This window comes from Sphingobacterium sp. UBA7625, from assembly GCF_002484085.1.
GTDB classification, from domain to species: Bacteria; Bacteroidota; Bacteroidia; order Sphingobacteriales; family Sphingobacteriaceae; genus Sphingobacterium; species Sphingobacterium athyrii.
Genome location: NZ_DLJD01000024.1, coordinates 1 through 45,009 on the forward strand (window position 1 = coordinate 1; position 45,009 = coordinate 45,009).

Consider the following 45,009-nt stretch of genomic DNA (forward strand, 5'->3'; position numbering starts at 1 on the left):
TTTTTAATGCGTTAGCCCTGATACAAATCGCTTTGCATTTTACGGAATATCGTCAATTATCATTTAGACGACAAATCAGTATTACCTTGATTAATAACATCGTAAACACATTGGCTCAGGCATTGAGAATTAACTAAAAAAAACAATCATCATGAGCAAAAAAGAATTTAAAACCTTTGATATGCCTTGGGAAAAGGTATATGGCTATGTCCAGTCTGTTAAAAACGGTGATACGATCTGGATCTCAGGTCAGCTTGGACATGACAGCGATGGGCTACTTGTAGAGGGTATGGAAAATCAGTTTCGCCAAACCTATGCAAATATTAAAACTTTAATGGCGGAATATGATGCAACTAGCGATCATATCACCGAGGAAGTGATCTATGTGACTGACATGAAGACAGGTTTTGAGGCAAGAAAAATCACAGGAAAGGAATTCTACGGACAAGATTGCATCGTAGCGAGTACAATCATTGGAGTGACGGAGCTGGCTCTACCCGGACAAACAGTGGAAATCAAAATTGTGGCTAAAATTTAAGCAATGCATCACGACATCTGTCGATGAAAAATCGGATTTTTCATCGACAGATTTTTCATCGACAGATTTTGTATCTTACACTGAGTCTTATAATTTAACAAATTGTCGTTTTGAGCTCCCGAATATTTATAATCGAAACCTCTCGGAAATTCCTCCTTTAACTTAATTTGTACTATTAAAGACGGTTTTTAACGCCATTATGCCAATTTGTATGATCATCCACAGTTCCTCAATTGATCAAATAGATAATTATTTAATATATTAGTGTCAAAAAGCTTTATTACAACCACTTTTTGAATAGTACTAAAATTACCCACCGGGGAGATACCGAAAAGTATGAATTTTTTGTTACCTTAACGGGAGAACCGATTACAAAAGTCCATTGATCATTGGCAAACAAAAGTGAGCTGCCGCTTGGCTTTGGCGCCAAAAGTGGTCATATAAAATCTATGGCGCATTTTTTTAATATAAATTATTACTTTCGTTAAATCATTTGACCAAACGATGAAAAGTCTAACAAAAAAGCGTCAATTACTAAACTTAGGTAATGTTGACTTGAGAAAATATTATCATGGAATCATTATCAACCTATTCCTGTTGTTAGCAGTGATAATTACTACAAACTTGGAGCTGTTTTCTGAGTTTTCAATCTAATAACACCGATTATGTCGCACAGTCTAAGATGGTCTTATATTTTTAAGCACTGGATAGGTACTCTATTATTGGGTACTACACTTGTGAGCATATTCCCTGTATTTAACCCGTTAAATTCTTCCGGTATTGGTCAAACAATATTCTTTTCTATACTTTGGTTATGCTATAGCGCGATTTATTCTATTCCTACGTTGGTATGTTATATATTGGCATTCAGCTGGTTTAAGGACAATACACTCAACGTTAATTGGATCAAAATGACATTAATACTCGTTACACTGGCTGGAATTGCAATGACAGTGGCATTAACAGTGCGCTCAATGGAATCGGCGATATATTATTCGATCGCCGCAATAATTACTGGGATATTGTTTAAGATTGAGAAGGTATGAATTCAATTGCTACGTTAAGGAGAACATCTCATAAGATACTAACTAACTCCGTCCTTTGTCGGGTAATTGGAGCATTAATAATTCTCTTCAACATACTTATTACTTATGAAGATGTTTATATGCTCTATCAATACAATTTTTGCAAGGGCTGCTATTGGTACATGATGGAGTATGAATCTATATTGTATTTTCGAATCGTCATTGGCATTATTGGTATTCTATTAGGAACTATAGTGATAAGTCTAAAAATTAGATATTGGCTCATTATTTTGATTGTCTATATACTAATCTTTAACGCTCGATTTGAGGGGGAAAAAATTATTTATAGAGTCGAAGCCGGATCCGACAACAACTGACGTTTCCGTAAATGATCCTTCTAAAATAACCTCGAAAATTCATGATATATGTTCTTTATCATAGAAACTTCTAGTAAAGGCATTATATATTCTGCTCCAATAGTACAGAAATACTAGCAATATTTGTTCTGGAATAATCAGTCGAAATTTAAATGTTGATCTATCTATACTGAGATCTTAAAACAAAAGAGCTTCCCTCTAACCGGCAGAGGGAAGCAATTTGGCTAAACAGTTGGTCTAGCCAGCCGTAAAGTTAATGAGCAAAGTGCTCTTAAATTGAATTATAAATAATCCTATTGAATAATTTTACTAAAAAATTCTCGTTACACCCTCATTTTAAGTTACGGATATATGATTTGATATCTTTATACTGATTACTACTTAAGATTATCTTGCCATCTGAATTTAATAAAATGTAACTTGGGAAAGATGAAATGGAAAATTGGGATGTTAAACTATGATTCTCATCTAAATATTGTTCCCATGGATAGTTATGCTTATCCACATAGGATTGAACATCTAATGGATTTTTATCAATTGAAACACCTAGAATCCTAACATTTCGTCCCTTTAAAACTTGAAAATCTTTCATGATCTCTATATGATCACTCACACAGGGAGGGCAATTAACGAACCAAAAATCAATAAGGTAATAGTCCGTATCTTCACGCCGCTCAATCAGGCTACGTGCGCCTTTGAGATTGATTAGGGAAAGCTTATCGATATCAATATGTTTTAGGTTACGAATTTTACTGAGCTGTTCGAAATTACGAATATCAGGAGAACCTTTATAAGCCTTCTCATCGTTCTCGTATAAGGAATAGATCGCATCCACATATTCCCTATTGTTTTGAAAAGTAAATAAAAAGGCTCCAATAGCTTCTAATGCCAAGGGGTTAGCTATATTGGATTTTATATACTGCAGATAGTGCTCGGGGCCATTGGCTTCTCCATTCGAAACCATGTGTATAAACCTAGCCCTTTCATAATATAAGGGCGCATTAATTACGGTATCTACTACAAATTGTTCGGATTCAATTGCACCTCTTATAATTACAGGGCCCTGCGATAAACATATTTTGAAATTGCGATCTGCAATATAAAATGAATAGAAAGTCGGTTCTTTATTATCAAGATGAAAATATGAGGTGTCTTTAACCGGCTGGAATTTAGGTTCAAGGCCATACTCACTTACGCCGATTTCCTTATTCTTAAAGTCATCTGCATTCGTAATTATTAATGTAATGGATGTTTGACTCTGAACAATTTGAAACCGGATCAGCACCAAGATTAGGATGGTAAATAATGTTCTCATATCCTTATAATTGAGTTTAAGTAATTCATTTGTAACAGAATATCTAATCTCAGCAATATGATCGAAATCATATAACATCAGCGCATTTGAATATTCCATTTGGAAACTTGAAGAAATATCTCTCGCTCAAACTCTTTTTGCCTCTGTTTAGCGGCATTTTCTATTAATGAAATATCTGCTTCTTCTATTAACCATTTAGTTTTAGAATTCCCCCAATCTGAGAGAGGCAAAGTAAATCCAAAATTGATTAAAGAAATAAATTCGGCCTGTTTTCGGTCAATAAATATTGTTTGTAACTACTACTTTATTTAACTTCCTGATTAGTCTTATCAATTATAACTATTCATCTCCATAAATAAAAATAAACTAAATAACACTCTGTCAAATTATCAATATTATACAAGTATTGGTTAAATTATGGCTAATAAACACGCAACGATAATCCATTATCCGCATCGTACACAGAATTTTATAATTCAATAAGTTGCCGCTTTGAGTTCCGAAATATTTATAATCGAAACCTCTCGAAAATTCCTCTTTTAACTTAATTTGTCCTACAATAAACGACTTTTGACGTCAATATACCAGTTTGTATGATCATCCACAGTTCCTCAATTGATCAAATAGATAATTATTTAATATCTTAGCGTCAAAAAGCTTTATTACAACCGCTTTATGAATAGTACTACAATTACCCGCAACAATTCAAAATTTAGTTATTTTACACTTCTGCTTATGCTTTCTGTCGCTCATGTATCAGGGCAAACCGGAAAAACTTTTCCTCATTGTAACTGCACAGAAATTCGTACAGCAGACGCTTATAAAGTTATATCCAATAACGTAGTCTTAGAAGAACGTCACTTTATAGAAGGTAAACGAGATGGTGGTGTCTGGATCAGCCGGGATGCGAATGGGAATTTACTCAGAAAAGTAAACCACAAAAGGGGTAACTTAGACAATACCTATCAATCATTTTATAGGGCGTCTTCTTTTGATATCAGCAGCGATTATTTTTCGTTTATGGTTAGTACGAATAAAGAAGTAAACTGCATAGTGTGAAACCGAGCGAAGCTATACTGGAATTTTTAAGTGGCTCATGGCAACTTATGATTAATCTTTTGCTCAGATAGTGAATATTTAGTTTGGAAGCAGATTCAGATTTATTTTCAGCTATGCAAAAGACCTCAATTTAATACATAAACGATCAAATACGATGAGTTTGAAAACAACGTTATTTAAAGTGCTAAATTCCAAAATATTTCAAGGAATTTTGATAGCCAACATTTTCGCATTCCTAATCATTGGTATCCAGTCTTCATTGGCGCCTGAGGATACAGGTATACTTGTTTTTTCAGAGTTTGTGATTATTCCAATGTTAATGGGTATTATCACGGCTTGGTTTTTGAAAGACATGGAGATAAGGGGAAAACAAATAACGGGATATTCTATCCTGAATGGTCTTATCGCCATCTTAATGAGCTTTTTCTTCTTAGGTGAGGGCTTTATTTGTCTACTGATTGTTTCACCGCTTATTTTTGGCTTTATCATCTCAGGTGCCTTTATTGGAAGGGCTATGTTTAAAAAGAGAAATCAAAAATTGAATATAAGCATTGTAAGCCTTTTAGTTGGAATTTTCATTGTTGACTCCCTGAGCGACCATCATCACGAAAATATGGTTTCTGATGAGCTATTGATTCATGCAAGTCCGGAAGAGGTATGGAAACACGTGGTCGCCTTCGATCCAATATCCCAAAAGGAAAACTATTGGCTCTTTAAAATTGGGATGCCGAGCCCCATGGCCACAACGGTAAGTGAGCATAGACTGGGTGCAAACCGAAAATGTATTTTTAGCAATGGATATATCTTCGATGAGAAGATTGTAAAATTTGACATCAATAAAAACTTAATTTTTGATATCGTTGATCAACCCAAAGACCCTGAAATTATGGGACATATAGATATAAAAAGGGGCGAATTTATATTAAAGGACAATGGAAACGGTACCACTACTCTTATTGGGAACAGTTGGTATAAACTTCATGTCTTCCCTACTTGGTACTACGATCTATGGGCAGAAAGTATCACCAGAAATGTCCATTTTAGAGTAATGGAACATATTAAATTACTAAGCGAGAGATAGCCTATGTTTTCTTTTGTGGTAAAAAGAGTCGGTTTTTTAAAGGATATCCCTTTATTCGCCATTATATTTGATAGTCTCATGAGATTTTGGATGTTTTTAACGAAACCTGAATTACTGGACTGGATCGACGATCTGGAAGAAAATGTGACACGAATGCATGGAACTACGATTGGAATACATAAATATGGCGGGACTGAGTTTAATTATATGGGAAGAGAGTTTGCACATGTACATAGCAATGGCTTATTGGACATCTTATTAAATACAGAACTAAAAAATTCGTTAATGACTGAAGGAAAAATTAAGGACCATCATGTATTTAAAAATTCAGGGTGGATAAGCTTTTACCTTCAAAATAAACAAGACGTGGGCTACGCATGTTATCTCCTGCACAAGGCTTACGACCGCATCAAACAAAAGCAGGATTCTATGCAGCTCTCCCCTTTTGTATGCCGTCTACAATCTGGAGTGTAACTGCATCTATCCGTTTTGTAGGGTAGTCAGTTTCCAATTCCTGGATTACAGTTTCCGATTTAAGATAGGTTTCATTACAATATTTGAAATTTCCACCTAGATACGGTATTGGAATTTTAGTGTATTATTCAGGTCTATCGTCGAGGGCGAGGATTTATAAAGCAAAGCGATGGAGTATTTTGACGATATTACTGTTCTGATACCAATCGTTATATACCAATTCAAGTGATTCTATCTTCATTTCACCAAACTCGGCCGCTCTATAATCTTGCAATTTAGTACCAAACTTGTCCGGAGAACGCAGTTCCTTTCGAAAGCGTACTGAGGTCATATGTGCAGTAGCCAATCGATACCTCGAATCTATATGCTGTTGCAGAGCGGAGGAACTGAAATTACTCCTCAGCTTATCACGAAGTATTTCAAGCCCATCGCCCATCGGAAACCCCTGTATCAGCACGGCCTCCCGAGATGCTGTTATCCCTTTAAATTTCAGCTCGGTGCTGGGAATATCGTTGAGACTTTGTGAAATAATATCTTCGTAATCCTGGATTTGTATATCACTTAGATCAAAACCTTCATAACATGAAATGATTGAAAGTGCCGTCACATGTAGATCCGATGACGGCTGATAATACTGTACTCCGTCGATCTTCATCAATTCGTCCTGAAAAGCCCCAACATGGGCTTTAATCTCATCATTGGGTCGTATCAACAAGGTGAGACCACGACGTCGGTCTCTGTCATTATCTATCTGTTGGTCAATCTCTATCTCTCCCCTGCTAATCTGTCCGATAGACTGATTGAACATATTATCATAATGCTGTATAAGTTTCATGAATTTTTTACCAAAAACGGTTCCTTTACCTCGCTGTCCCAATCGTATAGGATTTACCTATAATATAGCATAAATTATCCGCGCTAATGTCTATGTGATGACGTCGGAGTAGTTGGTCGTTTAGATGTTGAATAACGCCTAATCACACGCTTCTTAAGCTCTCTTTCCAAGATGATACTCGAGCGAATTCCATTAAAATGTTTCGTACTCTTTTCCATAACACAAATGTTATCAAAATTGATTACATTTTCCCCAATTATTTTGATCGAAATCCCCTGACATAACTAGGCAGGATTTCCCAATAATTAGGAATGATACGAAGCAATGTAGCTTAGCGATCCACCAGCACTTTCACGGATTCCTCATTTTGATCGATAAAGTTAGTCTCCGTTTTAAATAACTGATACCATTTGCGAAATGTACCCATAAAAACAAGAAGCATCAATAGCATGGCCAATATGGCCAGTGATGCTAATAGCAGCTGCCCCTTGGGCAAATAAATATCCACCACCTGCAGATAGCCGGCCCAAAAGGTAATCCCAGCCATAAATACACCCGGTATGGCTGTAAATAAGGCATATTTCTTCCTATTCATCCGAATAAGCATTGTGGTACAGACAATAAGCCCACAGGCAGCCAAGAGCTGGTTGCTAATGCCAAATAGTGGCCAGATACTGCTTACATTTCCCGTAAAAACAAGATAGCCCCATGAAAAAGTGAAAATAGCACTGCATAGCCAAATGCCCGGTTTCCAATCTTTGTCTTTAAAGGCCGGAAAGATATTGCCCAACATTTCCTGCAAAAAGAATCGCCCCACCCGTGTCCCGGCATCAATAGCCGTAAGGATAAATACGGCTTCAAACATAATGGCGAAATTATACCAGTAAGCCATCACGTCGTCCATAAAGGGAACCTTATCAAATATATGTGCCATCCCCACAGCCAGGGAAACAGCTCCGCCGGTCCGCCCATGGAGATCAACTCCTATCCGATCTGAAAAATGTTGCAGATCCACGGCCTTTAATTCGGGATGTTGCGCCAGAAAATGGGCATAGTCACTGACTGGCGTATTGATCGCAAAATAATCCCCCGGTAGCAAGGTGCAGGCTGCAATCAAGGCCATTAGGGCGACAAATCCCTCCACCAGCATCGCACCATAGCCCACAAAAAGAATCTCTCTTTCGGTACCCAACATCTTGGGCGTCGTGCCCGTGGCAATAATCGCATGGAAACCCGAAATTGCACCGCAGGCAATCACAATAAAAATAAAGGGCAGCACGGGTCCGCCTATCACGGGTCCGCCGCCATGGATAAAACCGGTCAGAGCGGGCATCTGTATCGTCGGATGCACAAAGACAATGCCGACAGCCAACATCAGGATCGTGCCAATCTTGAGATAGGTAGAAAGGTAATCCCGAGGAACAAGAAGCAGCCAGATGGGTAACACCGATGCTAAAAATCCATAAACAGCAATCGCGATCGAAATGGTCTTGACATCCCAATCGAACAGGTTGTGAATGACTGGGATCTCCATCAAGCGATGGCCCGCAATAATGCCCACAATCAATAAAATCCCCCCCAATATGCTAGCCAAGGTAACTGATCCCGCTTTGTACCGCATCAAGAGTCCCATAAATATGGCAATCGGCATGGTCAGAATAATGGTAAATAAAGACCAAGGGGCCTCGTGCATAGCGCTGATACAGGCAAGAGAAAGACCAGCCAAGGTCAGGATAAGAATAAACAGAACAGCTATACCGGCTATACCGCCGACAACGGGACCGATTTCCTTCGACGCAATGGTTGCCAGGCTCTGCCCTTTGTGCCTGACCGACGCAAACAGGACAACCATATCGTGCACACCACCCCCCAGAACACAACCGATCAAAATCCAGAGCGCCCCCGGAAGGTAACCAAACTGGGCAGCCAGCACTGGACCGACCAAAGGCCCGGCAGCGGCAATGGCAGCAAAATGATGTCCAAACAAGACCTTACGGTCTGTCTTCACATAATCGTGGCCATCGGCAAACTCGACTGCCGGGGTAGTGATGGCATCATTGAGCCGGAGTACTTTCTGTGCCATAAAAACCCCGTAAAAACGGTAAGCGATCGCGAAGATTAAAATTGACGCAAAGACCAGCGTAAGCGCGTTCATATTATCTAAATCCATCCTATATCCAGATATAATTTTATTGCAATATATTATTTTTGTTCCAATACTTGCCCCGAATCCAGCAGTTGTTTTTTTAATAAGCCGTAATCCACGTGCTGCACAACCCCATCATTATCAAGTGCTAATATCGCTGCGGCACCTGCACTCTGCCCCAACACCATGAATACCGGCTCCATACGGATCGAACCAAAGGCAATATGCGAACTGGAGAGGCAGACCGGAACAAGTAAATTGCTGCATTCATTGCTTTTTGGGATAATCGATCCATAGGAAATGGCGTAAGGCGCTGGCACATGAACGCCGATATCGCCTTCGTTTTGAACAAAGCCTTCTTTGGTCACATAGCGTTGGACATTATGCGAATCCAGGGTATAGGAGCCCATACCGATCGGATCTTCCACCCTGCGCTTGCCCAGGATATTGTGTTCGGTTGTCACATATTGTCCCAGCATGCGCCGGGCTTCTCGTATATATAGTTGAGAAGGCCAATTGTCATTATCTTTAAATTCATCTTTTGCAAGTCCCCATTCGGCCATTTTTGATCTGATTGCTGTAGGCACCGAAGGATCATTAGCCATAAAATAATATAGGCCCTGCTGATAACGACGATGGGCTTCGATAATGGATTTTCGTTCCGCATAGCTCGCTTCGGGATAGCGATAGTTCATCCCGATAAAATCGGTACTGAACGGGCCGTGGTTATTGGCATCAGTCTTATGGTTGGGCACCAGATCAAATTTTTGAAAGGCTTCGTCCCAGCCTGCCCGGAATAAACGTTGCAGCAAGACATAGTGCTGCGGATCGTACCCCATTGGCTTCAAGAAGGGCTTCCGATTACGGACATCGTTAGTCAGGCACATGCGAAAGCAATAGGCCTGCAGCTTCTGATCTGCCGCTCCATATTGCCCGGGATCTTGCTCCGAAACGCCAAATACCAGACCGCTGCCCGGATCTCCTTCGTGCTTATAGGGGCTGATCTGCGCGATAAAGTGATGGCGATGCTGAAAGACCCCGGTCTGAACGCCGTTCCACTGCTCCCCGTAGGTCTGGTTGGCCTCCCGCCCGATCGTGTAACTTACTTTGGCAAGTGCCATCAGATCGCCCTCGTAGGTGGCATCAATAAATATCTTCGCCTCATAGATCTTTCCGTCTAAGGTTTTGATGGACTTGATCGTTGTGCCTTCTTTAGTGATGGCGCTTTCCTGCCGATCTAAATAGGCTCCACGGACGACATCAATCTGATGATCACGCACCCAGGAATCAAAAATGCGCTCGGCTACATGAGGTTCAAAAATCCACATCGTCCGATGCGCGCTGTCCATGGCAACAGTGCCCTGACCCCGATTGCCAAATGAAGCGCGGGATTGCCAATTCCAGCTCGATTCTTTAGCGTAATGGTTGTATACATCCTGATAGAATTTTTTGGCTAGGCCACCAATAACTGTTTTGTCGCCGGTATCCGTAAAACCAAGTCCACCTGAACTCAGCCCGCCTAAATGCTGATCTGGTGATAAGACGATAACCGATCTGCCGGACCGCTTCACTTGCAATGCAGCTGTGATGGCGGCCGGTGTACCGCCGTAAACCACAACATCTACCTCTTTCGTCGAATGCTGTGCCTCAACCAGCAGAAAAGCGAAGACAAGTACCAATATTACTCCTATTTTTATCTTTTGCATATGTATTTATTTTTGGTCTGAAACGGGAACCCACAAGACGGCATTTGCGGCCAATACGCCGCTTTCATCCGCCGACCTGATCTCAACATAGGGTGTGCGACTTCCCTTTTCAAACGCGTATTCGCCAAGCGCTACCCAGGTACTTGTGGTTTGTCCCAGAATATTGACTTCTTTAAAATTTATCGTTTTTTCGGTCCTCGTCTTCCCTGTATTAATAATAAATTTCCCGGTCGTGGTGCTTTCAGCAGTTTTTGGAAAATAGCTGTAGAGCATATATTTTCCGCCGGCAAAATCTTTGCCGGGAGTAAAACGGGCAACCGCTGTAGAGTCGCCGTCCACTTCCTGATAACTCATACCATAACCTTTTTTTGCGGATTTACGCCAAGTTCCTTTCAACATAACCTGCTCTTTATCGTCGACATGAATGATATAATCAGCCCTACGGCCATCCGCCTTCGGGTTGTCACGCAATGTTTTTTGCACGCGTTTTATATCAACATCCTGAACGGCAATTTTGTTGTCGATCGCTTCGCAGGCTGCCACGGCAGCGGACTGTCCCAGCACCATAAATACAGGCTCCATGCGAATGGAACCAAAGGCAATGTGGCTTGCCGACAGGCAGACAGGGACCAAAAGATTATTGATTTCTTCTTTTTTGGGAACGATAGCCCTGTAGGAAATCGGAAAGGGAGAAAATCCGCCAACCTCAACGTTACCTTCATTTTTGACCATGCCATTGACGATCACTCGGTCACAATTGTGCGAATCCATGGTATATGCGGCATAGCCTACCCCATCGGATACAACTTCTCGGCCCTGACAATGGTGTTGGGTCATGACGACATCGCCAATCATCCTTCTGGCTTCGCGGATATATAATTGTGGCGACCAATGCCCATTGTCAGGATATTCATCTTTGGGGTAACCCCATTTTTTGAATTCGCTTCGGATCGGCTCCGGCACCGAAGGATCGTTTGAAACAAAATATAACAGGCCCTTGGTGTAATCTTCATGAGCCTTGATAATCTCCTTCCGTTCAAAATAATCTGCCTCGGGATAGCGCCAGTTCATGCCTATCATATCGGTTGAAAATCCATTTCTGTTATTGATGTCAGTTTTCCCATTGGGCATCAGACTCCAGATAAATACGTCCTGGATGCTCTTCCAGGGTTGGATCTCTTTTTGCCGCTTTAAAAGTTCGTACTTGGATGCGTCATAATTCTCGGGCTGGGAAATGGCTATCCTATTTTCAGGAACATTGGTCAATGTAATCCGGTAGTTATAGGCTTGGACTTTGCTGTCTCCCGTTCCGTTTTCTTTCAAGGGCTCAGTATTAATCCCCCATAAAATGCCGCTATTGGCATCCCCTTTTATCTTATAGGGATCTACACCATCAGGAAACTGATGGCCATCCAGCAATTGCACGCCGTTGATGGTCTCGCCGTAGGTGCCATTTGACTCGCGGCCTACATGGTAGGATACACCAGCTTTGGCCATGAGGTCGCCCTCATAACTACAGTCCATAAATACTTTGGCCGTGACAGTTATATTTTTGCCGCCCCTGCTTTCACTTGGAAGCAGCGCTATGCTTTTGATCGATCGACTGTCTGTCTTTACGCCTGTCAAACGATACCCCATTAGTGTTTGCGTCCGGGAATGTGCCAGATAGCTCTTAAATATTGATTCGGCTATTTTGGGTTCAAAGATCCATTGCTCAAAACTACCGTAATGCTTACCCATTTTACGGTAAAAATCAAGGGCTAAGCCTGTCACGACGTATTTATTCCCGATATCTGTCTGCCCCAATCCGCCGGAACTAAGTCCGCCTAGCCTTGTCCCCGGGTCGATCACCAAGACGGATTTGCCGGTCTGTGAAGCAGTATAGGCAGCGATCACGCCAGCAGAAGTGGCTCCATAAATACATATATCTACTTGCTTATCGGTTTGCCCCTTGACGAGCTGCCAAAATATGGTCAAAAGCCCTATGGTCATTAAAAGTGTTTTTCTCATTATCTTAGGATTTAATAGCCTGGATTTTGCTCCAGATTTTTATTGGTTACAATTTCAATATTCGGGATCGGCCAAAGATAATTCTTGTTGGGATCGAACTTGCGGAGCTCGATAACACGCATATCTTTCTGATTGGCCACATTTTTATAATTCACGTAACTATCCGCATCGATCGTCGGCGCATCGGCGAGCAGACCTTTTGGAATGCGACCATAGAGGGTCGAATTCATAAATTTATCGGCCAGCTTCCAACGTCTCAAATCGACCAGGCGAAAGCCCTCATTGGCCAATTCATAAAGTCTTTCTTTTCGTACGATCTCGCGCAGTTCATCCTGTGTTTTACCGCTTGGGATTGCTGGCATATCGACGCTGGGGCGTTGCCTAATACTATTGATCGCATCATACACCGTCTGGTCTACTTTATTGCTCTCGATCATCGCCTCAGCGTAAATCAATAATACCTCAGCGTATCGACTCTGAATGATATTTAATTCCGACTCCATGGTAAAGTCCTTGTCCTTGATATCGACATATTTTTTCCAGCAATAGCCCGAAAAGCTTGCGTAAGCATTGATCGCATCCTCATTTTTAATCCGAGCAGGTAAAGATCTATTGTAAGAATAATTCCAACAAGATACACTATCCTTATGGGTTTCAAACTGAAAACCAAAAAATGTGGTACCGGGAAGTGCAATAGTATACCCTAGGCGCGGATCCCGATTGACGAAAGGGCTTTTAGGATCGTATTTTGCGGATTTATCGATGGCAATTCCATCGGTACACAGGTAGCTATCCACAATGGATTGGGATGGAATTTTATTGGAAGTGCCCTGGGCGTTGCGAGACAGAAATCCGCGTGTAGTACTGTGAGTCTTGGTTTTTTGTAAGCGTAAATATTGAAAAGCAAAGATAATCTCTTTGGATGCCTCTCCATCATATGTAAACAATTGGCCGAAGTCGGTGTGTAATGCATATACTTTCAGATCCATGATTTCTTTAGCAGAACGCGCTGCCTCTTCCCATAGCCCATTATTAAGTGCTGCCCGAGCCCGTATGGCCAAAGCTGCACCTTTGGTAGCGCGTCCTACATCTGCTGAGCCATAGTTCACCGGCAAGATAGCTGCCGCCTCAGCGAGCTCTTTGAGGATGAAGGCTGCGACTTCAGCCTTAGCTGTTTTAGGAACATTTGCATCTGCAAGGCTTAAACCGCTCGTTACTAAAGGCACTCCGCCAAAGTAATCAATGAGATATTGATAGACATAGGCCCGGATAAACTGTATCTCTGCCTTATAGCGCTGCTGAAGATTGACATCCATCTTCCCATCCAGCTTCTGGATATTGTCCAAAATGAAATTGCATTTGCCAATGACCTTATAGGAGTTGGTCCAGATATTCCGAATATAACCATTGTTACTATCGTGATCTCCCCTTCCTACTGCTTGTAGGTCAGAGGTATTACGATCCCAACCGATATCTGTGGCATCATCAAGTGTCAGATTGATGGGCATATCGTCCGTAGGGTGAAATGCCAAGGCACTGTACAAACCGTTGACCACCAACGTCAACTCATCCTGATTTTTGAAATAATTGTCGTCCGTAGGACCATCCAATGGAGATCTGTCCAGGTATTTTTCGCAGGCTCCCATCAAAAAGAGCGTAGCAATAGATGCAATATATAAAGCGAGTTTATTTAGAGTTTTCATAATCCAAAGTTTATAATGTAATATCCAGTCCAAAAGAATATACTTTGACCTGTGGGTAAAAATTGCCATAACCCACAGGTGCTTCGACGTCATATCCATCCCAAAACTTGTCTACGCTGAATAGGTTTGAGCCATTGACAAAAACCCGGAGCCTGTTGAGTCCGATGGACTTTAGTAGGTCTGCCTGAAACGTATAGCCGAGCTGTAAATTCTTCAGCCTAAGGTAGGCGGCATTTTTCATCCAAAACTGGGAGGATTGCTGGTTGTTGTTCTGCCCGAAAGCTAAGCGCGGATATTTGGCCGTGGTATTGTCAGGTGTCCATCGGTCTTTATTGTCCTCACGAATCGTACCACCAATTGCCCCGGTGGTTGTAAAAGGCTGGATACCGGCACCATAGAGGTAACCATCGGCTTTCCTCACACCTTGTAACAGAAAACTTAAGTCGAATCCTTTGAAGCTCAAATTGGAATTGAGCGAATAGGTATATCGTGGAATCGTACTACCGATGATGACCTTATCGGACTCATTGACTATACCATCGCCATTTTGATCGCGGTATTTGAGGTCACCCGGAGCCAAGGTACCAAACTGTGTGGCATGTGCTTTCACTTCATCGGCAGTCTGGAAAAAACCTTTCGAAAGATAGCCAAAGATGGAATTAATGGGATAGTCTTCGCGATTGACGGTCAAACCGGTCTGATTGATTCCCTGCATATCCAACACTTTGTTTTTGACATCAGAGAGGTTAACGGTAAAATTATATTTAAAGGCTTTGCCAGGATCACTCCGATAGCCCATGGAAAGTTCCCAACCTTTATTTTCGACTACTCCCGCATTTTGATACGGTTTGTTTAATCCAATAATCAGTGGGATATCCAATTGAAGTAATATGTCGCTGGTTTTCCGGTTGTATAGATCGGCCGTAATGGTCCAGCGCTTAAATAAGGTGAGATCAATACCGATGTTTTTTTCCTCGGTTGACTCCCAGGTAATGTTGGGATTTGACATATCATTTAGGGCTGCCGTATTGACGATACCATTGCCCAACGTGTATGATCCGAGGTTCAATGATGCCACCGCTGGATAAGTTCCAATATTCTGATTACCCAATTTCCCCCATGACGCCCTAATTTTCCCTTCTGTCAGCCAGCTTTTGGATGTGGACAGGAATTCCTCTTCGGAAAAACGCCATCCGGCTGATGCCGAAGGAAAAAATCCATAGCGCTTGCCTTTGGCAAACCTGGAGGAGCCATCATAGCGTGCGTTGAGTTCCAAAAGATAACGATCTTTGAATACATAATTGATACGGGAGAACAAGGATTGTAATGCCCACTCAGAAGCGCTTCCAGTAGCTGACTGATTCAGTGCAGACCCTGCATTGAGCACTTCATAGTCAGGGAGCACATAGCTGTCTCTAAATCCCTGGGTATAATCAATCTTATAATCTTCCCGCGAACCACCAACCAATGCCTTTAACTGATGTGGACCAAAATCCTTGTTGAGCGTCAAGGTGGCTCTCATATTATTAAAAAGTTCCTGGCTATTGTATTGGGTAAGTGCCGTGCGGACCGGAACTGAAAAGCTCGGCGTGCCGTTTGGGAAATACGACTGTACTGCTTTTCTGAAATTCTTGTTAACCTGAGTCGCATATTTCGGTGCATAATTGATCTCAGCAGTCAACCATTCTTTGGGTTTATAGATCAATGAGGCGTTGATACTGCCAAATGGACTTTTGTTGGTGGCAACACCGCCATCGGCTGCCGCCGAAACGGGATTATTTCCATTCCAGCCCAATCCCCATGTGCCGTTGGAATTTCTAAAGGATTGATTGGCCGGAATGCTGCTCATCCACTGAAAAAGCTCTTCGATGCTGGCCGCTGGTGAGATGACGATCGGATTGACGTATTGGAAATCAAATTTTAGGGCCAATTGATCTGAAAACTTAACATCCACGTTGTTGCGTATGGTATAGCGCTTAAACGAGCTATTCAGCGTCAAACCTTTTTGATCGAAATAACCGACAGAAGTCAGCATTTTCACCTTGTTTGTTCCGGAATTGACCGTTAGGAAATGGCTTTGCTGGAATCCATTTCCCTGCAATGACTCCTTTTGCCAATCTGTATTTGGATACTCATCCGAACTGCCGTTGCCTTGGTTGCGATATGCGGCAATGATATCTTCGGGATACAGCGGGCTTGCTCCAACATTTGTATAGGCTTCATTTGTCAGGAGCATATGATCCAAGGCATTAACAATCTTGGGCATATTAGTTGCCGACTGCCAGCCGAAATAATTATTGTACGCTATCGCAACTTTATCGGAACTCCCTCTTTTGGTTGTGACCAAGATAACACCATTGGCTGCCCTGGAGCCATAGATCGACGAGGATGCCGCATCTTTTAGTATCGAGATATTCTCGATCAAATTGGGATCTATATTATTGATGGAGCCTTCGATCCCATCTATGAGCACCAGCGGAGCTGCATTACCAAGTGTACCGATACCGCGAATACGGATATCGGCGCCGTCCGCCCCCGGCTTACCGGAACGCTGTGTAACGGTCACTCCCGAGGCCATGCCCTGAAGGGCCGAAGAGGTTTGCCCGGCGGGCCTGTTGTTCAGGTCATCGCCCGACACTGCGGATACTGCGCCCGTCAGATTGACTTTTTTCTGTGTCCCGTAACCGACGATGATAACTTCATCCATCATTCCAGTGTTTGATTTCAAGCGGATGAGCACGGTATTTTTGCTGGTTGCCGTTGCCACGAAATGCTTAACCGAATCGGTGTCGTATCCAAGATGGTGGGCATAGATTGTGTAATTTTCACCAGCAACGAGAGGGCTCAAAACAAACAATCCGTTGTTATCGGCCACAAAATGGAGTTTTTTGCTGGTCTTTTCATGGATAAGATCAATAGTAGCACCCGGCAATGTACTACCTTCGCTGTCCACTATTTTACCATTTACTTTCAGGTTAGATTGCGCAAATCCTACAGAAAAGTATGGAAATAGCAATCCCAAGAGCATTAATTTTATTAGAATATGCTTCATAATTGTTTACAGTTGGTTATTCTGATTTATATATTGGTTTATTTTTCGCGCTGGGTTGATTCTATCCTACTGTACGTCCTCCTTTCTTCCCGAATTACTAATGTTGACAATACCATTATTTACCTGGAATGTACAACCGTTCAATTGGCAGAAACTGGTCAAGAAATTGGTTAGCGATTCCTTACTATTTAAGCTTCCCGTAAATGAACTGTTGAGTAAGTCAGGACTCTCGCATATGACCGAGACGTCATAAAGGCTTTCGATTACTTTTAACAGCTGAACATTTTTGGTGTGGTTGAATTTGACGGACTGATTGCTCCACTCTACATTGGCGGTTAGATTTGGAATAAGTTTCTTTAACTCCTTATCCACGCGGGCGGGATGAGATTTTGTCAATTCGGGCTCAGAAAACTTAATCATCTGCTGTAGATTTAAGTTGACCAACACTTCCTCTTTTGGTTTGAGGTATATTAAGCTTCGGCTATCCCCGGTAAATGGTCCTACAGAGATTTTACCTTCCATTAATTTTATAAGCACATGATCGGCATCCTTGGGGTCTACGCTGAATATTGTCCCCAAGGCTGTAGTCAAATATCCTTTGTAATTGACTTGAAAAGGTGCGTTTTTGTTTTTGTGCACTTTATAAACAACACGCCCCTGCACCTGCTGTACATCACGTTGGCCCCGGCCATTATATTCGAATCTGATTTTTGCAAGTGGATATAGGATAACAGTGGTGCTATCAGGAAGCTTCGCGTAGACCGTATAAGCATTTTTATTTTCATACCAAGTGATTTGCTCTTGTGGTGAGGTGGAGAAATTTTTCAAAAAGAGAAACGACAGTACACAGAGCAGCACGGCAGCACAGGAAGCCCAGGTCCACGGGCTTATTCTCCGGATGAGCGCGGGCTTGGGTGGATCGATGGCATAGATATCATCGAGCACCTTCTGATGAACCATGTTTAAATCTGGTAAGGGAATCTGCTCCAACGCTTGTCCTTCATCCTTATCGAGTACCTCAGCGATCCACAATTCCAAAGTTGCAGTATCCATCTCAGCCATTTCGTTAAAAAACGACTCATAATACTGCGCATCCAGGCGATTGTGGATATACGCCAACAATTGATCTTTAAAGGCTTGCTCTTTCAAAATTTTCTATAATTAGTTCAATGCAGTGCTGTATTTGTTTCTCTATACGTCTGCCAGAGAGAATCACACTATTGCTTTTTTATTTTTTTTTATAACGTAAATAAAAAAGCCGCAAAAAAACTAATTATATATTCATCGCGGTAGTTTTTTTGAATATATTCTTTGATATCTTTGAGCGCACTCACCAATTGGTTGCTCACCGTAGAGACTGAAATACCCATCAAATCAGCTATTTCTTTATAACTTTTGTCTTCAAATTTGTTAAGCATCAGAATCTCCTTTCGTTTGGGGCTCAGGGAATCAATTGCTTTGGTCAGCATCTGCTGTTTATCTTTGAAAAACAGCTTTTCTTCGGTATGATAATATAATTCTATTGCTGAAGCCCATATTTCCAATTGAAGCGCCTTGTCTCTCTGTACTTTTCGAAAGAAATCCATGGCTAAATTATCCGAAATATGGTTGAGAAAGGAGACAAACCCTTTGGTAGGATCAATCCTTTCGCGATGAAGCCATATTTTGGTAAATACGTCCTGAAGAATTTCTTCAGCAACGCTTTGATCTTTGACCAGTCGGATCAATCTGATATAGATCTTGGGAGAATATTGGAAATAAATTTCATTAAATGAATTAAGGTCTCCATTTTTAAGTTTTTGCAGTGTAATAGTTTCTTTAGGAGATTTCATTTGGTAAATTCATATAATTGGTACGAACGATGAACTTAATATACAGATAAAATTACTAAATCAAAATCATTGGTAGCCTAAATAAAATTTTATATTGCTGACAAAATGATTTACATGAGATGATTTAATGAGGCTTTTATGATCCGTTTTTTAATCCTTTAATAGTCCAATACGGTCTACTGATTTTGAAATAGACCCGCTTGGTATCCCAATTGCTGGCGCTAGCTTTCATTTGATGAAAAAGGATGGACAGGAAAATATTGCTTCAATATCGGGTTCGCATATCAAGTTATCAAAAGATGCTGGCGATCCGGAAAAGAAAGTTGAAAAGTCGTTCGAGCTGACTCCCGAACTGAGGAAAGATGGTTTTCCGGTCGCTTCCACCACCTTCAGGGTCATTCTGATTCCACAAATTAAATTTTTGTTTGGACAATACTATCCCGATCTAAACCTTACTATTGACTTTAGCCTGATACATATCGGTCTTTCAAATGGTTATGTCTCGGCGGCTCCAACATTATATCCGGAAAAATATAAATCTACATTTAAATTGGTTTCAATACAAAAAGATGGAATTGCATTTGCTGATAGCGAAAAGCTGTTTAGTGTAAATACACAAACAGGTGTAGTTTCCGTAAAAAAAAGCGACAGCTTAAAAGCTGGTAGCTATAAGGTTACAATAAAGGCGCTGTCAACCACTGGCCTAGAATTTACGACTAACCTCACCTTAGCAATGTCTGAAGGGTGATAGAGATACCCAGGTTGCAGTAATAAAATAATTACTGTAACCCCTCTCTTAATTAGAATTTCAATACTTCGTTGGAGATAAACTCAGACAACTGTGGGGTTTGGAGAAGTTGTATTTCTCCGCTAGGCATTGGAATACTTCGCAGTGAAGGTTCTATTGAACTTCTCGATAATTTATTCTTTGGTTAATAAAAAGGCTAAATCCTGTTTTGCAAGAACGTGGCCTTTATTGACAATATTACTCTTGAGATAAAGAAAACATTGATTGCTATGATCGAGTTTGCCTACAATTACCTTGATAGATTTTATATCCAGTTCTCCGATTTCCGTCGGGTCTACTTTATCCGGATCTGCAATTAATTGTCCTTCTTTCTTAAATTCTTCGAATCGCCAAGCGTATCCCTTCCAAGGTCCTGCCACCAGCGTTGTCTGTTTGGCATCCTTAATGATTTGCCCTTCGTATTGCAAGCCTACACGATCGACCACGACCCTTTGATCTTTTAAATGAATTACGAGATATTTTAAATAATCTCCGAAGTCTTTAGGTTCGAAATGTAAACTGCTGTCCCTGCGGATGACCTTGAGCGCTATCGCTCCTACTTTGTCTATTTTTATAGATTGCGAAAACTGCATAAAAGCGGCATACTCCTCTTCGCTAATGCCTAGATTTTTGTGATATGGCATAGGCTCTCCGGGTTTTAATTCGTTCATTATTTTCTGAAACCAATCTTCATTGTCCTTGATGGCAAGTTTCATTTTCTCAACAATTGCAACCTGCGATGCATTCGGCCGGGGAGTTCCCAACACCGCTGCGGTATAGTTGCCTTCAGGAAGTAATCGGTCAACGAATTGAAGCGCAAGAGCATTACTATCAACACTAGATTGTTTTTGTGCAAAAACATTCGTAGAAAATATTAATGTCGCTAGTAGCGCAGACAAACGAAGACATCGGTATAGAAATATCATGCTAAAGGTATTTAATCGATGAATTTACGGTTTAATCCTGATAATCCCACATCTTCTGTGCCAAAGGTCCATCTTTAGCGACAAGGACAGAGCAACCCGGACAGGATCCCTCAGTAAGCTTTTCCAATCAATCTGGACGCTAGAAATTGCTTAGTCACTGCAGATCTATCCTTTGATTTTTCTGATATTTGCTTTTACAAATTGGCCTTGCAAATCGAATAGTAGACTATCACTACCCAGAATATCAATCCGGTAAGTATTATACTCTTTTTCAATGCACTGAATCAGGCTTGCAGGGTGATTTTTGATAATGTAAGATAGAATATTTCTTCTGATATCTTGGGCAGACAATGTTCCTTCCGCTCCTCTTATTAAATTCCAATTAGTCATATCACTCAAGTTTTAATTTTTAAATATTATGATAACCTAAGCTATATATCAATTTAGGAAAGAATTGGGAAAGCGTTTTTAGTTCTGAAATAGGATTAACAAATTCGAATATTTGTCTGGTTGTCATCATCGGTAAATACGAAGCATGCTAGATTATATTGAATAGAAATTATTTTAAGAAATACAATTAATGATTTACTAATACTCAGTTAACTTGAGGCATCGATATTTGTAGCACTACCATAGCATAATTACTATGAAAAAGGAAGTGTTAACCGTATTGTCAGATTCCATACTTTTGCGCCGCTTTATCAATGGGGATCAGGGAGCATTCGATATGCTGTTTAAGCGTTACCATGGAGCGTCCTTTCAATATTGCTTTAAGTTTATCCGGGATAAACCTATGAGTGAAGAATTAGCGATGGATGTCCTCTTTCGGATTTGGAAAAACAGAGAAAAATTGCCTGAAAATATCGAGTTTAGCTTTTATCTCCGCCGGGCGCTCAAGAATGCGGTCTATAATCACTTCCGTTCCAAGTTGGCTGAAACGGTACATATAGATAATATTCCCGAAGAAAAGCTGCTATCAAGCAGCACGGTAGATGGAAATATCTTGGATGCTGAGATGATCAGGATATATGAAGAGACAATCAATCATCTATCTCCTCAAAAACAATTGGTCTTCCGTATGAGTCGGGAAGAAAACCTAACTTATGCACAAATCAGTGAAAAGTTGGGTATTTCAATCAATGTTGTGGAGAAATACATGGTTTCCGCCTTGGCCATATGCCGTCGCCAACTTGCGGAGAAACTGGTTTCAGTACTTGTCATCCTTTCATTGAACCTCTTTTTTTAATCGCCTCCCGGGCAGCCCGTTATTCGATCTCAAGCTGCACGAAGGATAACCGTCAACGGACAGCCATCTACTATTTTATTCCACTGATTTTCAATATACTACAATTTACTTTAAAGCCCATTGGGTGGTATCAGGAGAAAAATGTGTTTGTGTTTATGTATACGCATTCTTTTGTTGACAGCAAAAATCGTCTTAAAGATTGCCCAATAGCGCACGAGAAATAATTTCAGTGGATGAATGTAAACCAGCGGCAGCGTAAGCTGATAAAAAAATACCTTTTAGGTGATATAACAGATCAGGAAAGACAGGAAGTAAATCTCTTGATATCCGATCCGGAGAATAAAAATTTGTTTGACGATGTCATGGACGAATTAATACTAGATCTGTTGCCTGAAACAAAAACCGAACAGGACGAGTTGAATGACAAGTTATTGGCTTTCAAGACGAAGTATGCTATTCCGATGTCCGAGCAAGAAATAAGGACTGGGTTTCCAAAAAAATGGGGTCCCTATATAGCTGCTGCCGCGGTCTTGATCATGGTTTCTTTTGGCTTATTATTCCATCTTGACAACGGCAGTGAAAACCAGAAAAAGCTGGCGCAGAAAGGTCATCAAATCGTGCCGGGTAGCGACAAAGCGTTACTGACTCTTGCCGATGGATCGACAATCGCATTGTCTGATGCCAAGAGTGGAAAATTGGCCGACCAATTCGGTGTACATGTCGAAAAAACTGCTGCAGGTGAAATTGTCTACCACAGCGAAAGTCAGGCAGCAGTAAGATCGCTAGCCTTCAATAAGGTGTCCACACCCAAAGGAGGTCAGTATCGAATCATTCTCCCTGATGGCTCGAAAGCTTGGTTGAATGCAGCTTCTTCCTTAAGTTATCCGACCCGTTTTGACCAGCGCGAGCGTCGGGTAAAAATGACCGGAGAAGTCTATTTTGAAGTAGCAAAAATAAAACGCCCACATAGCCACGAGACTCTGCCCTTCGTCGTTGAGACCGACAAACAACTGATTCAGGTCTTAGGTACGCAATTTAATATCAATGCGTATCAAGATGAGCCAACTATAAGAACCACACTGGTGGAAGGCAGCGTCCGTGTGACATCTTCCCTGAATGGTGCATCTGTCTTATTAAAACCCGGGCAAGAATCCTTACTCTCGGATAAACTATCTGTACATACCGCAGACATTCAACAACAACTGGCCTGGAAAAATGGAGAATTTGTATTTAAAGGCGAAGATCTTGACAAGATGCTCAAACAGCTCGCCCGCTGGTATGATCTTGAAATTAACTGTCCGTCGCAGTATAGTAAAATTAAATTTACCGGAATCATATCCCGTTCCATACCGCTCTCTTCTATCGTAGACATGATCGAGTCTACAAAAGAGGTCAAAATAAAGATTGCAGGAAGGAGGTTGACAGTGAGCGATTAGTTCCCTAAAAATGAGCTTGCTTAATAAAATAGCCAAAGGTGTTTGCACCACCTTTGGCCGAATAGTTAAGCTACCAAAGTAATGTCCTAACATCAATAGATAATTTAACTTCAACAAAAGTATGAATTTTTATCAAATCATGCGTGTTATGAAAATCACCATGGTATTAATGACCTGCTTTTTTGTACAGGTAAGTGCTTTTACATATGCCCAGCGTGTGACGCTGGAAAAACGTAACAGCAGTATATATCTTGTGCTGGAGGAGATCAGGAAGCAAACCGGCTTCAGTTTTCTGTATAATACAGCTATTTTTAATAATGCAAAACCCGTTAATATTCGTGTAACTAATGTCAGCCTAGACCAGGCAATAAAGGCTTGTTTTAGTGGACAACCTTATACATACCTGATCAAAGACAAATATGTAAGCATTTCAAAACTACCTGAAAATAAAACCAGTACACCCGACAGGTTACAGCAGCGACAGGTAAAAGGTCGGGTCACCAATATGAGTGGTAAACCACTTTCGGGTGTTTCGGTGCGCGTCAAAGGGGCACAGGCTGCTACATCGACAGACGCAAATGGAAATTTCTCGATTACGATTACCGCAAACGGAGCTTCGCTCCTATTTACTTTTTTAGGTATGGAGCCGCAGGAAATCAAGGTCGGGTCCAATGACAGTATCCTTGTAAAAATGAGCGAAGCGTCTGAAAGACTTGAGGAAGTAGCCGTAAGTGTACAAGCCCGTCGCCGCACCAATACGGAAGCAGCGGTACTCGAAGAGCGAAAAAATTCTTCTATCGTGCAGGATGCCATCTCTGCACAGCTGATCGAACGCACAGCCAGCATCACCACAACGCAGGCTCTTTCCCGGGTAACCGGTGTCACCGTAACAGACGACAAGTATGTCGCTGTACGCGGACTGGGGGATCGCTCCGTTATCGGCCAACTGAACGGTGTCCGTCTCGCATCCTCCGATCCTGACAAAAGCTCCATTCCCTTGGATTTGGTACCGGCCTCGCTGCTGGATAATATCACGGTATACAAAACCGTTACACCCGATAAACCTGCCGATGCTGCCTCTGGGATTGTGGAACTTAAAACAAAGTCAGTACCGGATAGCATGACTTTTGAGCTTATCGCGCAAACGGGATTCAACTCCAATATTGGGGTAGGTGGCCAATACAATAGTTTCTGGAACAGTGACATGGGGCTGCTCGGTACCAAGATCAATCATAAAAACTTGACATCAGATTTTCTGAACCTTTCCACTCAATACCCCAAAGGACTCGGTGATATTCATAATCTGATTGCAAACAGCGGCTACAGTCCGGCAGCAAGAACAGAGGTACAACGGATAAACGGCATCATGCAAAGTTTTGATCCGGTCATGACGACCAAGCACCGACGTGCTCCCCTCAACCAACTTTACTCTGCTACGTTTGGAAATTCATATAAACTATTTGATGACAAGCATACCCTGGGCGTGATACTCGGCGGAAACTACTACCGACGCACAACGGATATATACAATGGGGATCTTACCCAGTATAGTATTTACCAGGGTGTGGTCACAGGTAATCCGGATATCTACAGCTACCGTCATATCCCAAATTATATTACACCAAACAGCTTATATATGGGAAAATATCAATCCTATAAGGAGAATACTGGAGTAGAGACACTTAATTATGGTGTGCTCGCCGGATTAACGTACCGGTTCAATCCCCGTCATGAGATCAGTGCACAGTATGTGGGAAGCTGGGGGGGAGAATCAAAGGCCACCAACATGAGAGGAGCGTATGAATATACCGGACTAACCGGAGATGTTTATAGTACCATCTATTCCTTGAAGCAAACGCTACGGGATTTGCAGACTTTTAATTTTCAGGGGGAGCACAAGTTTTTAAAATCCAGCTACTCTCCGCGACTGAGTTATAATCTCTCCATGTCTAAATCTAGCCAAAATGATCCTGATTTTCGCTATGTCTCATTGATAGACTATGTTCCGGTAGGTGGCACCTATTACCTGAAACCAATCGTTGGTACGACAGGTGGCGCAAATAGCGAATGGGCGTACACCGAACATCTTTATGCCCTAAGCTCGGGTTATGTAAACGGCTTTGGTACTTATGGAACCATTCAGGCCGAGCCGAATGGTCGACGCTGGAGAAACCTCAACGAAGACAGTTACAACCATAAAGCGGATCTTAGCATTCCTTTTCCTTTTCTCGGTCAAAAGCAAGAATTAAAAACCGGCGTTAACTATCTTTTTAGAGAGCGCCATTTTACCGAAAATATTCTCTTTCTCCCGGGCTCTAACTTCAACGACCTCGGCCGGATTACACTTCTTGATGTGGAGGGTAACCTCAACCGGATGGTCAGCAACGAAGTAATCGGCATAAAAGTACCCTCCGGCGGTACTGGTGAAGGTGAAATTCCCGTAGGTGGCTTTTTGTACAACAGCAAAAAATCACCCAATAATTATAAAGGTTTCTACGAAACCCGGGCAGCGTACGCCATGCTAGATCTACAGCTGCCCAAAAATATCCACTTGACGGGTGGTGTACGGGTCGAAAAAACAAATATTCAGACACGGGTAGACACCAAAGACGTTTACGTGGATCCCAAACTGGCCTCTGTGGACGAGGAAGGCAATATTTTAGTCACCCCTTTTGGAGATGCCAACTCGGTATATAAGACGAAATACGTTCCGTATTACTCGGCCAACCTGACTTATAAATTCAGAAAAGACATGAATTTTCGCCTGGCTTACAACAGTGCCCTGGCACGACCTGAGCTTCGGGAGATTACCAACGTCTTTGAATTTGACCCTTATCAAATGGGCTTAATCGTCGGTAACCGGGATCTGATCAACCAGAAGACGCAGAACCTCGATTTTCGATGGGAATGGTTTCCGGCGGCAGGTGAAGTATTTGCCATTTCTGCCTTTGGAAAACAAATCGACAATCAATTGGTCAAGGTATTCAGCCTGAAAACGGAGGGTCTCGCGGCGGCCTATCCTGAATTTCCGATCATACAGTTTCAAAACGATAAAAATACTGGGCGTGTCTGGGGATTGGAATTTGAAGCCGTAAAAGACCTGAGTAAATTCTGGGGACAAAAAGATGTGCTTTTTTTTGGAACAAATCTGTTGATTGCGCAAAGCGAAATCAAGAAATCCGAAGAAAGACTTGCTGCAAACCGATTTATCGATCGCCATGCTCCACTCAACAGCCCTTTGTTTGAACAGGCTCCTTATTCCATCAATGCTTGGCTAAATTACAACAATAAAAAAACCGGAACAGACCTGACCACGACATTCAATATGGTTGGTGAACGCCTGATCCAGATCAACCTGACCGGGGAACCAGATCTGTATACACAGCCGACACCGACGCTTGATTTTGTCTTTAGCCAGAAAATAGTGTCCCGATTGACCTTTAAGGGCTATGCCAAAAACATTCTCAACCCAGCGATCAAGACCGTATATGCCAACCCAAACACTGGTGGCAAATGGTATGGAAATGAATACATAAACCGTAGCTACAAACGCGGAAGTGAAGTGATGCTTGGTTTTACCTATAATCTATTCTAGCATATGAAAAGTAGTAAAAAAATATTCGTCCTGCTCCTGCTCGGACTCTTTGTATCCTGTTCTAAGGACAAATTTGTCGAAGAAGTAGATAACAGATACAACACCGGGGCTTCCAAAAGTTCCAATGTGCGCATCGTTAACCTGGGCGGTTCAAATCAGGTAATCGTAAACGGAGACAGTATTACCAATTTCGTTATCCGAAAAGGAGAAACGGATCCTATGGCTGGTAAGTACCCTCCTACCAAATATTTCCCCGTAGATGGTCGCCTCGGAACGCTGTGGAATGTTCCCCAAGACCTACTTAACAAACAAAACAGTGCGGATATCGAGGTTACTTATGTCGCCTATCAGGGAATTGGCATTGGTCTCCAGAAAAAATTTAAAATACAGGATAAAGGCAATTCGGTAGATTATTACACGTTGCTGGGTGATTATTATAATGTAGGGCTCCCCGAAGTAATCGAAGTGCCTCGAAGTGTAGAATCTCCACGCAACCCGGAAAACTGCAAAATCCGAATTATCAACTTCGCCGAAAAACCGGGTGAGAGCCAGGTAACACAGGAAGCAATAGAAGATCTATACGGGCCTGTAAGTCTGACATGGTCGGATGGAACAGCAATCAACAATGCGCTCAGCCATGTCCCTGTCGGCAAGGTATCGGACTATGTGGAAATCCCTTATGGAACCTATCAACTTAAAGTACTTACGGAAAACCAAAGACAATTGCCCTCTACCGGAAGTCTTACAATGGACTATATGACCTCATCCATCAGTTATATTGAAAACAGAACGGCGGTCATCCCTACTTACCTCACCTACAATCCGATCGCCAACTTTAAACCCGGCGGTGTATATACAGTCGTGGTTTACTCTCAGCCTTTTGATTATCCAAATATCAATGACCCGGAGTATACGCACAATCAGGTTCAGAATGGATTCCAAATTATAGCGGATATGGATCCGCCAGTGAACAATACTTATGCACGTATCCAGTTTGTCAATGCCAGAGCTGAAGCTGGGGCTGTATCCCTTAAGGTTGGTGGTAAAAGCACGGAAGCTGTCGGGTTTGGGTCACATACAGCGTACATGCCTGCTATCCATGGGAAACTTCAATTTCAGGCAGTACTCAACAATACCGCTTTGACAGCTGTAAACTATGATGTAAAAGCTGGCGACAACTATACCGTATGGCTTTATAGCACGGCAACGGGCAAAGACAGTCTGGTCGTATCGCACAACAACTTATCTGGTGTCACTTTTGGTGGGCAAAGCGGTACACAGGACGCTACTTACGAACGGTTTAAAACTAACTTTTACACTGACGTTCGTTTTTTCAATTTTAACATAGTTTTTCCCTATGCTACTTTCACCTCCGATAATGGCAAACCGTTCAGCAATAACGGATGGGCATTTAATGAACGATCTACAGAACAATTGACCCCGGGTTACATTCCTTGGGTTAATCCTTATGTCAGATTAGTACAAATGGGCGGCAACACCAAAATACAAACACAAAAAATAATGGCTTATCATGCCACCGAAAATACCACTCCCGGATCATGGGCAGACGAGGTAGCCATCTATACAACCCAGGATCTGATTGCGAAGCCAGAGCTTTTCGCAGTACGGGGCGCATTGCCCAATGCCGATATTGGCTCCTACAGCATTGCCCTTATCGGGAAGCAAACGGAGGATCCGCGCTACAAATCCAGAATGATGATCGTTAAACATACCAAATAAATGGGACAATTTAGACAAGTAGTTATGAGCAATGACACTTTTAACAACAACCTGGTGTCCAAAAAAAAGCAAGCACCCGGAAACGGAACTCCGTTCGGCATGGACAGAAATCCAATAGGCTATAAAAGCAAAGCATTTTTTCTGTTTTTTATCTTTTTATTTCTTGTTTCCTGTACGAAGATAGATTATCACGAGGTCGAAAATCCAGCTTACCTAAGGGTATTCAACAACCTCAACTATGAGGTGAACCTTGGTGACAAGGGGCTTCTCGTACCTTATTTAACTATGCTTATTGATCCAGAATTTGATCAAAACGGTATCCCCGTAAAGGCAGCTATCGTCGGCGATTTTTTAGACAAACGTGCACGGTATGCAGCTCCCTATCCTACGCACAGTGCCGGAAGCACCAAACGAAACAATCCTGAATACCCGGGCAAGGAAAATGTACTGGTAGGTCCTATCATAAATGGATTTGATCTCTCCAGTTGGGCTCAGATCCCTTCGGGCTCCCACAGGATAGTTTTCTACTTTAGACCTGTCAATGACATCCCATTTTTTCAACTGAGCGATGATCTGAAAAAAAATGTTGCCGCTGAAGGCAACTATGACCTGAAAGATCGGGAGATTTATACGCTACATGTGATCCAGAAAGATTTTAAAACGAAAGAGAACGGACTACTCTTACGTCAGGAAAATTTCCACAAGCTACCTTTCTCCGACTCATCGGTTTACCTTAATTTTTATAATATGAGTGCCAAAGGCTTTTCAACCTCCGAGGATAGAAAGCCCAACGGTATGATCACTCTTACAGATGGTATAAAAGACGAAATGAATGTCTATCTATCCCTCTATCCACAGGAAACAACCACATATACGGTTGAAACAGCGTTACCGGGATATCATGCGCGGTTCCTTCAGCCGCTGTACCGTGATACCGAAGAGGCTACCGTAAGTGATTATTTTAGTTTTCCACTATTTGCAGACAGCACAAAAACCATTACCACCAATATGGTACAGCAGGTCACTTTCCTTGCACCGGGGCTGACTTTTATTGAAATGGGTATCGGAGGAACTAATATGCCCAAAGGCTTATGTTCTCATCTAAGCTTCTATGGCCTCAACGAACTTGTACAACTTCCCGGCAGAGGCAATTCAGCACGATTCCCGAGTATGTTTATCAATACGCATTCAGGCCTTAATAATCCTAAATCGTTTCCTGCTGTAAATACCATAGAAGTCGTCAATGGAGAGGCCTATCTCACTACAATTCAACGCAAGTTTGATCCACCTATCTATAAATAATTAAGCTGATGCAACTAACGAAAATTAAAATATATATCCTCTTTCTGCTGAGCTGCATGCTCTTGCAGGCTTGTAGTCATGATGAATTTATGGTATATGAAGGAAACACGGAAACGCGGAACGTGGGGGACTATATCGGTAACAATTTCGACCTGAGCTTATTTCATGCCGCTTTGCTAAAAACCGATCTATTGAAAGCGGTGACAGGAACTGAAAAGGTCACCGTATATGCACCCACCAATGCTGCGTTCAATGCCATAGGGATATACCGTGCCTCGGATTTCGACAAACTTAATCAGGACAGCCTGAAAACCATGATTCAATATCACATATTGGCCAAAATACTACCCAGCGAGGAGATTCCGGTCAAGACACTCGATGCAAAATATCCCAATATGGCAGGCAAGGATCTCATCATTTCAAAACATGCCGGAACCTCCCAATGGGATAAGACACGGGTATTTGTCAATGGTGCAGAAGCAATACGCATCGATATTGCCCTGACCAATGGTATATTGAACATTGTCAACGCTTGTTTCAAATATCAGGAAGGGAATGTACAGCATTTTCTTTCGAAACGACCTGAATATAGCGTTTTTGTTGCCGGCCTCAAAAAGTTCGGTTATTGGGAACAGCTTGCGCAAGGCGAATGGTCGGTGGTGGCGCCCGACAATCAGGCATTTGACAAAGCTGGCATCACGCTCGATAGCATCAGCCGAATGGATCCCGGAAAATTCTACAAGCGTTTTATGGGTGTCTACCTGTTTGATACTCGTATTTTCTTAACGGACTTGGAATTATCTGGTCAATCTCTGGCAACGTCCATAGAAGGGGATGTCCGAATGAGCCGAAAAATCTTTTACAACGTAGATATCCGCTGGTTTGCTGTACAGACGCAAGAAGCCGGTCAATACGGTAGGTTCACGCCACTATCCGCCAATAATAAGGTTAACTACCTCACAGACAACGGCACAATACATCATATCGAACAATTATTGTTCCTGCCGGATGAAGCTGTTTTAACAAACACTGGAAATTAAAAGCGTCTACCGATGAATAGAATCATAGCATTACTACTGCTGCTTATCGCAGTGGTATCCTGTAAACAGGAAGAATATATGCCCGAACCTTATGGAGAAAAGGTTCCTTATGTGGAGAAAGGTAAAAAGAGTCTAGATGCACTGCTGATGGATTCCAAAAGCCATTTGTTCAAAATAGCACTGGATGGAAGTACCGTGCGTACCTTATTGGATAAGGAATGGAAAAACCTTCCGCTTACTTTTTTAGTCCCGAGCGATGCCGCTTTTACGGCCGCGGGTATGACACAGGAAAAACTGAAAAACATGAGTACTGCGGCTTTGGATTCAATCGTCCTCTACCATGTGTTAGCTGATAAAATAGATACAGCAAATGTGCACGCCACATACGGAAGCGTTCGGTTGAAATCTAAATTAGAGGATAAAGAACTGAGGCAAGGCGATCAATATGCTTCTTCAGCCTATAGTTATTACCATTATTTAGCCATTACAGCAAAGAAAATCTTGCTTAATGGAAAGACCGTGGGGGATTATCGTATAGAAAATGCGGTAGAGGCTGACGTCATCTTTATCGATACTTTTCTTAAAAAACCAGAGAAAACGCTCTGGCAAACAATGAAAACAGACAGCAGGCTTTCTATGTTTTTAGAAATTGTGGAAGCGAATGATGATTCCTATGCACAATCTTTTAGTTTGGACGAAGAACCTTGGTTTGTCTACAATATGGAAGAAGCGATCATGAGAAATCAGTTGGACTTATCAGTTGATCCGTACAATCCGGGCGCTACATATATCGGCCGCCAAACGTCTGTTTTTGCCCCGACCAACGAGGCTTTTATCAAAGCCGGTTATGAAACTGCTGCGGAGTTTATTCGATTAAATGATGCACATTGGAAATATAGAGGGCAGTACCTCAGGTTTTCGGATGGCGCTCCCTATAATTACAGAACTTTCCACAAGAACGATTCTGTCCTAACGTATCACCACGGTTGGGGCCAGCGTTACTATCCTACGGACGGCGGAGGCAGTGGTTTCTCCACCGTATTTTTTTCAAATGACTTAACAAACGAATACCTGGGCGACTACATCCTGCAGATGGAGAGCTACGATCCCAACAGCCAACCTCGTATGACCTGTCCTTACCGCTTTTCACGCGAAAATGGTAAGCTAAAAATAAGTCTGAAAGATGCGCGAAAGGGAAGCGAGCCAGCTACGGTCATTGAGCAGGATATTTTAACGCTAAACGGACCGCTCTATCTTGTGGACCGCCTGTTTATACCAAACAAATTTTAAGAAACTATGCAAAATATCATTAAATACGTATTGATCGCTACTTGCTTCCTTACGTGTAGCTCCTGCGAAAAAGAGGATACTAATCACTATTCGTATGATGCGAATCTGATCAGTATGATTATTGCAGACAATGCAAACCTCTCTAAATTAAATGCCGCCAATAAACGGACCGAGTTATATGATATGCTGCTACAGAAAGGTCCTTTCACGCAGCTTGCACCCTCTGATGATGCCTTTACAGTCGACGTAAATTCGGCAGGGTTAAATCGCCTGACCAAAATCATGCGATATCATGTACTCAATGGGGTGTACGATTTCAACAAAATCCCTTTTCAGTTCAACCAAGAAATCTACTCTTACTCCGGAGGAAAGATGTTTGTTACCAAATGGATAAAGGATCGGGACACTGTCCTTACCATCAACGGTGCTATTGTTACTCCAGTGATGAAAAATGCCAATAATGGCAAAATACAGGTGATAAACCGCTTGCTCGAACCTTATCTTTTCGACTATCTAAGCGACGCCCTAAAAAATGAATATGACATCACGCTATTTAACCAAGCACTGGAAAGGGTCCCTGCGGTCAAAAGTTTATTGCAAAAACCGGGGGCCTATACCGTTTTCGCTCCCAATAATGCTGCGATGATCAAGCAGGGTTACGGTACCCTGGAAATCATTAATAAAAAACCTGTAGATGAGCTAGAAAGACTATTGCGCTACCACATCGTACCGGACCGTAGATTCTTATATGATTATGTGCTGACAACGCCTACAGATGGCAACACCAATATCAAAACAACAGAAACAATGCTGGATGGCGATAACCTCACCGTGACGCTGGTATTTAACATCGGAACAGGATTGTACAATACAATAACACTTTTAGGTACCCGAAATACAGCCGAAACAAATCTAACCAGAGAAAACCTACTTGCTGGCAATGGCGTACTGCACATCATTGACCAAGTCCTTTTAAACTGATCCAATCAATTGTAACGGATTCATATATAGCGATGGAAATCGATACTTAAAAAATAACAATACAAAAATGAATACTATTCAACACATCATAAGTCTTGCCCTCTTGTCAGCGCTGTTGCTATTTTTCTCCTGCAAGAAAGATGGTCCCGGTGATGAGGTCAGTGCAAACCTGTCGGTAGAACATTATTTTCCAAACAGTGGGAAAGCAGGTACCCTGATTACCATTAAAGGGACAGGCTTTAGCGAAAATATTGAAGAAAACATTGTGGAATTTGCGGGTGTACGGGCCGAAGTCTTTTCCGCGCAGTCGACATCACTGGTTGTCGTGGCTCCGGAAGCCGCCACTACCGGAAAATTGACAGTAAAAACCGGTGGTCAGGCTATTGAGGTCGGCAATTATACTTACCAGCGCCTGAGTCTAAAGCGGGTATGGCCTGCCAATGGCCCTGCCGGCTCCAATATACGGATCACGGGTGAAGGGTTTGGAAGCTTGCAGCAACCTACAAGAGTGACCATTAATGACTCCACCGCCTTGGTCGTCAACATATCCGATACGCTTATTGTAGCAAAAGTCCCAGCCGGAGCAGGTACCGGAGCAGTCAAGGTTTTTGTGGATAATATGGTGTCCATAGGCGAGATTTTCACGTATCAGGAAATCAATTCCATCAAACCCTTGACTGGCGGCAAAGGCACTAAGATTACCATCAGTGGCGAGGGGTTTGAAAGCGTAAAGGAAAATAATAAGGTCTACTTTAACGACAAACAAGCTACAGTGATCGAAGCGACACCAAAGCAACTTGTTGTAATCGCTCCGGAGGGAATCGAAAGTAATAAGGCTTCTGTTATTATCAATGGACAGAAAACGGTGAGCGCGGCAATCTTTAGTGTGGTTCCCCTGCCGAAGATCGCTGCGGTATCGCCTTTAAGTGGCCCAGTTGGCTCCATTATCACCATTAAAGGAAGTACCTTCAGTACGGTTAAAGATGAAAACAAAGTATTGATCAATGGCAAGGAAATACCTCTGGAGACGAACCCCTCCAGTACAGAGCTTGTGGTCCGATATCCGGCCAATATCGGAAGTGGAAAGATCGAAGTACTGGTCAATGATCAGAAGGTCGTGGGCCCTGAATTTGTGAACCAAGAATTGGGCATTACCAAGGTAAGTCCCGAAAGTGGTCTGGCAGGAACAGAAATCACCATTCAGGGAAGCGGCTTTTCCAAGGATTTACTTGGCAACATAGTATCTTTCAATGGTGTCCCGGCACAAATTATCTCTGCCAGCGAAAGTGTACTCAAAGTGATTGCTCCAGCGATGCTGAGTACAGGTCCGGTTAATGTACAAGTAGGTAATCTATCTGCCCGGGCTCCCCTAGCCTTCCGTCGTTCAGGAGTAACGACCGTAGCCAAAGGTTTTATGACCCTTGATTATAACTATTCAAAAATAGTCATCGATTCAAAAGGCAATCTATATGTAAATAATCTCACATCTATCATGAAGGTTACACCCGAAGGCGTAAGTGCTATATTAGCAACTGGCTTTACTGGTATCATGGGGATGGACATCATGAATGATGTAATCTATGTTGTCGAATCAACTGTTGCCAAGAAAGTGACGCTGAATGGTCAAGTGACCACCATTCCGACTGCAGCTATTGCTCCCAGAGGCATTACAGTCGACAAAAATGGTAATTTCTATTATCCGAACTCCTGGAATGGCATACTTAAGGTTACCTTACCTACGGGTACGGTGCAGAATATGAATACAGGTGGGGCTTCTGACAAGTGTCGGATTGCAATCGCGGCCGACGGCACCATTTACCACTCTTCTGATGACTATCAAGGAATGATTACCAGAACATTACCCGGTGGTCGAGGCGTCAACTGGATCGGTCAATACGAACGCTATGGTTATCAGGACGGACCTATCTCTACTGCCCAAATCGGATATGGTCCGGCAGCACTAAAGTTGAATGCCCAAGGTAACTTGATCATCATGGACAGCAATAACAATGCTATCCGAGAAGTGAATCTTCAGGAACAGATGATAAGTACGCTCGCAAAGGTAGAGCGTGGTTATGCAGATGGTGATCTGAGCTCGGCAAAATGGGGTATCATTAGTGATATGACGATAGATAAGGAGGGTAATATTTATTTGCTCGATGTCACAGGAAGTGCCATCCGTAAAGTGATATTTAAATAGCTGGAATAAAAAATAGTGAGCCCAAAATAAAAATAACGAAATGACAACGATATATTTAAAACGGTGGCGCGATCCGATTATGACGATCTTATTCTTGCTGCTGAACACGCTGTTTGCGACAGCGCAGGAAACATCCGGATCACTAACGGGCCGGATAGTGAATACCCATGGCCAAGCCATTGCCGGCGCAACGATTTTAGCGGTACATACCCCTTCTGGCACACGCTATGGCCTTTCCGCCGATACTGATGGCCGGTATACAATCAATAACATGCGCATCGGTGGACCATACAGCTTAACGGTCTCTACAGTCGGTATGCAACAGACTATCCGATCGGATATCTATATCCGCTTAGGCGCTGCACAGCTGCTCGATTTTGTATTGGGCAATGATGCACAGGCCTTGGAAGAGGTTACCGTCACGGCCCGTGTGGCTGGTAAACATGCTGATAGCTATGGTACGGGCAAGAATATCAACGCCCGACAGGTACAGGCCATGCCTACAGTCAGCCGATCTCTGACAGATATAACGCGGCTTACACCGCAGGGAAGTCGCGACAATAGTTTCGGAGGCACCAACTTTCGCTACAACAATGTCACCATTGATGGTGCGATCAACAACGATGCCATTGGATTCTCCCCATCATTAGGTGGACAGACGGGTACTTCGGGTATGACCGGGAGTTCTACGCGAACCAATCCGGTCTCGTTGGATGCCATACAGGACATGCAGGTATATCTAGCTCCTTATGACGTGAAAATCGGAAACTTTACTGGCGGATCAGTCAATGCTGTCACCCGTTCGGGCACGAATAAAGTGGAGGGTTCTGTCTATGGTTTTGGTCGCAATGCCAGCCTCATAGGAAAGGATCGTGTGGGCACGCTTGGCAAGATGAACAATGACTTTTATGACTATCAAGCAGGTTTCCGCATTGGATTTCCGATCATTAAGGATAAACTGTTCTTTTTTAGCAACGAAGAGTTGACCCGTCGCCAGGATCCTGCCCAATTGGTGGTAGGCAGCAATGAAACCCTTCATATCCTGAGTCAGGAGGATGCAAACAATATCGCCGGCACTGTACAGAGCCGTTACGGTAACATCTTTGATGCTGGTACCGCAGGATCGTATACTAACTGGTCCAAATCGGTCAAATTTTTCAATCGTCTGGACTGGAACATCAATGATCGTCACCAACTGGCGATCCGTAACAATACCATCCGCAGTTCGGCGACACATATGGACCGTGACCAACAGGATTTCCGATTTTCCAGTATGGCTTTTAAACAAACAAACAATCAGAGTTCTACCGTCGCCGAATTAAAAAGCCGCTTTTCTAACTCACTTTCAGGAAATGCGGTCGTCGGCTATACGCTTGTCAACGATAACAGGGATCCATTGAGTGATCCAAGCTTACCGCAGGTACAGATTCAGGGGCGGACCCCCGGGAGCACCATCTATATCGGTACGGACCGGGAGGCCAGCATCTTTGACATGCAGCAAAAGACCTGGGAGCTGACAGCCAACCTAAACTGGAATATCGGACGTCATAAATTGCTCTTTGGCACGCACAATGAACTATACGGAATCCGCTATGGATTTGTAAATGCCTGGAATGGTCGGGTGGATTATAACAGCATTGAAGATTTTATCAGCAACACCCCCTATCGTGTGCGCGGTAGCTACAACTACAGCAACAATACCAGGGACTATATTCTCGATAATCCAGCTGCAGACTTTAACGTAAACATGTATAGCCTGTATATACAGGATGAGATCCGCCTTAGTGAACGGTTGCGGATCACACCGGGATTGCGTGCAGACTTAGCCCATCTACCGACCATGCCCACATTAAGTGCGAAGGTAAGTGATATCTGGGCAGATCCGAATTTCGGAACGACATATAGCTATACCCCATTGAATCGCATCAAAAATGATTTCCTGAACCGTATACAATTGTCTCCACGTGTGGGCTTCCGCTGGGAAGCTACCGAAGACCGTCGTCTGGTGCTACGCGGAGGTGCCGGACTCTTTACCGGCCGCATTCCCTTTGCATGGCTAGCCTATGCCTATTACAATACGGGTGACAGCTATGGCGCATTTGACCAACGTGCCGATCAAAAAGCTTTCCCACCCGGTTCGGACGCTATTAAACCTAGCCCAAATGGTCTGGCGGATTTTATTGGGCAGAATGGAGCCATCGTTGATAATCCCAATAGTGGAAAAACACAAGTGGACCTGGTGGACAATGGCTTTACCTTGCCACAGGTACTCCGTGCCAGCTTGGGTGTGGATTATGAAACGATAGATAACTGGAAGTTTACGATAGAGGGCATGTATACCCGCAACATCAGCGATGTTATCTTTCAGCAATTGAACACTAAAGATAACCCGTTCTGGTATGGATACGACAGAAGCAAACAGCAGCCTGTATACACTGGTACAGTAGACAACCGTTTTTCCAATGTGTATCTCCTGTCCAATACTAGTCAGGGGTACCGCTACAGCATTACTGGGACAATCGCCAAAAACTACAAGGAGCTGAACGCCACGGCAAGCTATACCTTTGGGCAGTCAAAAGATATCTCAAATGGTGTTCGGAACTCCATGGAATCCAACTGGCAGCTGAACCAATCATTAGTCCCAAATGATCCCAAACTTGCCTACAGCAACTTTGACCTCCGTCACCGGATAGTAAGCAACTTTAGTTATACGCACAAATGGAGATCGGCAGGCCGTACGAACATCAACCTTTTCTTTTCGGCCCAGTCTGGATCGCCCTTTACCTACGGAATCGTGAATGGCAACATACAAGGGCTTCCGCAACAGGTGTCGTTGGTATATATACCGTCACAAGCTGAAGCTATAAACTATTTCAAGGATGTGGAGGGTGGTCTGACCGCTCAGCAACAAGCTCAAGCTTTCAACACTTTCATTGATGGCAACGAATACCTGTCATCAAGACGCGGGGGTTTTACCGAACGGAATACCGGCCGCACCCCATGGAACATACAGGCTGACCTGAGACTGGCTCACGACTTTCCTATGATGAAGAGTGGACAGTTTTTAACAATTTCGGCAGACATCGTAAACCTAACAAACCTGCTTTCAAAGGAATGGGGCGTACAATACTTCTCACCGAATACGTTCAATTCGACCAGTTCGGTGGGATTGACTCCGACACTGTTCCCGCCACAGCAGCATACCGGCAACTGGCCGATATACACTTTTAGTGACCCGGGTAGCCCTTATAGTATAGACTATTTCAATTCGAGAGCACAGGTCCAATTGGGAATTAGGTATACTTTTTAGAAATTAACATTGAATTTGCTGAGCTACAATTACACTTGGCATTACAATACCTGGACCGGTCCTATAAGGCCGGTCCAGGTATTGTAATTTTAAATCGTTAAAAAATGAACATTGTTAAAATTACAATAGCGTAGCAAACAATGCCTCTATTATGCGGTCCTGTTTCCGCTTTTCAAGTTTTTAAGGAAATTAAGCAAGTCAGTAAAAATAATATGCAGGGACTATCAACTATTTGAAAACCATCCATATGATCAGTATGTATAATATTATAAGCGATCACACATCCAAAGATTAAAAACAGTAACGGTGGTATATTCGGCAATTTTCTTGGTTGAAAGATTGCCCCTTATCGACTCATTTGTTATATTTTCATGGAGCCCCAAAATATAAGTCACAAACGACAGAAGAAATATTACAATTTGAAGAAAAAATAAAGAGAAAGTGTATCGCACATGTATATCACATTTTGTCATCAATTAAAAAATAGATCCTTATATCAACACCAGTATCCGTATAATCTGACCATATGATCGGATAAGGTTGCGATCATTGATTTCTGAATGTACTGTGAACACACAAAACAGTTCGATAAGTTTATCCTTAAAAGAATATAAAGTTCCAAAACACCAAAAGGGAGCGGCAGTACGCTTTCACCTTTTTTTCATTTTTCATGCTGATAATAAGACAGTTAACCTCATTCAATCGTATATCTTTTTGAAGTCTGGCGCCAAGATACATCCTTAAAGGAGATATTAAACAATTGATCAGCTTTAGTCTGCAAAAGAAAGTCTCTCTGGAATGTAAAAGCTCTTTGGTAAAACGGTGGCTGTTTAGGAGAGAGCTTTGCTACTTTTGATCGTGGCGTAGAGAAATTAGTTTAAAAAAAAGCAAACGATCAAGGCTTCTCTTGTGTTCAACTCAAAAACTATGATGACCTTTGTTTTCAATACAAAATATGTGCAGTTAACCGCCCGAGGGATGTCTGCAATGTTGTATCTTATGTCTGTGGTCCTGCTAATACTTTTGGGCAGTTGCCATGAAGACGATAGCCCCGCACCCGAGCAGGCACACCTAAAGGTCAAGGTAAAAAGTGACGGTGATCAGTATGATGCAGTCTATCTCAACATCCTACAACTATGGACCCGCACATCTGCGGGTGGAGGAAAAATCGAGGCAAATAAAAAATTAAACATCCTCGGAATACAAAAGGATAGCATCATTGCAGGGGGACTTGTCCCCCATGGCAACATACAGGAAATTATGCTAAAAGTAGTACCTGCTGGCAATCAAATAGTCATAGATGGATCTCCCTATCCTTTAGAGATGCCACAAGGACAATTTATTGCCGTGAATATCGCGGAGAATAAACCGCTCATGCCGAATGAAACGCATACCTTGATGCTTGATATCAATCTATCAGATTTTATCGATGAGACTGTTAATGGAAAATTTGTAATTAATCCTAACATAACTGCGGTATTGGATTAACGCAATATTGAAATGGTACACCTCACTTTCACCGATAAGGGAAAATGTCAGGTTGATACGCGCTTTTATCTTTTGAGCGGATTTTGCGCAGCGCTGTCCCCAAGTTTCTTGCAGCCTATCTTTCATCAGCAATAATGAACTATGATTTAGCAATGAGTACTTCTTGCTATGATCATCCACTTTCCTATAATCAAAATAGTGCTCTTAGCCCAGACTTACAGATCCGATTACGGACCTGTTGTTGCCCAATTCGCTCTCTCGGTCGCGGTGCCAGGCGGCCGAATCATTGTTATCGCGGTATAAATTTAACAGTACCGAATTAAACGTACAGTGAATCTGTTGTTCGATCCTCTCCTTCAACGCTTGTTAGGGCTCAAGCCATTGGTTTGCGACTATGGATTTTCCAGTCAGCTTATAGTTCGTGTCCTCCTCACCATACCAGGCCGTCAACCTGGGCGTCATCACCGAACGATCGTATATTTTTCTACATGTCTGCTGCCATGGCACTACCGTGAGCAGGAGACCAAACAGCTGATCAGCTTCTTGTTGTCTAAGAAAATCGGGCTCAAAGTCCAGGAGTTCTTAGGGGAAATTATATCTTTCATTTTCAAATAAGCTAAGCTGATCCATATTGCCATTATCTTAAATTTTATCGCTGCGCCAATTCTGTCAAATAGCCGTCCCGGCAAGGAAAGAACAATTCTTCGCTCAGAGGGTGTACCATTTTAATCAAAAGGCACATGCTTCTCGCTCCTCGGATCGGATTCTAGCGACATTTTCGCACAACGTATACCGCGATAGACGGACAATCATATTCTAAAACCTTTGATCAGATAGATGCCAGCGCCATGGAGTGGCTATCTGGCTGGGTGATGCGGGAAATGCATCGTATCAAACACTGCGTGATTAGAGAGAAAATTCAATTCCGATCTACGTTTTAGAAACGTAATATTGAATTCATGAAATCCGTAGGAATAATAATTACTATTTGAAAACGTTATATTACAATAGAACTTTTAAAAGAGTATGAATGTTCTACTAGTTTTTGGATAATATGAATTTCTCATCTTTCAAAATATATCATCATGAACGGAATCATATTTCAAGGAAAAAGTCTCAATGTTGGGTGTACGGCAAAATTTCTGTTCGAACCCCAAGTAAGTGTAGAAAATATTCCGGCAATAGCAGAACTTAGCACTGGTGAAAAAGCATATGCTGAAATACTTAGAGATACCACTCCTCTGATAACAGTCCGTGTAGGTGAATATTTAAACGGAAAAGGGAAGAGAACCCGTGAAACAGCTTGGATTCTCTCCTATAATCATAAATTAAAATCATGGCAAATAACGAAGAGCCTCACCAGAAAATAGCTTGCTTTATTTGTTGAGGATGTTAAAGTTAATTTACAGCACTTATAGCATCCATTACCGTTATTTCTCTTGTTATGCGTTATATTATATTAACTTCTTGAACAAATTTAGTTTATAATTATATTTGACTGGGCTTATTGCCATAATTTTAATAAAAAGCTGATAAAACAATTATCAAAAGGAAGTTACAAAATTGCCTGCGTACCGATATGCTCCAATGCCGAACTTACAAAGGACCGAGAAATAACGCAAAAGTACATTGACCTCCTAAAGGAAAATATTAAGGATGAACCTTACGTTTGGTTATGGACACATAAGCGTTGGAAGCGGTGAGTTTACTGTACTATATTCTCGTAATCGCGATATTTATGATATCATCAAACAGGCACGCGAAGAGCTCGGGAATACTGGATTATTTTAAGCTACATTCCAATTTTTATTTACTATTATTTGGTGGTTGCTTTGCAGGGCTTCATCTACAAAATTTATTACTTTAAAAATATTTCCGCTCATGCGAAAACGATGTGTTTCTTCTGCTGTTTGAATTGTCACGGTAGCATTGTAGCCTTTATAATGCGTTTGTGCGATATGAATACTTACTATATTGTTAAAAGCGATGGTCGTATGACGTAAGTGTATGAAAAAACTGACTGCATCTTCTTTTAGAATATAGGGCGGCATGAATTTTTCGTAGAAAGGAGCTTTATCGTTGAATTTTATCAGCTTTTCCATATCTTTTTCTGATAGTGTTCCAATAAACCGCCGATAATTATCAGTGTATTTTCTAATGTAAAGGATAGCTGGAATAACCATCAACATCACACAGCCAAAAAGTATCAGCGCATACAGATAACTGTCCTTCACCCTTGTATTATAGCGTTCTTCACCCAACACTGCTTTGCCATAAGATTCGGTTTCAATCATCGTCCCAACAAAGAAAATAACTGGTATTATCACACTGATCGACAACATAATAGCAATAATAATCAGACTTCGGCGTTGTAGTTCATTTATAAAAAAATTATTCATGGCTTGGTCGAATTGGGTACCGTGTTAGGATACATACCTTTTCTGCTACCTAGTAGCTTGTTATTTTTATCATATTTTTTTATTTCGCCAGTTGAAAGCAGCTCCACTTCGTAATAATCTAGTTTCCCATTTTTGTAGCAATACTGTATCTTCTGTGAATGATCTGCACTATTGCAATTTTTGCTTACAATAGTTCCATTCTCAAAATATTCAGTACACCATTCCTTATCCTTGGAGTAGTAGCTATGTGCTGTTTTCTGTCCATTTTTATTGAAATAAATTTTTTCTTCTGAACCAGAATGATAAAAATATTCTGCTTTCCCGTTTTCGTAAAACAGTCTTGTCGTTTTATTTATATGGTCGTTTTCCGATTTTATATTCCCATTCTCATAGTAGGCCGTCTCAACAGCATCAGACAAACCTACCCCCGTTCTTAAAACTATTTTTTTGGCTAATTTCCCAGTTTGACGAAAATGTTTTACTACAAAAACGGAGTCTTTTGTTTCAAAGTGGCTGATAAGATTTCCTGAAGTATCCTTCAGATCTGTTGCAATTGCCAGGCCATTTTCAAAAGTAAAATACAAGGTATACAATTTCTCTCCTTTGGTTATTTGGGCTTTGGCGGTCTCCGTAAATTGATGTTTCCCATTTATTTTAAACCAAAATTTCTGATTTTTATTCTGTAAAAAATACGTTCCTTCTTTGAGTGTAAGTATTTCCTTTTCACGGTTTTCTGGGTTCGCTTTTATTTCCAAAATACCAAAGCCTTTTTCAAATTTTTCTAAATCCAAAAAATAACTATCATCGAGTTTTCTCAACTCTTGACAATAAGCTGTCATACCAAGAAAAATCAGGATGGTAAGTGAAGTAATTTGTTTCATTTTTACGTGTCTAATAACTTTAAAGTTCTGATACCACTGCCTTAACCCATTTTATTGGAAACAGTTTCATTTATCTGTTAGTCAAAAACTAAATTCAGCTTAAAACTAATGTATTTCTCAAGACAACAGGTTACAATTTTATATTCGAGGGTCATCATTTATAATTCGTTTCAGTAAACTATTTATTTGCTATAGTCCTGTTTCCACTTAATTTTCTGCTTGCTTCACAACGGTGTTATTTTAGCAATTCGTGCCTGACCTGCTGCCAGGTTAAAACTTGATACCGGGGAGGTCTCAATACTAAGCGAACTATACCAACGGGGACGAAAAATCACATTAAACCAATTGATGGAAGCAGCTATAGATGGTGATCAACTGGCGATTAATTCATTCTCTCGGATAGGCTATATGCTTGGAAAAGGTATTTCTACTCTAATACATATTATCTATCCAGAAAAAGTGATTATTAGCGGATATGGTGCAAGAATCGGGCAAATATTGCTTCCTCAAATTCAGGCCGCTGTCGTGGAATTCAGTATCAATGGTCTGTCAAAGTATACGAGTATTGAAATATCATCCTTGCTCAATGTGCAGCTGATGGGGACTGCTTCTATAGCAATACTGGCATTAAATGGAGAGACATTAAATATTAGCTAATATTCAGTGTTTATGTAGATTTCGGATAAACCAATATTTTTAAGGCACCAAATTTCCCAACCTGTTCTACTATATTTCAATTTCAAAAAGAATGGCTTATGAATGGATGCCGGTGGGATAACCAATTTTGATTATCAGGAAATCAAAGAATATTATCATATTGTTGTGATATCAATGCCCAAAACACCATTAATAGTCGAAGAATCAGAATTAGATAATCAATATTGATATTCTATAAAGCTAATGCGAAACTAAGCGTATTTTAAAACCAAGTTGCCTATATTTGGGTAATTGAACTACTATTATCCAATTCAAAATGAAGTTTTTTATCCAGGTCCTCTTCTTACTTATCGTCCATATCAGCTTTGCGCAAAGAAAACAAGTAATCAATAATGAAGTTACAGCTTTTAAAATTGAGAATAAACAAGATACGATTGATTTCATTGTCATTGATCAAGACCTAACAAAGAAAAAACCAATATTTTTATGGTGTCAAGGTTCCCAACCTGTTCCACTATATTTCAATTTCAAAAAGAATGGCTTATGGATGGATGCTGGTGGGATAACCAATTTTGATT

The 45,009-nt window shown here is 41.8% G+C and carries 34 protein-coding genes; 20 read left to right on the forward strand and 14 right to left on the reverse strand.

All coding sequences use genetic code 11. The features are described 5' to 3' along the window. Window positions 1-151: 151 nt before the first annotated feature. Window positions 152-538 (forward strand): Rid family hydrolase, encoded by a 387-nt coding sequence (locus B4G94_RS09220; protein ID WP_286858472.1) that lies wholly within the window; start codon window positions 152-154, stop codon window positions 536-538. A 1,733-nt stretch (window positions 539-2,271) separates the two neighbouring features. On the opposite strand, the gene B4G94_RS09225 is transcribed toward B4G94_RS09220, so the two are convergent. Next, window positions 2,272-3,255: a TlpA family protein disulfide reductase gene (locus B4G94_RS09225; protein ID WP_286858474.1), complete on the reverse strand. Its 984-nt coding sequence runs from the start codon at window positions 3,253-3,255 to the stop codon at window positions 2,272-2,274. 675 nt (window positions 3,256-3,930) lie between these two features. Between B4G94_RS09225 and B4G94_RS09230 the strand changes: the two genes are divergently transcribed. The 3 genes from B4G94_RS09230 (at window position 3,931) to B4G94_RS09240 (ending at window position 5,869) form a co-directional block, all read left to right on the forward strand. Further along, window positions 3,931-4,314 (forward strand): hypothetical protein, encoded by a 384-nt coding sequence (locus B4G94_RS09230; RefSeq protein ID WP_286858475.1) that lies wholly within the window; start codon window positions 3,931-3,933, stop codon window positions 4,312-4,314. 154 nt (window positions 4,315-4,468) lie between these two features. Continuing rightward, the gene (locus B4G94_RS09235; protein WP_286858476.1) at window positions 4,469-5,395 is read left to right on the forward strand and encodes a hypothetical protein; all 927 of its coding nucleotides are present in this window, start codon (window positions 4,469-4,471) and stop codon (window positions 5,393-5,395) included. A gap of 90 nt (window positions 5,396-5,485) precedes the next feature. Further along, window positions 5,486-5,869 carry a luciferase family protein gene (locus B4G94_RS09240; RefSeq protein ID WP_286858478.1) on the forward strand — a complete coding sequence of 128 codons (384 nt, stop codon included), beginning with the start codon at window positions 5,486-5,488 and terminating at the stop codon, window positions 5,867-5,869. A 154-nt stretch (window positions 5,870-6,023) separates the two neighbouring features. On the opposite strand, the gene B4G94_RS09245 is transcribed toward B4G94_RS09240, so the two are convergent. From B4G94_RS09245 to B4G94_RS09280, 8 genes are all read right to left on the reverse strand, one after another. Further along, complete coding sequence (locus B4G94_RS09245) at window positions 6,024-6,704, reverse strand: 2'-5' RNA ligase family protein (RefSeq protein WP_286858480.1); 681 nt, start codon at window positions 6,702-6,704, stop codon at window positions 6,024-6,026. Window positions 6,705-7,035: 331 nt separating this feature from the next. After that, window positions 7,036-8,874, reverse strand: coding sequence for a carbon starvation CstA family protein (locus B4G94_RS09250; protein WP_286858482.1), 1,839 nt, complete (start codon window positions 8,872-8,874; stop codon window positions 7,036-7,038). Window positions 8,875-8,906: 32 nt separating this feature from the next. Continuing rightward, the gene (locus B4G94_RS09255; RefSeq protein ID WP_286858483.1) at window positions 8,907-10,556 is read right to left on the reverse strand and encodes an FAD-dependent oxidoreductase; all 1,650 of its coding nucleotides are present in this window, start codon (window positions 10,554-10,556) and stop codon (window positions 8,907-8,909) included. Between the two features lie 6 nt (window positions 10,557-10,562). Beyond that, window positions 10,563-12,566: an FAD-dependent oxidoreductase gene (locus tag B4G94_RS09260; protein WP_286858485.1), complete on the reverse strand. Its 2,004-nt coding sequence runs from the start codon at window positions 12,564-12,566 to the stop codon at window positions 10,563-10,565. Window positions 12,567-12,577: 11 nt separating this feature from the next. Next, entirely contained in the window at window positions 12,578-14,269 is a 1,692-nt protein-coding gene (locus B4G94_RS09265; RefSeq protein WP_286858486.1) for a RagB/SusD family nutrient uptake outer membrane protein, read from the reverse strand. Between the two features lie 10 nt (window positions 14,270-14,279). Further along, on the reverse strand, window positions 14,280-17,321 hold the full coding sequence (locus tag B4G94_RS09270; RefSeq protein ID WP_286858487.1) for a SusC/RagA family TonB-linked outer membrane protein: 3,042 nt from the start codon (window positions 17,319-17,321) through the stop codon (window positions 14,280-14,282). A gap of 66 nt (window positions 17,322-17,387) precedes the next feature. Beyond that, window positions 17,388-18,470: a FecR family protein gene (locus B4G94_RS09275; RefSeq protein WP_286858488.1), complete on the reverse strand. Its 1,083-nt coding sequence runs from the start codon at window positions 18,468-18,470 to the stop codon at window positions 17,388-17,390. A gap of 89 nt (window positions 18,471-18,559) precedes the next feature. Beyond that, the gene (locus B4G94_RS09280) at window positions 18,560-19,153 is read right to left on the reverse strand and encodes an RNA polymerase sigma factor (RefSeq protein WP_108633356.1); all 594 of its coding nucleotides are present in this window, start codon (window positions 19,151-19,153) and stop codon (window positions 18,560-18,562) included. 235 nt (window positions 19,154-19,388) lie between these two features. Here B4G94_RS09280 and B4G94_RS09285 point away from each other — a divergent pair, with 235 nt between their 5' ends. Further along, window positions 19,389-19,901, forward strand: a complete 513-nt coding sequence (locus tag B4G94_RS09285; protein ID WP_286858491.1) for a hypothetical protein — start codon at window positions 19,389-19,391, stop codon at window positions 19,899-19,901. A gap of 173 nt (window positions 19,902-20,074) precedes the next feature. Here B4G94_RS09285 and B4G94_RS09290 read toward each other — a convergent pair whose 3' ends face one another. Further along, window positions 20,075-20,866, reverse strand: a complete 792-nt coding sequence (locus B4G94_RS09290) for a hypothetical protein (protein ID WP_286858493.1) — start codon at window positions 20,864-20,866, stop codon at window positions 20,075-20,077. A gap of 165 nt (window positions 20,867-21,031) precedes the next feature. Then, window positions 21,032-21,256 carry a hypothetical protein gene (locus B4G94_RS09295; protein ID WP_108633353.1) on the reverse strand — a complete coding sequence of 75 codons (225 nt, stop codon included), beginning with the start codon at window positions 21,254-21,256 and terminating at the stop codon, window positions 21,032-21,034. Between the two features lie 256 nt (window positions 21,257-21,512). Between B4G94_RS09295 and B4G94_RS09300 the strand changes: the two genes are divergently transcribed. The 11 genes from B4G94_RS09300 (at window position 21,513) to B4G94_RS09350 (ending at window position 40,494) form a co-directional block, all read left to right on the forward strand. Then, on the forward strand, window positions 21,513-22,112 hold the full coding sequence (locus tag B4G94_RS09300; protein WP_286858495.1) for an RNA polymerase sigma factor: 600 nt from the start codon (window positions 21,513-21,515) through the stop codon (window positions 22,110-22,112). A gap of 233 nt (window positions 22,113-22,345) precedes the next feature. Further along, a complete protein-coding gene (locus B4G94_RS09305; protein ID WP_286858497.1) occupies window positions 22,346-23,548 on the forward strand; it encodes a FecR family protein in 1,203 nt (400 codons plus the stop codon). 121 nt (window positions 23,549-23,669) lie between these two features. Further along, window positions 23,670-27,143, forward strand: coding sequence for a carboxypeptidase-like regulatory domain-containing protein (locus tag B4G94_RS09310; RefSeq protein ID WP_286858498.1), 3,474 nt, complete (start codon window positions 23,670-23,672; stop codon window positions 27,141-27,143). 3 nt (window positions 27,144-27,146) lie between these two features. Continuing rightward, entirely contained in the window at window positions 27,147-28,883 is a 1,737-nt protein-coding gene (locus B4G94_RS09315; protein ID WP_286858499.1) for a hypothetical protein, read from the forward strand. After that, on the forward strand, window positions 28,884-30,185 hold the full coding sequence (locus B4G94_RS09320) for a hypothetical protein (protein ID WP_286858500.1): 1,302 nt from the start codon (window positions 28,884-28,886) through the stop codon (window positions 30,183-30,185). It abuts the gene before it with no gap. Between the two features lie 8 nt (window positions 30,186-30,193). Further along, window positions 30,194-31,225 (forward strand): fasciclin domain-containing protein, encoded by a 1,032-nt coding sequence (locus tag B4G94_RS09325; RefSeq protein ID WP_286858501.1) that lies wholly within the window; start codon window positions 30,194-30,196, stop codon window positions 31,223-31,225. A 12-nt stretch (window positions 31,226-31,237) separates the two neighbouring features. Then, a complete protein-coding gene (locus tag B4G94_RS09330) occupies window positions 31,238-32,515 on the forward strand; it encodes a fasciclin domain-containing protein (protein WP_286858502.1) in 1,278 nt (425 codons plus the stop codon). A gap of 6 nt (window positions 32,516-32,521) precedes the next feature. Then, window positions 32,522-33,496, forward strand: coding sequence for a fasciclin domain-containing protein (locus tag B4G94_RS09335; RefSeq protein WP_286858504.1), 975 nt, complete (start codon window positions 32,522-32,524; stop codon window positions 33,494-33,496). Window positions 33,497-33,563: 67 nt separating this feature from the next. Then, window positions 33,564-35,696: an IPT/TIG domain-containing protein gene (locus tag B4G94_RS09340; RefSeq protein ID WP_286858506.1), complete on the forward strand. Its 2,133-nt coding sequence runs from the start codon at window positions 33,564-33,566 to the stop codon at window positions 35,694-35,696. A gap of 40 nt (window positions 35,697-35,736) precedes the next feature. Then, window positions 35,737-39,006, forward strand: coding sequence for a TonB-dependent receptor (locus B4G94_RS09345; protein WP_286858508.1), 3,270 nt, complete (start codon window positions 35,737-35,739; stop codon window positions 39,004-39,006). A gap of 927 nt (window positions 39,007-39,933) precedes the next feature. Then, window positions 39,934-40,494 (forward strand): DUF4382 domain-containing protein, encoded by a 561-nt coding sequence (locus B4G94_RS09350; protein WP_286858509.1) that lies wholly within the window; start codon window positions 39,934-39,936, stop codon window positions 40,492-40,494. Window positions 40,495-40,698: 204 nt separating this feature from the next. On the opposite strand, the gene B4G94_RS28085 is transcribed toward B4G94_RS09350, so the two are convergent. Beyond that, complete coding sequence (locus B4G94_RS28085) at window positions 40,699-40,854, reverse strand: alpha-ketoglutarate-dependent dioxygenase AlkB (protein ID WP_376786646.1); 156 nt, start codon at window positions 40,852-40,854, stop codon at window positions 40,699-40,701. A 725-nt stretch (window positions 40,855-41,579) separates the two neighbouring features. Between B4G94_RS28085 and B4G94_RS09355 the strand changes: the two genes are divergently transcribed. Next, window positions 41,580-41,864, forward strand: a complete 285-nt coding sequence (locus tag B4G94_RS09355; RefSeq protein ID WP_108633341.1) for a hypothetical protein — start codon at window positions 41,580-41,582, stop codon at window positions 41,862-41,864. A gap of 192 nt (window positions 41,865-42,056) precedes the next feature. Beyond that, window positions 42,057-42,197 carry a hypothetical protein gene (locus tag B4G94_RS09360; protein ID WP_286858588.1) on the forward strand — a complete coding sequence of 47 codons (141 nt, stop codon included), beginning with the start codon at window positions 42,057-42,059 and terminating at the stop codon, window positions 42,195-42,197. Between the two features lie 84 nt (window positions 42,198-42,281). On the opposite strand, the gene B4G94_RS09365 is transcribed toward B4G94_RS09360, so the two are convergent. After that, a complete protein-coding gene (locus B4G94_RS09365; protein ID WP_286858511.1) occupies window positions 42,282-42,893 on the reverse strand; it encodes a hypothetical protein in 612 nt (203 codons plus the stop codon). Next, the gene (locus tag B4G94_RS09370) at window positions 42,890-43,774 is read right to left on the reverse strand and encodes a hypothetical protein (protein ID WP_286858513.1); all 885 of its coding nucleotides are present in this window, start codon (window positions 43,772-43,774) and stop codon (window positions 42,890-42,892) included. The genes B4G94_RS09365 and B4G94_RS09370 overlap by 4 nt, the downstream gene beginning before the upstream one ends. Before the next feature lie 297 nt (window positions 43,775-44,071). On the opposite strand from B4G94_RS09370, the gene B4G94_RS09375 reads away from it, so the two are divergent. Beyond that, on the forward strand, window positions 44,072-44,431 hold the full coding sequence (locus B4G94_RS09375) for an ROK family protein (protein ID WP_286858589.1): 360 nt from the start codon (window positions 44,072-44,074) through the stop codon (window positions 44,429-44,431). Window positions 44,432-44,747: 316 nt separating this feature from the next. After that, a partial coding sequence (locus B4G94_RS09380) for a hypothetical protein (protein ID WP_286858514.1) occupies window positions 44,748-45,009 on the forward strand: 262 nt, incomplete at its 3' end.

What these genes read in the sequence shown, in the direction of transcription:
- B4G94_RS09220 (WP_286858472.1), top strand. Translation starts at nt 152, where the DNA reads ATGAGCAAAAAAGAATTTAAAACCTTTGATATGCCTTGGGAAAAGGTA.
- B4G94_RS09225 (WP_286858474.1), bottom strand. Translation starts at nt 3,255, where the DNA reads ATGAGAACATTATTTACCATCCTAATCTTGGTGCTGATCCGGTTTCAA.
- B4G94_RS09230 (WP_286858475.1), top strand. Translation starts at nt 3,931, where the DNA reads ATGAATAGTACTACAATTACCCGCAACAATTCAAAATTTAGTTATTTT.
- B4G94_RS09235 (WP_286858476.1), top strand. Translation starts at nt 4,469, where the DNA reads ATGAGTTTGAAAACAACGTTATTTAAAGTGCTAAATTCCAAAATATTT.
- B4G94_RS09240 (WP_286858478.1), top strand. Translation starts at nt 5,486, where the DNA reads ATGTTTTTAACGAAACCTGAATTACTGGACTGGATCGACGATCTGGAA.
- B4G94_RS09245 (WP_286858480.1), bottom strand. Translation starts at nt 6,704, where the DNA reads ATGAAACTTATACAGCATTATGATAATATGTTCAATCAGTCTATCGGA.
- B4G94_RS09250 (WP_286858482.1), bottom strand. Translation starts at nt 8,874, where the DNA reads ATGGATTTAGATAATATGAACGCGCTTACGCTGGTCTTTGCGTCAATT.
- B4G94_RS09255 (WP_286858483.1), bottom strand. Translation starts at nt 10,556, where the DNA reads ATGCAAAAGATAAAAATAGGAGTAATATTGGTACTTGTCTTCGCTTTT.
- B4G94_RS09260 (WP_286858485.1), bottom strand. Translation starts at nt 12,566, where the DNA reads ATGAGAAAAACACTTTTAATGACCATAGGGCTTTTGACCATATTTTGG.
- B4G94_RS09265 (WP_286858486.1), bottom strand. Translation starts at nt 14,269, where the DNA reads ATGAAAACTCTAAATAAACTCGCTTTATATATTGCATCTATTGCTACG.
- B4G94_RS09270 (WP_286858487.1), bottom strand. Translation starts at nt 17,321, where the DNA reads ATGAAGCATATTCTAATAAAATTAATGCTCTTGGGATTGCTATTTCCA.
- B4G94_RS09280 (WP_108633356.1), bottom strand. Translation starts at nt 19,153, where the DNA reads ATGAAATCTCCTAAAGAAACTATTACACTGCAAAAACTTAAAAATGGA.
- B4G94_RS09285 (WP_286858491.1), top strand. Translation starts at nt 19,389, where the DNA reads ATGAAAAAGGATGGACAGGAAAATATTGCTTCAATATCGGGTTCGCAT.
- B4G94_RS09290 (WP_286858493.1), bottom strand. Translation starts at nt 20,866, where the DNA reads ATGATATTTCTATACCGATGTCTTCGTTTGTCTGCGCTACTAGCGACA.
- B4G94_RS09295 (WP_108633353.1), bottom strand. Translation starts at nt 21,256, where the DNA reads ATGACTAATTGGAATTTAATAAGAGGAGCGGAAGGAACATTGTCTGCC.
- B4G94_RS09300 (WP_286858495.1), top strand. Translation starts at nt 21,513, where the DNA reads ATGAAAAAGGAAGTGTTAACCGTATTGTCAGATTCCATACTTTTGCGC.
- B4G94_RS09305 (WP_286858497.1), top strand. Translation starts at nt 22,346, where the DNA reads ATGAATGTAAACCAGCGGCAGCGTAAGCTGATAAAAAAATACCTTTTA.
- B4G94_RS09310 (WP_286858498.1), top strand. Translation starts at nt 23,670, where the DNA reads ATGAATTTTTATCAAATCATGCGTGTTATGAAAATCACCATGGTATTA.
- B4G94_RS09315 (WP_286858499.1), top strand. Translation starts at nt 27,147, where the DNA reads ATGAAAAGTAGTAAAAAAATATTCGTCCTGCTCCTGCTCGGACTCTTT.
- B4G94_RS09320 (WP_286858500.1), top strand. Translation starts at nt 28,884, where the DNA reads ATGGGACAATTTAGACAAGTAGTTATGAGCAATGACACTTTTAACAAC.
- B4G94_RS09325 (WP_286858501.1), top strand. Translation starts at nt 30,194, where the DNA reads ATGCAACTAACGAAAATTAAAATATATATCCTCTTTCTGCTGAGCTGC.
- B4G94_RS09330 (WP_286858502.1), top strand. Translation starts at nt 31,238, where the DNA reads ATGAATAGAATCATAGCATTACTACTGCTGCTTATCGCAGTGGTATCC.
- B4G94_RS09335 (WP_286858504.1), top strand. Translation starts at nt 32,522, where the DNA reads ATGCAAAATATCATTAAATACGTATTGATCGCTACTTGCTTCCTTACG.
- B4G94_RS09340 (WP_286858506.1), top strand. Translation starts at nt 33,564, where the DNA reads ATGAATACTATTCAACACATCATAAGTCTTGCCCTCTTGTCAGCGCTG.
- B4G94_RS09345 (WP_286858508.1), top strand. Translation starts at nt 35,737, where the DNA reads ATGACAACGATATATTTAAAACGGTGGCGCGATCCGATTATGACGATC.
- B4G94_RS09350 (WP_286858509.1), top strand. Translation starts at nt 39,934, where the DNA reads ATGATGACCTTTGTTTTCAATACAAAATATGTGCAGTTAACCGCCCGA.
- B4G94_RS09355 (WP_108633341.1), top strand. Translation starts at nt 41,580, where the DNA reads ATGAACGGAATCATATTTCAAGGAAAAAGTCTCAATGTTGGGTGTACG.
- B4G94_RS09365 (WP_286858511.1), bottom strand. Translation starts at nt 42,893, where the DNA reads ATGAATAATTTTTTTATAAATGAACTACAACGCCGAAGTCTGATTATT.
- B4G94_RS09370 (WP_286858513.1), bottom strand. Translation starts at nt 43,774, where the DNA reads ATGAAACAAATTACTTCACTTACCATCCTGATTTTTCTTGGTATGACA.